51 protein-coding genes (1 of these 51 running past the window's edge) are annotated in these 56141 nt (G+C 74.8%); 24 read left to right on the top strand and 27 right to left on the bottom strand.

What is annotated here, in order from left to right; all coding sequences use genetic code 11:
• From ACLQ2U_RS03765 to ACLQ2U_RS03740, 6 genes are all read left to right on the top strand, one after another.
• Window positions 1-663 carry the 3' portion of a PQQ-binding-like beta-propeller repeat protein gene (locus ACLQ2U_RS03765; RefSeq protein WP_425749104.1) on the top strand. 627 nt of this gene lie to the left of the window's left edge, so the window shows 663 of its 1290 coding nt (coding positions 628-1290); its start codon lies beyond the left edge, outside the window; it ends in the stop codon at window positions 661-663.
• Window positions 660-1919: a PQQ-binding-like beta-propeller repeat protein gene (locus tag ACLQ2U_RS03760; protein ID WP_425749103.1), complete on the top strand. Its 1260-nt coding sequence runs from the start codon at window positions 660-662 to the stop codon at window positions 1917-1919. Before ACLQ2U_RS03765 ends, ACLQ2U_RS03760 begins: the two co-directional genes overlap by 4 nt.
• A gap of 112 nt (window positions 1920-2031) precedes the next feature.
• Complete coding sequence (locus ACLQ2U_RS03755; RefSeq protein WP_425749102.1) at window positions 2032-2694, top strand: response regulator transcription factor; 663 nt, start codon at window positions 2032-2034, stop codon at window positions 2692-2694.
• Window positions 2688-3860: a sensor histidine kinase gene (locus tag ACLQ2U_RS03750; protein ID WP_425749101.1), complete on the top strand. Its 1173-nt coding sequence runs from the start codon at window positions 2688-2690 to the stop codon at window positions 3858-3860. The genes ACLQ2U_RS03755 and ACLQ2U_RS03750 overlap by 7 nt, the downstream gene beginning before the upstream one ends.
• Before the next feature lie 43 nt (window positions 3861-3903).
• Entirely contained in the window at window positions 3904-4803 is a 900-nt protein-coding gene (locus tag ACLQ2U_RS03745) for an AEC family transporter (protein WP_425749100.1), read from the top strand.
• Window positions 4804-4967: 164 nt separating this feature from the next.
• Entirely contained in the window at window positions 4968-5381 is a 414-nt protein-coding gene (locus ACLQ2U_RS03740; RefSeq protein ID WP_425749099.1) for a VOC family protein, read from the top strand.
• Between the two features lie 55 nt (window positions 5382-5436).
• Here the strand turns inward: ACLQ2U_RS03740 and ACLQ2U_RS03735 are convergent, their stop codons facing one another.
• The 6 genes from ACLQ2U_RS03735 to ACLQ2U_RS03710 form a co-directional block, all read right to left on the bottom strand.
• Entirely contained in the window at window positions 5437-6159 is a 723-nt protein-coding gene (locus ACLQ2U_RS03735; RefSeq protein WP_425749098.1) for a hypothetical protein, read from the bottom strand.
• A gap of 163 nt (window positions 6160-6322) precedes the next feature.
• The gene (locus ACLQ2U_RS03730; RefSeq protein WP_425749097.1) at window positions 6323-7396 is read right to left on the bottom strand and encodes a hypothetical protein; all 1074 of its coding nucleotides are present in this window, start codon (window positions 7394-7396) and stop codon (window positions 6323-6325) included.
• Window positions 7397-7565: 169 nt separating this feature from the next.
• On the bottom strand, window positions 7566-9635 hold the full coding sequence (locus ACLQ2U_RS03725) for a 3-hydroxyacyl-CoA dehydrogenase NAD-binding domain-containing protein (protein ID WP_425749096.1): 2070 nt from the start codon (window positions 9633-9635) through the stop codon (window positions 7566-7568).
• On the bottom strand, window positions 9632-10825 hold the full coding sequence (locus ACLQ2U_RS03720) for a thiolase family protein (protein ID WP_425749095.1): 1194 nt from the start codon (window positions 10823-10825) through the stop codon (window positions 9632-9634). Before ACLQ2U_RS03720 ends, ACLQ2U_RS03725 begins: the two co-directional genes overlap by 4 nt.
• A 127-nt stretch (window positions 10826-10952) precedes the next feature.
• Complete coding sequence (locus ACLQ2U_RS03715; protein WP_425749094.1) at window positions 10953-12266, bottom strand: ribonuclease D; 1314 nt, start codon at window positions 12264-12266, stop codon at window positions 10953-10955.
• A 137-nt stretch (window positions 12267-12403) separates the two neighbouring features.
• Complete coding sequence (locus ACLQ2U_RS03710) at window positions 12404-12976, bottom strand: DUF3000 domain-containing protein (protein ID WP_425749093.1); 573 nt, start codon at window positions 12974-12976, stop codon at window positions 12404-12406.
• Window positions 12977-13277: 301 nt separating this feature from the next.
• On the opposite strand from ACLQ2U_RS03710, the gene hemE reads away from it, so the two are divergent.
• From hemE to hemQ, 3 genes are read left to right on the top strand one after another with little or no spacing between them, the layout of a single operon-like run.
• Window positions 13278-14375, top strand: coding sequence for a uroporphyrinogen decarboxylase (gene hemE / locus ACLQ2U_RS03705; protein WP_425749092.1), 1098 nt, complete (start codon window positions 13278-13280; stop codon window positions 14373-14375).
• A 6-nt stretch (window positions 14376-14381) separates the two neighbouring features.
• Window positions 14382-15791, top strand: a complete 1410-nt coding sequence (gene hemG, locus ACLQ2U_RS03700; protein ID WP_425749091.1) for a protoporphyrinogen oxidase — start codon at window positions 14382-14384, stop codon at window positions 15789-15791.
• The gene (gene hemQ, locus ACLQ2U_RS03695; RefSeq protein WP_425749090.1) at window positions 15788-16489 is read left to right on the top strand and encodes a hydrogen peroxide-dependent heme synthase; all 702 of its coding nucleotides are present in this window, start codon (window positions 15788-15790) and stop codon (window positions 16487-16489) included. The genes hemG and hemQ overlap by 4 nt, the downstream gene beginning before the upstream one ends.
• A 78-nt stretch (window positions 16490-16567) precedes the next feature.
• On the opposite strand, the gene ACLQ2U_RS03690 is transcribed toward hemQ, so the two are convergent.
• The 3 genes from ACLQ2U_RS03690 to ACLQ2U_RS03680 form a co-directional block, all read right to left on the bottom strand.
• Complete coding sequence (locus ACLQ2U_RS03690; RefSeq protein ID WP_425749089.1) at window positions 16568-18787, bottom strand: N-acetylmuramoyl-L-alanine amidase; 2220 nt, start codon at window positions 18785-18787, stop codon at window positions 16568-16570.
• 259 nt (window positions 18788-19046) lie between these two features.
• Window positions 19047-19499 (bottom strand): GNAT family N-acetyltransferase, encoded by a 453-nt coding sequence (locus ACLQ2U_RS03685; protein ID WP_425749088.1) that lies wholly within the window; start codon window positions 19497-19499, stop codon window positions 19047-19049.
• 105 nt (window positions 19500-19604) lie between these two features.
• The gene (locus ACLQ2U_RS03680) at window positions 19605-19862 is read right to left on the bottom strand and encodes a Prokaryotic metallothionein (protein ID WP_425749087.1); all 258 of its coding nucleotides are present in this window, start codon (window positions 19860-19862) and stop codon (window positions 19605-19607) included.
• A gap of 158 nt (window positions 19863-20020) precedes the next feature.
• On the opposite strand from ACLQ2U_RS03680, the gene ACLQ2U_RS03675 reads away from it, so the two are divergent.
• A complete protein-coding gene (locus ACLQ2U_RS03675; RefSeq protein WP_425749086.1) occupies window positions 20021-20296 on the top strand; it encodes a glycoside hydrolase in 276 nt (91 codons plus the stop codon).
• Window positions 20297-20308: 12 nt separating this feature from the next.
• Here ACLQ2U_RS03675 and msrB read toward each other — a convergent pair whose 3' ends face one another.
• Window positions 20309-20719 carry a peptide-methionine (R)-S-oxide reductase MsrB gene (gene msrB, locus ACLQ2U_RS03670; protein ID WP_425749085.1) on the bottom strand — a complete coding sequence of 137 codons (411 nt, stop codon included), beginning with the start codon at window positions 20717-20719 and terminating at the stop codon, window positions 20309-20311.
• A 47-nt stretch (window positions 20720-20766) separates the two neighbouring features.
• Between msrB and ligD the strand changes: the two genes are divergently transcribed.
• A complete protein-coding gene (gene ligD / locus ACLQ2U_RS03665) occupies window positions 20767-21807 on the top strand; it encodes a non-homologous end-joining DNA ligase (RefSeq protein ID WP_425749084.1) in 1041 nt (346 codons plus the stop codon).
• Between the two features lie 431 nt (window positions 21808-22238).
• On the top strand, window positions 22239-22427 hold the full coding sequence (locus ACLQ2U_RS03660) for a hypothetical protein (protein WP_425749083.1): 189 nt from the start codon (window positions 22239-22241) through the stop codon (window positions 22425-22427).
• A gap of 18 nt (window positions 22428-22445) precedes the next feature.
• Here the strand turns inward: ACLQ2U_RS03660 and ACLQ2U_RS03655 are convergent, their stop codons facing one another.
• On the bottom strand, window positions 22446-22739 hold the full coding sequence (locus ACLQ2U_RS03655) for a hypothetical protein (protein ID WP_425749082.1): 294 nt from the start codon (window positions 22737-22739) through the stop codon (window positions 22446-22448).
• A gap of 218 nt (window positions 22740-22957) precedes the next feature.
• Between ACLQ2U_RS03655 and ACLQ2U_RS03650 the strand changes: the two genes are divergently transcribed.
• The 4 genes from ACLQ2U_RS03650 to ACLQ2U_RS03635 are packed head-to-tail and all read left to right on the top strand — an operon-like array spanning window position 22958 to window position 30621.
• A complete protein-coding gene (locus ACLQ2U_RS03650) occupies window positions 22958-26158 on the top strand; it encodes an FtsX-like permease family protein (protein WP_425749081.1) in 3201 nt (1066 codons plus the stop codon).
• A gap of 44 nt (window positions 26159-26202) precedes the next feature.
• On the top strand, window positions 26203-28905 hold the full coding sequence (locus ACLQ2U_RS03645; RefSeq protein ID WP_425749080.1) for an FtsX-like permease family protein: 2703 nt from the start codon (window positions 26203-26205) through the stop codon (window positions 28903-28905).
• Window position 28906: 1 nt separating this feature from the next.
• Window positions 28907-29905: an ABC transporter ATP-binding protein gene (locus ACLQ2U_RS03640; RefSeq protein ID WP_425749079.1), complete on the top strand. Its 999-nt coding sequence runs from the start codon at window positions 28907-28909 to the stop codon at window positions 29903-29905.
• Window positions 29902-30621 carry an ABC transporter ATP-binding protein gene (locus tag ACLQ2U_RS03635; protein ID WP_425749078.1) on the top strand — a complete coding sequence of 240 codons (720 nt, stop codon included), beginning with the start codon at window positions 29902-29904 and terminating at the stop codon, window positions 30619-30621. The genes ACLQ2U_RS03640 and ACLQ2U_RS03635 overlap by 4 nt, the downstream gene beginning before the upstream one ends.
• A gap of 135 nt (window positions 30622-30756) precedes the next feature.
• Here the strand turns inward: ACLQ2U_RS03635 and ACLQ2U_RS03630 are convergent, their stop codons facing one another.
• On the bottom strand, window positions 30757-31209 hold the full coding sequence (locus ACLQ2U_RS03630) for a GNAT family N-acetyltransferase (protein WP_425749077.1): 453 nt from the start codon (window positions 31207-31209) through the stop codon (window positions 30757-30759).
• Window positions 31210-31284: 75 nt separating this feature from the next.
• Between ACLQ2U_RS03630 and ACLQ2U_RS03625 the strand changes: the two genes are divergently transcribed.
• The gene (locus tag ACLQ2U_RS03625; protein WP_425749076.1) at window positions 31285-31797 is read left to right on the top strand and encodes a potassium channel family protein; all 513 of its coding nucleotides are present in this window, start codon (window positions 31285-31287) and stop codon (window positions 31795-31797) included.
• On the opposite strand, the gene ACLQ2U_RS03620 is transcribed toward ACLQ2U_RS03625, so the two are convergent.
• Window positions 31724-33265, bottom strand: coding sequence for an alpha/beta hydrolase (locus tag ACLQ2U_RS03620; protein WP_425749330.1), 1542 nt, complete (start codon window positions 33263-33265; stop codon window positions 31724-31726). The two genes, ACLQ2U_RS03625 and ACLQ2U_RS03620, sit on opposite strands and share 74 nt — an antisense overlap.
• A gap of 75 nt (window positions 33266-33340) precedes the next feature.
• On the bottom strand, window positions 33341-34456 hold the full coding sequence (locus ACLQ2U_RS03615; RefSeq protein ID WP_425749075.1) for an ATP-dependent DNA ligase: 1116 nt from the start codon (window positions 34454-34456) through the stop codon (window positions 33341-33343).
• 136 nt (window positions 34457-34592) lie between these two features.
• Between ACLQ2U_RS03615 and ACLQ2U_RS03610 the strand changes: the two genes are divergently transcribed.
• Together ACLQ2U_RS03610 and ACLQ2U_RS03605 are read left to right on the top strand one after the other, a co-directional pair.
• A complete protein-coding gene (locus ACLQ2U_RS03610) occupies window positions 34593-34802 on the top strand; it encodes a hypothetical protein (RefSeq protein WP_425749074.1) in 210 nt (69 codons plus the stop codon).
• 182 nt (window positions 34803-34984) lie between these two features.
• Complete coding sequence (locus ACLQ2U_RS03605) at window positions 34985-35485, top strand: DUF1990 family protein (RefSeq protein WP_425749073.1); 501 nt, start codon at window positions 34985-34987, stop codon at window positions 35483-35485.
• Between the two features lie 85 nt (window positions 35486-35570).
• On the opposite strand, the gene ACLQ2U_RS03600 is transcribed toward ACLQ2U_RS03605, so the two are convergent.
• The 9 genes from ACLQ2U_RS03600 to ACLQ2U_RS03560 form a co-directional block, all read right to left on the bottom strand.
• Window positions 35571-36491, bottom strand: a complete 921-nt coding sequence (locus tag ACLQ2U_RS03600) for a DNA-3-methyladenine glycosylase family protein (protein ID WP_425749072.1) — start codon at window positions 36489-36491, stop codon at window positions 35571-35573.
• A gap of 181 nt (window positions 36492-36672) precedes the next feature.
• Window positions 36673-37311 carry a COG4315 family predicted lipoprotein gene (locus ACLQ2U_RS03595; protein ID WP_425749071.1) on the bottom strand — a complete coding sequence of 213 codons (639 nt, stop codon included), beginning with the start codon at window positions 37309-37311 and terminating at the stop codon, window positions 36673-36675.
• A 202-nt stretch (window positions 37312-37513) separates the two neighbouring features.
• Window positions 37514-38293, bottom strand: a complete 780-nt coding sequence (locus ACLQ2U_RS03590; protein ID WP_425749070.1) for an anti-sigma factor family protein — start codon at window positions 38291-38293, stop codon at window positions 37514-37516.
• Entirely contained in the window at window positions 38290-38988 is a 699-nt protein-coding gene (locus tag ACLQ2U_RS03585; RefSeq protein WP_425749069.1) for a sigma-70 family RNA polymerase sigma factor, read from the bottom strand. Before ACLQ2U_RS03585 ends, ACLQ2U_RS03590 begins: the two co-directional genes overlap by 4 nt.
• Before the next feature lie 79 nt (window positions 38989-39067).
• Entirely contained in the window at window positions 39068-39925 is an 858-nt protein-coding gene (locus ACLQ2U_RS03580; protein ID WP_425749068.1) for a spermidine synthase, read from the bottom strand.
• Window positions 39925-40893 (bottom strand): hypothetical protein, encoded by a 969-nt coding sequence (locus ACLQ2U_RS03575; RefSeq protein ID WP_425749067.1) that lies wholly within the window; start codon window positions 40891-40893, stop codon window positions 39925-39927. Before ACLQ2U_RS03575 ends, ACLQ2U_RS03580 begins: the two co-directional genes overlap by 1 nt.
• Window positions 40894-40936: 43 nt before the next feature.
• Window positions 40937-43411 carry an AAA family ATPase gene (locus ACLQ2U_RS03570; protein WP_425749066.1) on the bottom strand — a complete coding sequence of 825 codons (2475 nt, stop codon included), beginning with the start codon at window positions 43409-43411 and terminating at the stop codon, window positions 40937-40939.
• A complete protein-coding gene (locus ACLQ2U_RS03565; protein ID WP_425749065.1) occupies window positions 43411-44559 on the bottom strand; it encodes an exonuclease SbcCD subunit D in 1149 nt (382 codons plus the stop codon). The genes ACLQ2U_RS03570 and ACLQ2U_RS03565 overlap by 1 nt, the downstream gene beginning before the upstream one ends.
• 16 nt (window positions 44560-44575) lie before the next feature.
• Entirely contained in the window at window positions 44576-46324 is a 1749-nt protein-coding gene (locus tag ACLQ2U_RS03560; protein ID WP_425749064.1) for an ATP-binding protein, read from the bottom strand.
• Between the two features lie 251 nt (window positions 46325-46575).
• On the opposite strand from ACLQ2U_RS03560, the gene ACLQ2U_RS03555 reads away from it, so the two are divergent.
• Window positions 46576-48204: a hypothetical protein gene (locus tag ACLQ2U_RS03555; protein WP_425749063.1), complete on the top strand. Its 1629-nt coding sequence runs from the start codon at window positions 46576-46578 to the stop codon at window positions 48202-48204.
• Here ACLQ2U_RS03555 and ACLQ2U_RS03550 read toward each other — a convergent pair.
• Together ACLQ2U_RS03550 and ACLQ2U_RS03545 are read right to left on the bottom strand one after the other, a co-directional pair.
• The gene (locus tag ACLQ2U_RS03550) at window positions 48134-48622 is read right to left on the bottom strand and encodes a DUF7144 family membrane protein (protein WP_425749062.1); all 489 of its coding nucleotides are present in this window, start codon (window positions 48620-48622) and stop codon (window positions 48134-48136) included. The genes ACLQ2U_RS03555 and ACLQ2U_RS03550 overlap by 71 nt on opposite strands.
• Window positions 48623-48980: 358 nt before the next feature.
• Window positions 48981-49766 (bottom strand): pyrimidine reductase family protein, encoded by a 786-nt coding sequence (locus tag ACLQ2U_RS03545; protein WP_425749061.1) that lies wholly within the window; start codon window positions 49764-49766, stop codon window positions 48981-48983.
• 152 nt (window positions 49767-49918) lie between these two features.
• Here ACLQ2U_RS03545 and ACLQ2U_RS03540 point away from each other — a divergent pair, with 152 nt between their 5' ends.
• The 3 genes from ACLQ2U_RS03540 (at window position 49919) to ACLQ2U_RS03530 (ending at window position 53164) form a co-directional block, all read left to right on the top strand.
• Window positions 49919-50464, top strand: coding sequence for a plasmid pRiA4b ORF-3 family protein (locus tag ACLQ2U_RS03540; protein ID WP_425749060.1), 546 nt, complete (start codon window positions 49919-49921; stop codon window positions 50462-50464).
• 130 nt (window positions 50465-50594) lie between these two features.
• Window positions 50595-52028 (top strand): GH1 family beta-glucosidase, encoded by a 1434-nt coding sequence (locus tag ACLQ2U_RS03535; protein ID WP_425749059.1) that lies wholly within the window; start codon window positions 50595-50597, stop codon window positions 52026-52028.
• A gap of 89 nt (window positions 52029-52117) precedes the next feature.
• Window positions 52118-53164 (top strand): LacI family DNA-binding transcriptional regulator, encoded by a 1047-nt coding sequence (locus ACLQ2U_RS03530; RefSeq protein WP_425749058.1) that lies wholly within the window; start codon window positions 52118-52120, stop codon window positions 53162-53164.
• A gap of 43 nt (window positions 53165-53207) precedes the next feature.
• Here the strand turns inward: ACLQ2U_RS03530 and ACLQ2U_RS03525 are convergent, their stop codons facing one another.
• Together ACLQ2U_RS03525 and ACLQ2U_RS03520 are read right to left on the bottom strand one after the other, a co-directional pair.
• Window positions 53208-54428, bottom strand: a complete 1221-nt coding sequence (locus tag ACLQ2U_RS03525; RefSeq protein ID WP_425749057.1) for an acyl-CoA dehydrogenase family protein — start codon at window positions 54426-54428, stop codon at window positions 53208-53210.
• Entirely contained in the window at window positions 54428-55525 is a 1098-nt protein-coding gene (locus ACLQ2U_RS03520; protein WP_425749056.1) for a phosphotransferase family protein, read from the bottom strand. The genes ACLQ2U_RS03525 and ACLQ2U_RS03520 overlap by 1 nt, the downstream gene beginning before the upstream one ends.
• 149 nt (window positions 55526-55674) lie before the next feature.
• Between ACLQ2U_RS03520 and ACLQ2U_RS03515 the strand changes: the two genes are divergently transcribed.
• Window positions 55675-56141, top strand: a 467-nt coding sequence (locus ACLQ2U_RS03515) for an amino acid-binding protein (protein ID WP_425749055.1), incomplete at its 3' end; no start/stop codon positions are given.

Here is a 56141-nt window from a genome sequence, read left to right as displayed (position 1 = left end):
GTGCTCACCCCGCCGACCGGGCCGGCCGAGGTCTGGGACGCCCGCACCGGCGTCCGGCTGCGCAGCGCCCGGATCAACCCCGGCGACCTGCCCGTCTACCAGCAGGCCCAGGCGGTCGGCGACCTGCTGCTGGTGGTCCGGGACAACGCCTCCCGGATCACCGCGTACGGGCTGGACGGGCTGGAGCGCCGCTGGGAGATCCGGTTGGGGCTGGTCGCCCTCCTCGCCGAGTGCGGGGCGGTGATCTGCGTGTACGGGCAGACCGGCGGCATGTGGGGGCTCGACCCGGCGACCGGGGCGGTCCGGTGGGCCGCCCCGCGCTGGCGGGTGGCGACGACCGAGCGGGGCGGGCGGCTGCTGGTCGGCGCGCTGGGGTCGGGCGCCGAGGAGACCTACGCGTTTGTCGAGACGGCGACCGGCCGGGTGATCAGCGAACTCGGCCCCTGGAAGCTGGCCGGCTGGTATCCGCCGGACGGCCGGCTGGTCGGGGTCCGCCCGACGGGCGACGACCGGCTGGTCGTCGCCGACCTGGACGTCGGCGCCGCCCGGGTCCGCGTCCTCGACGTGCTCTCCGGGGTGTCGGGCGAGTGCCAGGCCGGCGCGGACCTGCTGGTCTGCCGCCGCCTCGACGGCTCATACGGGGTCTGGCGGCTCGACAGGTGACCGTCATCGACCTGGGCGAGCTGGGGCACGGCACCGAGCCGGTCCCGGAGCCGCGCCGACCCCGGGCCCCCGGCCGACCGCTGCGGGTCGTCCTGGCCGGGCTGCTCGCCCTGCTGACCCCGGTGGCGGCGGCACCCCCGCCCGACCGCCCGGCCCTGCTGTTCGGCCGGGCCCAGCCCGAGCCGGGCTGGACCGTCACCGACGACCTGCTCGTCGTCGTGGAGAGCCCCGGCGGCGGGTCGCTGCCGACGCGGCAGTTGGTCGCCCTGGGGCTGCCCGACGGGCGGACCCGGTGGACCTGGTCGCTGCCGGCCGGCGAGCAGCTCGTCGGGCTGGACACGGTGGGCGGCGACGTCGTGGTCTCGGTCGAGCCGGGCGACGGCCCGGCCGCCGTGCTGCTGGACCCAACCGACGGCCGGGTGCGTTGGCGGCAGCCCGGCGCCGCGGTGCCGACCGGGGACGGCGGCCTGCTGCTGGAGACCGTCGACCCCGGCCAGGTGACCGTGAGAGGCGTCGACCCGGTGGCGGGAACGGTCCGCTGGACGGCCACCACCGGCCCGGGCACGGTCGGGTATCGCACGGCCGGGCGGGTCATCGAGGCCGTCGTCGTGGTGACCCGCTCCGGCCGGGTCGAGGTGCGGGACCCGCACACCGGCGTCGCGCGGACCACCTTCCGCGTGCCACCGGCCCGGGGCGAGTCGTACGAACTGGCGCAGGTCGCCGGTGACCTGCTGCTGATCGACGGCGACCCCGGCCGGATGACCGCGTACGACCTCGGCACGGGGGCCCGGCGCTGGCAGGTGCCGTTCGATCCGCGGTCGGCCCCGTTCGCCGACGCCTGCGGCGGAGCGCTCTGCCTGCGCAGCGAGACCGGGGCGCGGGTGCTGGACCCGGCCACCGGCCAGCTCCGCTGGGCGGACGAACGCTGGATGCCGCTGTTCCCGCTCGGCGACCGGCTGCTCGGCGTCCGGGCCGACGAGGCCGAGCGGCTCGCCCTGCTCGACCCGGCGACCGGCCGGGTCACCGCCGACCTGGGGCGGTGGCGTCTGGTCGGCGGGCCGTCGGCCGGCCCGCCGCAGCTCGTCAGCCGCCCGGTCGCCGGCGACCGGCAGCTCCTCGGTGGGCTGGGCGCCGACGGGGAGCTGCGGCTACGCGACCTGCTGCCGGAGCGCGGCGACATGTGCTTCGCGCGGGACCGCACCCTGGTCTGCTGGCGGCCGAGCGGCGAGCTCCGGGCGTGGCGGCTGAGCGGTTGACTCCGCGCTGGGCGCCCGGCGTACCCGCGCCACGGCGGCCAACCGTGACGGCGGGCGACGCCGGTTTGGCGGCCGGCGCTAGGTTGTCGGGCAGGTCGGCGAGGAGGTCGGGATGCGGGTGCTGGTGGTCGAGGACGAGCGGAACCTCGCCGACGCGATCGCGCGCGGGCTGCGCAAGCGTGGCATGGCGGTCGACGTGGCGTACGACGGCGACGCCGGCCACGAGGCCGCCTTCGTCACCCGGTACGACGTGGTGGTGCTCGACCGGGACCTGCCCGGGGTGCACGGCGACCAGATCTGCGCCGACCTGGCCGCCTCCGGCACGCTGACCCGGGTGCTGATGCTGACCGCCAGCGGCACCGTCGCCGACCGGGTGGAGGGGTTGGGGCTCGGCGCGGACGACTACCTGCCCAAGCCGTTCGCCTTCGACGAGCTGGTCGCCCGGGTGCAGGCGCTCGGCCGGCGGGCCACCCCGGCCGCCCCGCCGGTGCTGGCGGTCGCCGACCTGGTGCTGGACCCGGCCCGCCGGGTGGTCACCCGGGGCGGCGCCCCGGTCGACCTGACCAACAAGGAGTTCGGCGTGCTCTGCGAGCTGGTCAAGGCGCGCGGGGCGGTGGTCTCCAGCGAGGAGCTGCTGGAACGGGTCTGGGACGCCAACACCGACCCGTTCACCACCATCGTCCGGGTCACCGTGATGACCCTGCGCAAGAAGCTCGGTGACCCGTCGCTGATCGAGACGGTGGTCGGCGCCGGGTACCGGACGGTGGGGTGGTGACCCGCCGGCTGCGCCCCACCCTGCGGCTGCGGCTGACCCTGCTCAACGGGGTGCTGCTGGTCGGCGCCGGGGCGATCCTGGTGGCCCTGGCCTGGCTGCTGGTCCGCGACGCGCTGCGCCCCACCGACGAGCTGCGGCCGGGCACCACCGTGCTGCTGGCCGACGGGCGTTCGCTCGACGCCGCGGTGTGGCAGCACCAGGTGGTCGACGCGGCGTCGCAGGAGCTGCTGGTCAAGGGGCTGATCGCGCTGCTGGCGATCAGCGTGGTCGGGGTCGCCGGGGCGTACCTGGTGGCCGGCCGGACGCTGCGCCCGCTGCGCCAGGTCACCGCGACCGCGCAGCGGCTCGGCGAGGCCACCCTCGACCAGCGGATCGGCTGGTCCGGGACGGACGACGAGGTGGCCGAGCTGGCCCGCACCTTCGACGCGATGCTGGACCGGATCGCCGCCGCCTTCGAGGCGCAGAAGCGTTTCGTGGCCAACGCCTCGCACGAGCTGCGTACCCCGTTGGCGGTGATGCGGACCGAGATCGACGTGACGCTCAGCGACGACGAGGCGGACGCCGCCGAGTACCGCCGGATGGCCACCGTGGTCCGCGACGCCTCCGAACGGGCCAACGGGCTGGTGGACGCCCTGCTGGTGCTCGCCCGCAGCGAGGCCCAGACCGGTCGTCGGCTGGCCCGCCGCACCGAGTGCGACCTCGGCACCGGTACGGCCAACGCGCTCTCCGCGGTAGCCCGGGAGGTCGAGCGGATCGGGCTGCGGGTGCAGACGTCGCTCCGGCCGGCCCCGGTCGTCGGCGACCCGGGCCTGCTGGACCGGCTGGCCGGAAACCTGATCGAGAACGCGGTCCGCTACAACCACCTGCACGGCCGGATCTGGGTGTGGACCGGCACCGACGGCCGGGCCTCCTGGCTGGTGGTGGGGAACACCGGGTTCGAGGTGGACCAGGTCGACGTGCCGGGGCTGTTCGAGCCGTTCCGGCGGGGTGGGCGGGAGCGCACCGGGGCGCGCGGTTCCGGGTTGGGGCTCTCCATCGTCCGGGCGGTCTGCGACGCGCACGGCGGCACCGTGCAGGTGGTCGCCCGCAAGGGCGGCGGCCTGGAGGTGACCGTCAGCCTGCCGTCTGCCGACGCGGCGGTCGTGGCGCCCGCCGCCCGGCCGTAGCCCGCGCCGGGGACGCCGCCGGCCGGCTGCGTACGCTCCTCCGGTGCTCGCCGCCTTCGTACCCATCTGGGTGCTCACCGGGCTCGGCTGGCTGATCGGGCGACGCCGGCTGCTCGGGGCGGAGGCCGAACGGGTGCTCGGCGGCTTCGTCTTCCACCTGGCCATGCCGGCGGCGCTCTTCACCGCCCTGTCCCGCACCCGGCTGGAGGTGCACCCGACCGCCCTGGCCGCCTTCGCGGCGAGCACCGCCGCCACCATGGGCCTCGCCTTCGCCCTCGGCGCGGTGCTTCGCCGCCGGTCGACCGGCGAGGCGACGATCGGGGCGATGGCCGCCGGATACGTCAACTCGGCGAACCTCGGCATCCCGGTGGCGCTGCAGGTGCTCGGCGACGCCGCCTTCCTCACCGAGGTGCTGCTCTTCCAGGTGCTGGTGGTGACCCCGGTGATCCTCGTGCTGCTCGACCGCGGCGCCGGGCGGCGGTTGCGCCCCGGCCGGCTGCTGACCCTGCCGCTGCGCAACCCGGTGATCGCCGGCCCGGCCCTGGGCGCCCTCTGCTCCGGTCTGGGCTGGCGCCCGCCCGACGTGGTGACCGGCCCGCTGGCCCTGCTCGGGGCGGCGGCCGTGCCGACCGCGCTGGTCGTGCTCGGGCTCTCGCTGACCGGCGGTGGGCCCCGCCCCCGCGGAACCGGCGAGGTGGCCGTGCTCTCCGGGTTGAAGCTGCTGGCGCAGCCGCTGGCCGCCTGGTCGGTGGGGCTGCTCCTCGGCGTCGGGCCGGCGGACCTGCTGGCCCTCGTGGTCTGCGCCGCGCTGCCCACCGCCCAGAACACCTACATCTTTGCCCGGGAGTACGGCAGCGGCGAGGCGGTGGCCCGGGAGACGGTGATCGTGACCACCGCGCTGTCGATGGGCACCCTGGCGGTGATCGGCGCCCTGCTGGGCTGAAGGGGGTTGCCGGCCGGCCCGGCCGGTGACAAGATCCTTCCGTCAGCCCGAGCCGACGAGAGGGGGTGCGGTTGATGTCCGCCATGACCAGTCCCGCGCCCCGCACCGCCCGCCGCTGACACTCCACGCTCGCGGGGCGCGTCCATCCATCTCGGAGGAACACCGTGAGTGCACGGATCCACAACATCGGCATCGACTGCCGCGACACGTACGCCCTGGCCGGATTCTGGGCGCAGGTATTCGACTGCCCCCGGCAGCCGGACGACTTCCCCGGCGACCCGGAGGCGATGCTGCTGCCGCCGGGCGGGCCGGAGGTCCTCTTCCTGGCCGTGCCGGAGGACAAGGCGGTGAAGAACCGCCTGCACCTCGACATCGAGCCGACCGACCGGACCCGGGACGAGGAGGTCGAGCGCCTGCTCGGCATCGGCGCGGTCCAGGTCGCCGATCAGCGGCGGCCGGACGGGTCCGGTTGGGTGGTGCTCGCCGACCCGGAGGGCAACGAGTTCTGCGTGCTGCGCAGCGCCGCCGAACGCGCCGCCACGACGGCCGCACCCGCGGCCACGACGGACGCCGGCTGACGCGACAGGCCCCGTCCACCATGCGGTGGACGGGGCCCGGTGCACGCCGTACGGGTCAGGAACGCGTCTCGATCTGGCCTCGCATCGTGACGAACTCGGTCTTGGCCTCGGCGCCCGACTTGAAGAACATCACGATCATGCCGACGCTGCCCTTGTCGCTCCAGGCGCAGACGCCCAGCGGGACCCCCTCGGTCTTGCCGTCGCCGCACTTGGCGTCGCCGCCGAGCGGACCGGCGTCGACCGTCGCCATGTTGGTGACGGCCAGCTCGCCGGAGAGGCCGGTGACCGCCTCGTCCAGCTCCTTCTTCGGGTCGGCCATCAGGCCGGAGGCGGCGGCGATCATGACGAGGTCCTGCTTGGCCGGGTCGCCGTAGAAGGCGCCGGCCGCGCCGGTCTCGTTCTGCACGGAGGACTTCATCTCGGCGACCATCTGGTCGGAGAGCGCCTTCAGCTCCGGGTCGGAGATCTGCTTGCGGCCGGCCAGGGTCGTCGGCGCGGCGACCTTGGTGTTGGCGGCGTCGACGGTGTCCTTGACCTCGTCCTTGAAGGCGAAGAAGGCGATCGCGGCGCCACCCAGGCAGAGCACCAGCAGCACGGCGAGGGAGATCAGCACGATCTTGCCGACGTTGGACTTCTTCGGGGCGGGGGGACCGGCCGGGCCGCCGTACGGCTGGCCGGGCTGCGCCGGGACGGCGGGCTGCTGCGGCGGCGGGTACGAACCCTGCGGCGCGCCGTCGTCCGGCTGCGGGGAGTAGGGGTGGGCCGGCGGCTGGGACATCGGGTCAGCTCCAGGTGTCTGGGGGAGGGACGCGTGATCTTAGCCAGAACGGGGGCTGTCCCGCCGCCCCGCCCGCCCCGCGAGTGACGCATCCGTCCTGGTACGACGGTCGCGGCGGCCCGGGTCCACCCGGGAAACCCTCGACCGCCGCGACCGGTACGGATCAGGCCCGCTTCTCGATCTGGCGCCGGATGGTGACGAACTCGGCCTTCGCCTTGCTGGCGGAGGAGAAGTACATGACGATCATGCCGACGCTGCCGTGGTCGGCCCAGACGCAGACGCCGAGCGCGATGCCGGACGCCTTGCCGTCGCCGCACTTCGCCACGCCGCCCAGCGGGCCGGGGCTGACCGTCGTCATCTTCTTCACGGCCAGCGACGCGGAGAGCCCCTTGATCGCCTCGTCGAGCTCGTGCTCCGGCAGCAGGATCGGGCCGGAGGCGCCGGCCATCATGACCAGGTTCCGCTTGGCCGCGCTGCCGTAGAAGGCGCTCACCGCGCCGGTCTCGTTGCGGACGCTGGACTTCATGTCCCGGACCGCCTGGTCGGCGATCCGGCGCAGCTCCGGATCGGTGCTCTTCGCGCGTCCCGCCAGGGTCTTCGGCGTGACCAGCCGGACCCGGCCGAGGGCTTCCTCCTCCTCGGTCGGCTCGGCGCTCGCCGTCCCCGTATCGGGGGGCGTGGCGCCGCCGCTGGGCGCGGGTCCGCCGGTGGCCACCGGCGCCGGGTCCTCGGCGTCGGAGAGGGCGACCCACGCCAGACCGCCGCCGCCCAGGCAGAGCACCAGCAGCCCGGCCAGTCCCAGCGACAGGATCAGCGGCAGCCGGGACTTCTTCGGCTGCGGCGCCGGTGGGCCGAACGGCGGGCTCTGGAAGCCCGGATACGCCTGGGTGGCGTCCGGACCACCGGCCGGGAAGCCCTGCGGCGCGGGCGGGTAGCCGCCGTAGGTCGGCGCGGGCGGGTAGCCACCGGAGGTTGGGGCGGGGTACGGGTCGCCCTGCGGCGCGGGCGGGTAGCCGCCGTACGCCTGGGTGGGGTGGGGGTCGGCGGGGTGGCCGCCCTGCTGCGGCGGAGCCGGCCAGCCGCCGGCCCGCGGGGCCGGGGCGGTCGGGTACTGCGCGGTGGGCCAGTCACCGGCGGGCGGCGGTGCGGGGTGCCCGGCGCGCGGCTGCGGATGGGAGGCGTGGGGCGGGCCGTGTTCCGGCTGCGTGGACCAGGGATCGACCGGCGGTGAGGACATCAGATCAGCTCCAGGCGAAGGTGAGAACGGGTGATGGTAGCCAGCCGGCGCCTCGTTCCGCTGCCCCGTTCCCCACCCGTGGCCGGGGGCCGGAATGACGATCGCGGTGGCCGGGAGCGTCCGTGGTGGACGCCCCCGACCACCGCGACCGCGGGGGAAGCGGTGTGGATCAGCCGCGCAGGCTGGCCGCCCCGCGCGGCAGGAACCGCCGGCCGGCGACCCGCTCGGAGGTGCCGGTCCGGTCCAGGTACGGCGTGACGCCGCCCAGGTGGAACGGCCAGCCGGCGCCGAGGATCATGCACAGGTCGATGTCCTGCGCCTCGGCGACGACGCCCTCGTCGAGCATCAGCCGGATCTCCTGCGCCAGCGCGTCGAGCGCGTTCTGGCGTACCTGCTCGGCGGTGAGCGGCTGGTCGCCGACCACGAGCAGCTTGGCCACCTCGTCGTTGACCTGGTCGTCGACCACGATCGGCTGGCCGGACTCGGCGATCCGCTTGAGGTTCTCGCTGACCGCGAACCGGTCCGGGAACGTCGCGTGCAGGGTGCCGCCCACGTGGTACGCCACCGCCGGCCCGACCAGCTGGAGCAGGGCGAGCGGGCGCATCGGCAGGCCCAGCGGGTCCAGTGCGCTGTTCGCCACGTCCAGCGGGGTGCCCTGGTCCACGGCGGCGAAGACGGTGCCGAGGAAGCGGGTGAGCAACCGGTTGACGACGAACGCGGGGGCGTCCTTGACCAGCACCGAGGACTTCTTCAGCTGCTTGCCGACCGCGAACGCGGTGGCCAGCGTGGCGTCGTCGGTCCGCTCGCCCCGGACGATCTCCAGCAGCGGCAGCACGGCGACCGGGTTGAAGAAGTGGAAGCCGACCACCCGCTCCGGGTGCTCCAGCTCCGCGGCCATCGCGGTGATCGACAGCGAGGAGGTGTTCGTGGCGAGCACGGCCTCCGGCTTGACGATCTTCTCCAGCTCGGACCAGACCTGCTTCTTGACGTTCAGGTCCTCGAACACGGCCTCGATGACGAAGTCGGCGTCGGCGAAGACGCTCTTGTCGACCGAGCCGCTGACCAGGCCGTACAGCCTGGCGGCGGTGCCCTTGTCCATCCGGCCCTTGCTGACGGCCTTCTCGATCTGGGTGTGCACGTAGCCGACGCCCTTGTCCACCCGGGCCTGGTCCAGGTCGGTCATGACGACCGGCACCTGGAGGCGGCGGGCGAAGAGCAGGGCGAGCTGGCTGGCCATCAGGCCGGCGCCGACGATGCCCACCTTGGTGACCGGGCGGGCCAGGCCCTTGTCCGGCGCGCCGGCCGGCCGCTTGGCCCGCCGCTGCACCAGGTCGAAGGCGTACAGGCCGCTGCGCAGCTCCTCGGAGAAGACCAGGTCCGCGAGGGCCTCGTCCTCGGCGGCGGTGCCGGTGGCGAAGTCGGCGTCCTTCGCCGTCTCCAGCAGGTCCAGCGCCTTGTACGCGGCCGGCACCGCGCCGTGCAGCCGCTGGTCGAGGGTCTGCCGGGCGAAGTAGAGCACGCCCGCCCACATGTCCTTGTCGACCTCAGGCCGGGTCACGGTGACCTCGCCCCGGACCACGCCCGCGGCCCACTCCAGGGACCGCTCGAGGAAGTCGGCCGGCTCCAGCAGCACGTCCGCGATGCCCATCTCGGCGGCCTGCTTCGGCTTGAGCATCTTGTTCTGCATCAGCGGGTTCTGGATGATCACCTGGGTCGCCGCCGGGATGCCGATCAGGTGCGGCAGCAGCTGGGTGCCGCCCCAGCCGGGCACCAGGCCGAGGGAGACCTCGGGCAGCGCCAGCGCCGCCGCGCCGGCGGAGAGCGTCCGGTAGTGGCAGTGCAGGGCCAGCTCCAGGCCGCCGCCCATCGCCGCGCCGTTGACGAAGGCGAAGGTGGGGATCTGGCTGTCCTTGAGCCGGGCGAAGACCCGGTGGCCGAGGCGACCGATCTCCAGCGCCTGGTCGCGGTCGGCGAGCGCCGGCAGGCCGACGATGTCGGCGCCGACGCAGAAGATGTACGGCTTGCCGGTGACCGCGATGAACGCCGGGTTCGCCGCCAGCGCGGTGCTGATCGCCTCGTCCAGGCTGGTCAGGCCGGCCGGGCCGAAGGTGTTCGGCCTGGTGTGGTCGAAGCCGTTGTCCAGGGTGATCAGGGCGGCGGGACGGTCCAGCCCCGGCAGGTTCACCTGGCGCAGCAGCGCCTTGGTGACGACCTCGTTCGGTGCGGCGAGCGCGCTCACTTGTTGCCCTCCCAGTGCGGGTTCTCCCAGATCACGGTGCCGCCCATGCCGATGCCGATGCACATGGCGGTGAGGCCGTAGCGCACCTCGGGGTACTCGGCGAACTGCCGGGCGAGCTGGGTCATCAGCCGCACGCCCGAGGAGGCGAGCGGGTGACCGATGGCGATCGCGCCGCCCCACGGGTTGACCCGGGGGTCGTCGTCGGCGATGCCGAAGTGGTCGAGGAAGGCGAGCACCTGCACGGCGAACGCCTCGTTCAGCTCGAACAGGCCGATGTCGTCGATGGTCAGGCCGGCGATGCGCAGCGCCTTCTCGGTCGACGGGATCGGGCCGACGCCCATCACCTCGGGCTCGACGCCGACGAAGCCGTACGACACCAGCCGCATGGCGATCGGCAGGCCCAGCTCGCGGGCGGTCTCCTCGGCGGCGAGCAGGCTGGCGGTGGCGCCGTCGTTCAGGCCGGCCGCGTTGCCCGCGGTGACCTTGCCGTGCGGGCGGAACGGGGTCTTCAGGGTGCCGAGCTTCTCCAGCGAGGTTTCCCGGGGAGCCTCGTCGACCGTGGCCAGGCCCCAGCCGTTCTCCTCGTCGCGGATGGCTACCGGCACCAGGTCGTCCTGGAGCTTGCCGTTGGCGTACGCCTTGGCGGTCTTCTGCTGCGAGGCGAGCGCGAACGCGTCGGTGCGCTCCTTGGTGATGTGCGGGACCCGGTCGTGCAGGTTCTCCGCGGTGGCGCCCATGACCAGGGCGGACGGGTCGACCAGCTTCTCCGCGATGATCCGCGGGTTGGGGTCGACGCCCTCACCCATCGGGTGCCGGCCCATGTGCTCGACGCCGCCGGCGATGGCGATGTCGTACGCGCCCATGGCGATGCCGCCGGCGACGGCGGTGACGGCGGTCATCGCGCCGGCGCACATCCGGTCGATGGAGAAGCCGGGGACGGTCTTGGGCAGGCCGGCCAGCAGGGCGGCGGTGCGGCCGATGGTCAGGCCCTGGTCGCCGATCTGGGTGGTGGCGGCGATCGCCACCTCCTCGACCCGCTCAGGCGGCAGCTGCGGGTTACGGCGCAGCAGCTCGCGGATGCAGCGGATCACCAGGTCGTCGGCGCGGGTGTTGGCGTACATGCCACCCGCCTTGCCGAAGGGGGTACGGACGCCGTCGACGAAGACGACATCTCGAACTTCACGGGGCACTTGGAGCCTCCTAGCCGGCACTGGCATTTGCCTCGGATGCTACTCGCCAGTAACCAACGCCGACACCACCCCTCGTGTGGCCCATCCCACACGCGCAACCCCTCGTGGTCGGTCAGGAGTTGGTCGGTCAGGGGGTGGGGATGGGGAGGGCGGCCGTGAGGTCGGGGACCAGGAGGGTGAGCTGCCACTCCCTCGCGCCGAAGCCGCGCAGCGTCTCCGCCACGGTGTCCTCGGTGATCTCCTCCGGGGGGACCCAGGCCAGCCGGCGGATCGAGTCCGGGGTGATCAGGTTCTCCGGCGGCAGGTTGTGCTCGCCGGCGATCCGGACCACCACCTCGCGGCAGCGGACCAGCCGGCCGGCGGCCACCGGGTCCCGCTCCGCCCAGCGGTGCGGCGGCGGCGGACCCTCGACCGCCGGCGTGACCGGCAGGGCGTCCTCCGGCATCTGCCGGGCGTCGTCCAGCGCGGCCAGCCAGGTGTGGGCCAGTCGGCGTACCGAGCGGCCGCCGAAGCCGGGGAGGGTCAGCAGGGTCTTCTCGTCCTTCGGGTCCAGCTCGGCGGCGGCGACGATCGCCGAGTCGGGCAGCACCCGGCCCGGGGCCGCGTCCCGACGCGCCGCGATCTGGTCGCGGGCGTACCAGAGGGATCGGACCCGGGCCTGCGCGCGGGCCCCGCGGACCCGGTGCATGCCGGAGGTACGCCGCCACGGCTCGGCGCGCACCCGCGGCGGCAGGGCGCCGTTGCGCACCAGCGCGGCGAACTCCTCGGCCGCCCACGCCGACTTGCCCTGCCGGGCCAGCTCCGCGTCCAGCGCGTCCCGCAGGTCGACCAGCATCTCCACGTCCAGCGCGGCGTAGGTCAGCCACGACTCGGGCAGCGGCCGGCTCGACCAGTCCGCCGCCGAGTGGTGCTTCTCCAGGCTGTAGCCGAGCAGCTGCTCGGTGAGCGCGGCCAGGCCGACCCGCTCGAAGCCGGCCAGCCGGGCGGCCAGCTCGGTGTCGAAGAGCCGGCGCGGGCGCAGCCCCACCTCGGCCAGGCAGGCCAGGTCCTGGCTGGCGGCGTGCAGCACCCACTCGGCCTCGCCGATCACCTCGTCGAGCGCGGTCAGGTCGGGCAGCGGCAACGGGTCGATCAACGCCGTGCCGGCGCCCTCCCGGCGCAGCTGCACCAGATAGGCCCGCTGGCTGTAGCGGTAGCCCGAGGCGCGTTCGGCGTCCAGGGCCACCGGGCCGGAACCCGCGGCGAAGCGGGCCACGATCTCGTCGAGTTCGCTCGGGGTGGCCACCGGCTGGGGCGTGCCGTCGCGGGGAGCGGTCAGCGGGACGGGGCCGCCGCTGGGCTGGTCGGTCCCCGCGTGCTCCGGCTCCGGCGCGGCCGAGGGTGAGACGTCTCCCATACGGCTTTCGGCGGCCCGACGGCGCAGGGGTGGTTCGTCGGTCACCTGACAACCCTAGTGCGCCGGGCCATCCGGTGTGCGCAGCCGGTCGGGTGCGTGTCGGCGCGGTGTCCGGCGGTTGACCGGACGGGGCCGGACATCGGGGGCGACTCGCCGCGTTCGGGCAGCTCGGCGCCGTCGCCTCAGGCGGTGCCGGCCGGGCGGTGCTCGGGCAGCGAGGTCACCCCGGGCGGCGGCAGCCCCGCCGTCGAGGCGAGCAGTGCGCACCAGGCGAGCAGGTGCGCGGCCAGATCCACGCCGAGCGGCGTCCAGGACGCCCGGATCTCGATGTCCCCGGCGGCGGGCGGCCCGGCCAGCTCGCCGAACCGGGTCGACATGGTCTGGGTGACGGTGCCCCCGGCTGCCCGGTACGCCGCGTCGTGCGCCTCCAGCGCGTCGGTCAGCCAGGTCCAGCCCACCCCGGGCAGCAGTGGGTCGGCGGCCAGGTCGACCTCCAGCTCGGCGGTCACGTAGGTGACCAGCCGCAGGGTGCCCTGCCAGGCCTCGTGCCCGGCCGGGTCGTGCAGCAGGATCAGCCGCCCGGTGGCCACCTCGTCCTCGTCGCGCAGCACGGTGCCGGAGAGGGCGAAGGCGTACGGGGCGAGGCGCTGGGGGGCGCCGACCTCCTCCAGCACGATCTCCGCCCGGGGGGTCACCGACCGCAGCCCGGCGACCGCGCGGGCGAAGGTCTCCGGGAGCGCGATCGGGGGGGCCATGCCCGGCAGCCTATGCCGCTCCCCGGCCGCCCGCCCCGACGGCACGCCGAAGCGCCGACCGGGCCGGGTCCTCGCGTCGGGCGCCGGCGGCGACCGGTCGGAGGAAGCCGCATCGCGCCTGGGGCGGGGCGGCGGCCCGGGGGGCCGCGTCGGGCGCGGGGCCGGGCGGCGGCGCGGGGGAACCGGGTCGGGTCCCGGGGTGGCGGGTGGCCCGGGCCGGGGCGTACGCCCGGGCGGTCGCGGGTCACAAAAGGCGGCGCTGCGCGCTGGCCGCGCCCGGGCCCGTGGCACGATTGCCGCGATGAGCACCGACACCGCGGGCACTGCCGCCCGAGACGGAGAACCCCGCCGTGGCGGGCCGGCCGACTCACCCTTCGTCCGGGCCTGCCGCCGCGAGCCCGGCCCGCACACCCCGGTCTGGTTCATGCGCCAGGCCGGCCGGTCGCTGCCGGAGTACCGCGAGATCCGGGCGAACGTGGGGATGCTCGAGTCCTGCCGCCGCCCGGAGCTGGTCGCCGAGATCACCCTCCAGCCGGTCCGCCGGCACCGGGTCGACGCCGCGATCCTGTTCAGCGACATCGTGGTGCCGGTCGCCGCCGCCGGGGTCGACCTGGACATCGTGCCCGGCACCGGGCCGGTGGTGGCCGAGCCGGTGCGCACCGCCGAGGACGTCGAGCGGATCCGCCCGATCGGCCGCGACGACGTGTCCTACGTGGACGAGGCGGTCCGGCTGCTCGTCGCCGAGCTGGGCGACACCCCGCTGATCGGCTTCGCCGGCGCGCCGTTCACCCTCGCCAGCTACCTGGTCGAGGGCGGCCCGTCGCGCACTCACGCCAAGACCAAGGCCCTGATGTACGGCCAGCCGGAGCTCTGGCACGCGCTCTGCGCCCGACTGGCCGAGGTGACGCTGGCGTTCCTGCGGGTGCAGGTCGACGCCGGGGTCTCCGCGGTGCAGCTCTTCGACTCCTGGGCCGGCGCGCTCTCCGAGGCCGACTACCGCCGCTACGTGCTGCCGCACTCGACGGCCGTGCTCGCCGGGCTGGCCGACGCCGGCGTGCCGCGGATCCACTTCGGGGTGGGCACCGTCGAGCTGCTCGGCGCGATGGGCGAGGCCGGCACCGAGGTGGTCGGCGTGGACTGGCGTACCCCGCTGGACGTGGCCACCCGCCGGATCGGCGCGGACAAGGCGGTGCAGGGCAACCTCGACCCGGCCGTCCTGCTCGCCCCCTGGTCGGTGGTGGAGACGGAGGTCCGGCGGATCCTGGAGCAGGGCCGGGCCGCCCCCGGGCACGTGTTCAACCTCGGCCACGGCGTGCTGCCGGAGACCGACCCCGACGTGCTGACCCGGGTGGTCGCGCTGGTGCACGAGGTGTCCGCGCGCCGGGCCGAGCAGGGCTGAGGCGTCGTGCGGCGGCCGTGGCGGGTGGCGGTGGTCGGCGGTGGGATCACCGGGCTGGCCGCCGCCGTGCGGTTGCGCGACGGCGCCCCGGCCGGCACCGAGATCACCGTGTACGAGCAGGCCGGCGCGCTCGGCGGCAAGCTGCGCACCGGTGAGCTGGCCGGCCGGCCGGTGGAGTTCGGCGCCGAGTCGTTCCTGATGCGTGATCCGGCCGGCGGGGAGTCCGCCGCGGTCTCCCTGATCCGCCGGCTCGGCCTGGCCGGGGCGATCGTCCACCCCACCGTCGGGCAGGCCGCGCTCGCCGTCGACGGCGGGCTGCGCCCGATCCCGGGCGGCACGCTGGTGGGCGTACCCGGGGATCTGGACAAGGTGGCGACGGTCGCCCGGCCGGCGGCGGACGCCGACCGCGACGGCGGCCGGCCGCTGCTCGGGCCGGAGCAGGACGTGGCGGTCGGCGCGCTGGTCCGGGCCCGGCTCGGCGACCAGGTGGTGGACCGGCTGGTCGACCCGATGCTCGGCGGCGTCTACGCCGGTCGGGCCGACGACCTGTCGCTGGTCACCACCATGCCCGCGCTGGCTCGCGCGGCCCGGGTCGAGCACACCCTGACCGGGGCGGTCCGCGCCGCGCAGGCCGCAGCCCCGCGCGCACCCGGGGCGCCGGTCTTCGGCACCCTGGCCGGCGGGCTCAGCACCCTGGTTGAAGCCGCGGCGCAGGCCAGCGGCGCGACCATCCGGCTCAATGCGGCGGTCCGCGAGCTGACGCCCACCGCCGACGGCTGGCGGCTGGTGGTCGGCCCGACCCGTGAACCGGAGCTGGTCGAGGCGGACGCGGTGGTGCTCACCGTGCCGGCCCGGCCGGCCGCCCGGCTGCTCGCCGACCTCGCGCCGGAGGTCGCCGTGACCGTCGGCGGCCTCGACTACGCCAGCGTCGCGCTGGTCACCCTGGCCCTGCCCGAGCCCGCGCTGCCGGAACTCTCCGGCTTCCTGGTGCCGGCCACCGAGGGGCTGCTGATCAAGGCGTCCACCTTCTTCACCACCAAGTGGGGGCACCTGGCCCGGCCGGACGGGATCGCCCTGGTCCGCGCCTCCGTCGGCCGGTACGGCGACGAGACGCAGCTCCAGCTGGCCGACGACGACCTGGTGGCCACCGTGCACCGGGAGCTGTCGAAGGTGCTGGGCACCCCGCTGCCCGCGCCGGTCGCCAGCCACGTGCAGCGGTGGGGCGGCGCGCTGCCGCAGTACGCCCCGGGCCACCTCGACCGGCTCGCCGCCACCCGGGCGGCGCTGCGCGCGACCCACCCCACGCTGGTCCTGGCCGGGGCCGGGCACGACGGGGTAGGCATCCCGGTCTGCGTCCGCTCCGGCGAGACGGCGGCGGGGGAGATCATCGAAGCACTGGGAGGATCGGGTTCATGACCGAGCAGACCAACGCGGCCCGGCTCAAGGAGCTCAACGCCAGCATCCGCTACACGATGTGGTCGGTGTTCCGGGCGACCAGCCCGCTGCCGGCGCTGCGGGAGAACGTCAGCGGTGAGGTCGAGGCCCTCTTCGAGGAGCTGGCCGGCAAGGACGTGACGATCCGCGGCGTGTACGACGTGGCCGGCCTGCGCGCCGACGCGGACGTGCTGATCTGGTGGCACTCCTCCTCCAGCGACGCGCTGCAGGACGCCTACCGGCGGTTCCGTCGGACCACTCTGGGTCGGGCGCTCACCCCGGTCTGGTCCCAGATGGCGCTGCACCGGCCGGCGGAGTTCAACAAGAGCCACATCCCGGCGTTCCTCGCCAACGAGGAGCCCCGCCCCTACCTCTGCGTCTACCCGTTCGTCCGGTCGTACGAGTGGTACCTGCTGCCGGACGCCGAGCGGCGGGAGATGCTCGCCGAGCACGGCCGACTGGCGCGCGGTTACCCCGACGTGCGGGCCAACACCGTCGCCTCGTTCGCCCTCGGCGACTACGAGTGGATGCTCGCCTTCGAGGCCGACGAGCTGCACCGGCTCGTCGACCTGATGCGGGACCTGCGCGCCTCCGGCGCCCGCCGCCACGTCCGGGAGGAGATCCCGTTCTACACCGGGCGGCGGCGTTCGGTCGCCGACATCGTCAACTGCCTGGTCTAGCCCCCTGCGCGGGCCCGCCAGTCAGGCCGGTACGCGACGGGCCCCGGAGGATCCTCCGGGGCCCGTCGCCGTACGGCGTCACCTCACGACGGCGATCCCGTCCGTCGTGACCCGGGGGCGGCCCGAGGTGCCGACCACCACGACGGACACGCTGTGCGTGCCGCTGGTGCTCCAGCTCCTGGTCCAGACGGCCTGGCGGTGGGCGGTGGTGCTGGATCGCAGGTCGACCGTACTGACCTTCACGCCGTCCACGTAGATGTAGACCTGGCCGGAGGTGGAGGTGCGGCTGGCGATGAAGGACACCGACCGGCCGGTGAAGGTCCACTTCAGCGACGCATTCTTCGCCGTCGAGGTCAACGCGCTGCCACCCAGGTAGGAGCTGCTCGAGGTGGTGGACCAGGTGCCCGTGCGGGCGGCCGAGGTGTCGGCGACCAGCACGGGAGTCCGGCTCGTCGACGCGGTCCTCGCGTTTCCGGCCCAGTCCACCGCACGCATCGACCAGCTCGTCGCGACGCCGGGCTTGGCGGTCATGGACCAGCTGCGGGTCGTCGTCGCGAAGGTGAGCGGGGTCGGCGCGGTGAGGGACACGGTGCGCAGCGCCACGTTGTCCGCGGGCTGCCAACTGAGCGTCACCGGTACGCCTGTCGTGTTCACGGTGCCGGTACGCAGGGAGATCTCCGGCGCCCGCGGGAAGGTCGGCAACGTGGTGTCACCGATGACGGTCTGGCCGGCGGTGGTGGCGGTACGCCCCAGGCGGTGCACGCCCCGCACCTGGAGGGTGTGCGTACCCGGCGCGACCGTGACGCCCACCGAGCGGGCGGTGGCCGCCGTGGTCGCGACGACCTTTCCGTCCACCAGCACCTCGAAGCGTGAGATGAGGGCAGTCGGCGTACTCACCGACCAGGAGGCGGTGAACGAGCCCCTGGTGTAGTAGGTGGAGCCGGACTTGCTGGCGCTGAGACCGGTGAGGGCCAGGCCGGAGACGGTGGCCGCCTTGTTCCGGATGATCGCCAGCTGGCCGTAGAGCGAGTTGCCCGGGCACTCGGTCGCCACGGCGTCCCGGTGACCGGAGATGCGGTTCATCGTCACGGACTCACCGAGGGCGTACTTGCCGTTGACCCCGGAGACGAGGGTCACCTTGCCGGCCGGGTCGTTGCGGTACTGCCCGAGCTTGTAGGCCGCCACGTGCGCGATGGCGTCCTGGACGACGGCGGGGACGCCGGAGGTGATGTAGGTCCCGAGCACGGCGATCGCCGCGTTGTTGGTGTTGAAGCCGTACGTGTGCGCCCCGGTCACCGGCTTGTCGATGCCACCCTTGCGACCCTCGAAGACGGTGCCGCACTTGTCGACCAGGAAGTTGTAGCCGATGTCGTTCCAGCCGTTGCTCTTGACGTGGTAGACCTGGATGCCCCGGACGATGGCCGCCGAATCGGCGCAGCTGTAGGTGTTGCCGCCCGCGGTGTGGTGGACGAAGAACGCATTGACCGTGGTGCCGTACGTCGGCGGGTCCGAGACGATCGACTCGTCAGCCGTCCAGCCGGCGCGGCTGGTCACTTTGGGAACGGGGATCGGGTTCACGGCGACCGTCGGGCTCGGCGAGGCCGGTGCGGAGGTCGAGCTGGTGCTCGGCGCCGGGGCCGAGGTGGTGGTCGGCGCGGGCGCGGTGGTCTCGGGCGGCGCCGAAGGGGTGGTGGTCGGAGCCGTCTCGGTGGGGATCGGCTCGCTCGGGGTCGGATCGGTCGGGGTCGGATCGGTGGGGGCCGGATCGGTCGGGGTCGGCTCCAGCGCCCGCACGTCGGCGACCGGCTGGAAACGGCCCGCCTCGCCGCGGCCGGTGCCCGCCGCGCCCGCCTTGCGGCGAGCCGGCTGGCCCGGATCGACCAGTTCCAGGCGCAGACCGGCTGGGAGCCGGTCCGTGCTCCGGCCGGAGGCCGTCAGGGCCCGCACCTCGACCCCGTTGGACTGGCCGACCCACAACGGGTCGGTCCCGCCGCGCGCCTTGCCGTCCACCGACTCCGCGCCCGGCTCGGGACCAAAGTGGTTGTCGATGTCCAGCTCCTGCCAGTCCGACCAGCCGCCGGCAACAGCCCGGGTACGCACGGCGACCGAGCCCTTGAAGTTGATCTTCGGATTGGCCCAGGTCACGCCCACCATGGCGAAGCGCTCGGTGTCCCGCTGTGGAATCGTCGCCTCCCGGCCGTTCGCGGCCGGAAAGTCGACGTTGTGCAGAGCCGTCTTGACCGGCCCGTCGGCGGTGGCCCACTCGGCGGTGTCGCCGCCGAAGCCCACCGCGACCACGGCCCCGATGCTGGCGACGGCGGTGGCCGCGATGGCGGCCCCTATTCCTGTCGCCCGACGGCTCCAGCGAATCCCCGTTGATCTCACAGTTTGAGTCCTCCAAATGATCTCACTGGAGGGCTCAGCGCCGTCGACGGCCGGGACGTTACGTTGGCGACTCGTCAGCGCACCCGGCCGAGGCGGCCGCTCGCGGCTCGCGGTGCCGGCTGGAAGGGCGTCGGAGGTTGGTCAGCGCGTTTGGCTGGGGGCCGGGCGGTGTTCACGGCGTGGTGTCGCGGCGCATCGGCATGTGCGGGATGTCGTCCTCGACGTACTCCGGGCCGGTGACCGTGAAGCCGTGCCGGGCGTAGAAGTCGACCAGGTACGACTGGGCCTCCAGCACGCACGGCCGACCGCCGACCTGCCGCAGCGCCTCGGACATCAGCCGGCCGGCGTGCCCGCCGCCGCGGGCCGCCGGCGCCACCACGACCCGGCCGATCCGCGCCACGCCGCCCGGGTCGGCCAGGATCCGCAGGTACGCCACCGGAGCGTCGTCGTGCTCCAGCCAGAGGTGCCGGGTGCCGGGCTCGACGTCCCGCCCGTCCAGCTCCGGGTACGGGCAGTGCTGCTCCACCACGAACACGTCGATGCGCAGCTTGAGCAGGTCGTGGAAGGTCCGGGCGTCCAGGTCGGCGAAGCTGGCGACCCGGACGTCGGTGGTCTGCGACGGCATCCCGCGATGGTAGGGCGGCGCCGGGCGGGTGGTTCCGGGCGGACCCGCCCTCCGGCGTCCTTCGGCGGCGGGCCTGGCGCGGACCGGAGGGTCGGTCCCGCGAGGTCAGGCCGGACGGGCGCCCACCGCGTCGCGGATCTCGGCGCCCTCGGTCTCCTCGGCGCGGGCGCAGTGCGCGCAGCAGAAGAACCGCCCGCCGACCTCCACCCCGTGGCCGATGATCTTCACCTCGCAGTGCTCGCAGATCGGCGCCAACTTGTGCGCCGCGCACTCGAAGCAGTCGAAGGTGTGCGTCGCACCGCTGACCGTGCGCACCTCGAACGCCATCCAATAGTCGTTGCCGCATACCTCGCAGGTAGCCACTGTCAAACCCCCCGAATCAGGACATGTGCCCTCCAGGGTGCGGCAGGCCGGGACCGTCGGGGGCGAAATGCCGCGAGCCGATCCGTCCGGACGGCGTTTCGCCCCCGGCGTGTCGCGCGTTGGGCCTGGTGAAACCGCCTCGACCCCGGGAGGGCGACGTGATCAAGCGCAACAGGCTCTTCGGCAACCAGACCCGGGTCACCTTCTGTCTGCCCCGGGACACCCCGCCCGGCACGGTCAGCGTGGTCGGCTGCTTCAACGGCTGGGAGCCCGGCCGGCACGAGCTGGTCGCCCGCCGCGACGGCACCCGTACGGTGACCGTCAAGCTCGGCCCGGGGGAGCACCGGTTCCGCTACCTGGCCACCGGGGGCGTCTGGCTCGACGACGACTCCGCCGACCAGGTCGACGACCGGGGCAGCCTGCTGCTGCTCTGACCGGCCTCCGGCTCAGCTCTCCTTCGGCTCCAACCGGATCGACACCGAGTTCACGCAGTGCCGGGTGTCCTTCGGGGTGAAGCCCTCGCCGTGGAAGACGTGCCCGAGGTGGCTGTCGCAGCGGGCGCAGCGGATCTCCGTGCGCGTCATCCCGAGGTTGCGGTCCTCGATCTCCTTGACCCGGCCCGGGATGGCGTCGTCGAAGCTCGGCCAGCCGCAGTGCGAGTCGAACTTCGTGTCGCTGGAGAAGAGCTCCAGCCCGCAGGCCCGGCAGTGGTAGACGCCGGCGGTCTTCGTGTCCACGTACTCGCCGGTCCACGGGCGCTCGGTGCCGGCCTCGCGCAGCACCCGGAACTCCTCCGGGGTCAGCCGGACCCGCCACTCGTCCTCGGTGCGGGGCAGTTCGCTCTCGTCAAGACTCACCCGTCAACGGTACGCCGGACGTCGGGGGCGTCGCATAGGGTCGCGGGATGGGTGGCAGCGCGAAGGCGACGGTGACCGAGATCGAGGTGGCCGGGCACACCGTCCGGCTGACCAGCCCGGACCGGATCATCTTCCCGGAGCGTGGCTTCACCAAGGCCGACGTCTTCCACTACTACCTGTCGGTGGGCGACGGCATCATGCGGGCCCTGCGGGAGCGGCCGACCACGCTGCAGCGCTTCCCCGAGGGCGTCGAGGGGGAGATGTTCTTCCAGAAGCGGGTGCCCACCCGGGGTGTCCCGCCCTGGATCCGCACCGCCACGATCAGCTTCCCGAGCGGGCGCAGCGCCGACGAGCTCTGCCCCGCCGACCTCGCCCACGTCGCCTGGGCCGCCCAGATGGGCACCATCGTGTTCCACCCCTGGCCGGTTCGCGCCGCCGACGTCGACCGCCCCGACGAGCTGCGGATCGACCTCGACCCGCAGCCCGGCACCGACTTCGCCGACGCGGCCACCGCCGCCGGCGAGCTGCACGCCCTCCTCGGCGAGCTGGGCGCCACCGGCTGGCCGAAGACCTCCGGCGGTCGTGGGCTGCACGTCTACCTGCGGATCCAGCCCCGCTGGACGTTCACCGAGGTGCGCCGAGCCACCATCGCGCTGGCCCGGGAGCTGGAGCGGCGTCGGCCCGAGCTGGTCACCACCGCCTGGTGGAAGGAGGAGCGCGGCACCCGGGTCTTCGTCGACTACAACCAGATGGCCCGGGACCGGACGATCGCCTGCGCGTACTCGCTGCGGGCCAACGCCCGGGCCACCGTCTCCACCCCGGTCACCTGGGACGAGTTGCCCGACGTGGACCCGGACGACTTTGACCTGCGCACCGTGCCGGCCCGGCTCGCCGAGCGGGGCGACCCGCACGCCGGCATCGACGACACCCCGTACGACATCACCCCGCTGCTGGAGTGGGCCGAGCGGGACGCGGCCGCCGGCCAGGGCGACCTGCCGTACCCGCCGGACCACCCGAAGATGCCGGGCGAGCCGAAGCGGGTCCAGCCCAGCCGCGCGAAGCGCACCACCAGCGAAGACACCGCCTGAACGGGCGCTGGCCCCGGTAGCTCGCCGAGGGGGCCCCCTCCCTCGACTACGTCCGCCGTGGGGCTGTCCAGGCCAGGAACCTCTCGAACAGGTCCGCCGGTGACGGGGCAGGGTTCGGATTGAGCTTCATCAAGTCGGCGGTGGCGTCGAACAAGAGGCCGGCCATGTAGACGGAGAGGGCTACCCGGTCCCGCCGATACTCCATGCCCAACAGCAGCCGTGCTGGTTGGCACGGCCAGGCGGCGGCGCACACCCGGCACAGCCACAGGGGCCGCATCGGTACGTGCGGGCGGACGGCCCGACACTGGCGGTCATGTACGGCGGAGAGGTGCGGCACGGTCATCCACCCATGTTGACGCGTCCTGTTGTCTGCGTCAACAATCTCCGTAGTTGTCGGCGTATAGCGACCGTGCCGCTGTCATCGTCAATTTGTGGACCTTGTCGGCGTGTCGGAAATCCGGGAGATGCTTGGCGGCGTCTCCCGGCAGCGCGCGTCCGTGATCGCCAATCAACGGAACTTCCCCGAGCCGATCGCCGTATTGGCCATGGGCAAGGTGTGGCGGAAGTCCGATGTCGAGAAGTGGATCAGGCAACACCGGCCGGACCTGGCCACAGACTGAGAGAACGCTTACGCGTGGTCAGCGTTGCCCGGCCATCGCCTCCACCGCCTCCTTGGCGGTCTTCAGGTCGGCACCCGTCGCGGCCCGGTACGCCTTGATCGCCTTGATCTTCTCGCCCCGGGCCAGGTGCTCCCGGACCCCGGGCAGCTCCGGCCCCTCGTCCACCACGCCGAGATGGTCCATGACCAGCTGGAGGCGGCGTTCGATCTCGGCCAGGCGCAGCTCCGACCGGTCCCGGCGGCCCGGTCCGGCGAGCTGCGCGGCCAGCAGAGCGAGCAGGACCAGCGCCAGAACGGCGAACGCGAATTCCATGCGGTGATCCAAGCAGATCGACGTCGGGCACATCTGCCCTCGTGACCTCCATGGCTGTGATCCGGCGGCTGGTCGGCGCCGAACGGCTGCGGGGCGCGGTGGACGGCGCCGGCCTGCGGTGGGGCGAATAACGATCATGTAACGGGCGCGAACCTTTCCGGCCCCGTCGCCACTCTCCCTCGTCGTCGGCCCGATCCCGGGCCCGGGGAGGACATCGGATGAACCTGGTGTGGAGGCGGGCTCGTGCCGCCCGGGGGCTGCTGCTCGCCGCGGTGGTGGCGGCACTGGTCGCGGTCGCGTTGGTCACCGGGCTCTCCGACTACAACCGGCGGGCGGTCGAGGCCGGTCAGCGTGCCATGCTCGCCGCCGCGCCGCTGGAGGAGCGCAGCCTGCTGGTGAGCGGCGCCGGCGGCCGGGATCCCGCCGACTTCGCCGTCCGGGACCGGGCCGTCCGCGACGGGTTCGCCGCCGGCCTCGGCGGCGCGCCGGTCACCGTCGCCACCGCCCGGTACGGTGGCGGCCGGGAGCTGACCGGCGACCTCGGCCCGGTGGTCCGCAAGGCCGACGATCCGATCTTCGCCAGCCTCGCCACCCTGGACGGCCTGGCCGGGCACGCCGAGCTGACCGACGGCGCCTGGCCCGCCCCCGGGGCGGACCCGTTGCAGGTGACCCTGCCGCAGAGTATCGCCGGCGCGATGGGCATGCGGGTCGGCGACCGGGTGCCGATGCTGGACCGGAGCACCGACCGGTCCGGCGCGGTCCAGCTCGTCGGGACGTGGCGGCCGCGCGATCCCGCCGACCCGTACTGGCGGCTCGCCCCGGGGGTGGGTGCCGGCGGCGCCGCCGACTCCGGCACCTCGTATGGGCCGTTCGTGCTGGACCCGGCCGACTTCGTCGCCACCTTCCCCGGCTCGGTCTCCGCCTCGTGGGTGGTCGAGCCGGACCTCCGGGCGGCGGCCGCCGCGGGCCGGCTGGCCGACGTCCGGCCCGCGCTGGCCGACGCGGTGACCCGGGTTCCCGAGGCCGCCGGGCTCGGCTCCTCGGCGCAGACGGTCACCGCGATGGACCGGCTGCTCAACCGGATCAGCCGGGCAGACCTGGTGGGCCGCTCGTCGTTGGCCACCCCGGTGCTGCTGATCGTGGTCCTCGGCGGGTACGCGCTGGTGCTGGTCGCCGCGCTGCTGCACGAGGACCGGCGCAACCAGACCGCGCTGCTGCGGGCCCGGGGCGCCGCGCGGCGGCAGCTCGCCGGCCTCGCCGCCCGGGAGGCGACGCTGGTGGTGCTCCCCGCCGCGGTATTCGGGCCGCTGCTCGCCGGCGAGGCGTTGCAATGGGCGGGCGACTCCGGACCGGCCGGGCCGACGATCGGCGCCGGCAGCCCCGCGCTGCTCTGGGCGGCCGCCTGGGTCGCCGCCGCCGGCTGCCTGGTCGCGATGGTCGCCCCGACGTTGCGCGGGGCGGGAACGTACGTGGCCGACATGGCGGCCCGGTCCCGGCCGACCCGGTCCGCCACGGTGCAGCGGGCCAGCCTCGACCTCGTGCTGGTCGGCTTCGCCGTGCTGGCCTGGACGCAGCTGCGCCAGTACTCCTCGCCGGTCACCGGCACCGGCAGCCGGCTCGGGGTGGACCCGTTGCTGGTCGCCGCACCGACCCTGGGCGTGCTCGCCGGCGCGGTCGTCGCGCTGCGGCTGCTGCCGCCCGCCACCCGGTTCGCCGAGCGGTTCGTCGACCGCCGGCCGTGGACGGCGACCATGTTCGGCATGTGGCAGGCGGGGCGCCGCCCGCACGCCGGGCCGGTGCTGCTGCTCGCCCTCGCCGTCGGCGGCAGCACCCTCGCCTGGTCGCTGGTCAGCACCGGGGAGCGGTCGCAGGTCGAGCGGGCCGACCACACCGTCGGCGCGGACCTGCGGCTGGTGGAGCGCGGCGGGGCCGGGCCCACCGACCGGGCCGGCCACATCGCCGGGCTGCCCGGCGTGGAGCGGGCGCTGCCGGCCTGGCGGGACGAGATCCGGGTCGGCCGGGCCGACCTGCCGGCGACGGTGGTGAGCCTCGACGCGGCGGCCGCCGCCCAGGTGATGAAGCTCAGCGACCGGCTGGCCGACGCGCCGGCGCCGGCGCTGTTCGAGCGGCTGACCCGGGCGCGCGGCGCGCCGGCCGGGGTCGAACTGCCGGCCGGGAGCCGGTCACTCACCGGCACCGTCCGTACCCCGGTATGGGAGGCGGTCGCCCCCCACCGGGTCGCCGTGTCGGTCCTACTCACCCGGGCCGACGGGCTGGCCTTCCGGCTGCCGGTGGCGACCACCGGCAGTGACGGCCGGGCCGCGCCGTTCACCGTCACCCTGCCCGACGTCGGCGACGGCAGCCTGCGGCTGGCCGGCTTCGAACTGGACGCCGGGGACGTGCTGGGCCGGGCGTACCGGCTGGAGCTGACGGACCTGCGGTCGGTCGGTGCTGACGGCGCGGCCCGGGCGGTGCGGTTCGCCGACGGTTGGGTGGCGACCACCGGTGACCCGGCCGAGAAGCTGACGACGTCGGTCACCGCCAGCGGGCTGACCGCGGAGCGCGCGGTTCCGTTCTTCGAGGGCGGCCAGTTCGCCTACCAGGTGGGGTCCCGCTTCGCGGTGGTGCCGGCTGTCGACAACCGGCCGGTGCCGGCGCTGATGACCCCGGCGGTACGGGAGGCGCTGAGCCTGCGTACCGGGGACACCGTCACGCTGGCGCTCTCCGGGGTGTCGCTGCCGGTCACGCTGGTCGGCGAGGTGGACGCGGTGCCCGCCACCACCGGGGCGGGCGTGCTGCTCGACCTGCCCGCGGCGGTCGACTGGCTGATCCGGGACCAGGGCGTCGTCCGCCCGGCGGCGGAGTGGTGGCTGAGCACCGGCGCCGGCGGGCACGCCGAGGTGGCCCGCGCGGCCGCCGCGCTGCCCGATGTCACCGTCCTCGACCGGCGGCAGGTTGCCGAGGAGGCCGCGGCCGACCCGTACTGGCGGGGCGCCCGGACCGGGTTGCTCGCCGCCGCGCTCGGGGCGGTGCTGCTCGCCCTGGTCGGTCTGCTGGTCGACGTCTGGGCCACCGCCCGCCACCGGCTCACCGAGTTCGCCGTGCTGCACACGCTCGGCGCCTCGCCGCGACTGCTGGCCCGGGCGCTGCTGGCCGAGCAGACCTTCCTGGCCGGGATCGGGGTCGGGGTCGGCCTGCTGCTCGGCGCGGCGGTCGGGGCCACCATGGCTCCGCTGGTCGTCCTCACCCCGTCCGCCGACCGGCCGGTGCCCGAGGCGGCCTTCGTGCTGCCCTGGACGCCGATCGGGCTGACCGCGCTGGGGCTGTTGCTGGCGGCGTTGACGTTCAGCGCGTTCATCGCCCTCGGCATCCGGCAGCGGGTGGCGGCGGCACAACTGCGGATCGGAGGAGACCGGTGACGCCGGTGCGGCGACGGGACGGCCGGGGACGGGGAGGCGGTGCGATGGGTGCGGTCGTCCGCCGGGTCCGGGCGTACGGCGGGCAGTTCGTGCTGCTCGCGGTGCTGACGATGGTGGCGACGCTGTTGATCAGCGGGGTACCGCGGGTGGTGAACTGGCACGCCGAACGGGGCTTGCGGGAGTTCCTGGCCGGTCAGCCGGCGCAGCAGCGGGACCTGACGTACTTCTCGCCGCCGCTCACCGCGGCAGGCAACGGCACGTCGCTGATGGACGCCCAGCAGCGCGACCTGGCGACGCAGCAGGCCGGGATGCCGCCGCAGGTGCGGAGCCTGGTCGAGGAGCGGTGGTTCACCGCGGAGACCGAGCCCGCCCTGGTGAAGGGCCCGGACCTGGCGGCGAAGAACCTCCTGGTTCATCTGGGGCTGCGCGCCGTGCCGGAGGTAAGGGAGGCCGGCGCGCTGGTGGCGGGGCGCTGGCCGGACGAGGGGGCGGCGGCCGGCGGGCCGGTGCAGGTGGCGTTGGCCGCGGACGTCGCCCGCGACCTGAACCTGCGGGTGGACAGCCGGTTGACCCTCACCGCCCAGGCGACCCCGGACGGCACGCCGGCCGCCACGGCGGTCGCCGTGGTGGGCCTCTTCCAACCCCGCGAACCCGCCGACGGCATCTGGGAGGGTCTCCCGCCGGCGCTGCGGATCGTCGAGCCGCAGGGCGACGGGGAACCGTTCATCGCCCTCGGGGTCGTGGACGGGGCCGCGCTGGACCGGCAGGCCGCCGCGGGCTGGCCGCTGCAGTTCAGCTGGCGCTACCGGTTGGGCGCCGACGGCATGGACGTCCGCCGGCTGGACCAGGTCATCGACGGCATCCAGCGGATGTCCCGGGAGGCCGGCGGCCGGTCGTTCGTCCAGGGGATCGACCTCCCGCTGCGCGAGTTCATCGCCGGGATGGACGCCGCCCGGACGGTGCTCGCGGTGATCGCGGCGGGGGTGCTGGCCACCCTGGCCGGCCTCGTGGTGCTGGCCACCGGGTTGACCGTGCGGCGCCGGCGGGCGGAGTTCACCCTGTTGCGCGCCCGGGGCGGCGCGGCCGGCGCCGGCGCCCGGCGCAGCCTCGCGGAGTCCCTGCTGGTAGTGCCGCCGGCCGCCGCGCTCGGCTGGCTGCTCGGCACCCTGGTGCCCGGCCTGCCCGGGGACACCGTGGTCTTCGCGCTGCTGGTGACGGTGGTGCTGACGCTGGCGTTGCCGGTGGCCACCCTCGCCGCACCGACCGGTGTCGCCGGGCGACGCGACCTGATCCGGCTGCGGCCGTCGGCGCGCCGGATCTCCCTGGAGGCGGGCCTGGTGCTGCTCGCCGTCCTGGCGGTGGTGCTGCTGCGCCGCCGCGGCCTCACCCTCGGCGAGGTCGACCCGCTGCTGGTCTCGGTGCCGGTCCTGCTCGCCGTCGCGGCGGCGGTGGTCGTGGTGCGGCTCTACCCGTGGCCGCTGCGGTTGGTCAGCCGGGTCGCCGCCCGAGCCAGGGGCAGCGTGACCTTCCTGGGCACCGCGCGGGCCGGCCGGTCCGTGGTCACCGCGCCGCTGGTGGTCGTCGTGCTGGCGATCGCGACCGCCGGGTTCTGCGCGGTGGTCGCCACCGGCATCGAGAACAGCCGGGACGGGGCGGCCAACCGTGAGGTCCCCGCCGACGCGCTGATCCGCGGTGAGCGGTTCGCCCCCGACACCGGGGAACGGCTGGAGCGGCTGCCCGGGGTGCGCGCGGCGACCCCGGTGCTCGAGGAGTCGGCGCAGCGGCTGGCGAAGGACGCGGACGGCACCACCGCCGCCATCCTTGACGTCACCGTCCTGCTGGTCGACGGGCCGGCCCTGGACCGGACCGTCCGGGCGGCCGGGCGGGACGTGACCGTCCCCGCCGCGCTGCTCGCCCCCGGCGGGCAGTCCGGCCCGTTGCCGGCGGTGGTCTCCCCGGCGGTCGCCGCCGACCTGGCCGCCGCCGGTCTGGACGGGTCCGCCTTCGCCACCGCGCAGGGCCAGCGGTACGAGTTCCGGGTGGCGGACCGGGTGGAGAGTTTCCCGATGCTCCCGGCGGGTGCCGGCCGGTTCGTCGTCCTGCCCTGGCAGTCGTTGCCGAGCCGGAACCACGCCCCGGTGCCGACCGGCTTCCTCGTCGCCGGCGACGACCTCGACCCGGCGGCGCTGCGCCGGGTCGGTGACGATGGGCAGGCCCGTTTCCAGACCGGCGGGACGATCACCGGGCGGCAGCGGCCGCTCGGGGTCGAGGTGTCCGCCTGGACCGACGTCCGTCGGCAGTTGGGCGAGGGCGGGGTGAACGGCGTGCTGGTCTTCGGCTTCGTCGCCGGGGCGGCGGCCGGCACGACGCTGGGCCTGCTCGCGATCGCCTTCACGGTGCTGGCCGGCGCGCGGGCCCGCGGCCAGGTGCTGTCCCGGCTGCGCACCCTCGGCCTGTCCCGCCGGCAGTGGCGGGGGCTGCTGGTGGTGGAGCTGGCCCCGCTGGTGGGCGCGTCGGTGCTTACCGGCGCCCTGATCGGGGCGCTGCTGCCACTGCTGCTCACCCCGGTGCTCGGCCTGTCCGTCTTCACCAGCGGCGCCCCCGTGCGGGTGGCGTTCTCGCCCGGCCTGGTCGTCGGGGTCGTCGCGCTCGGGGCGGTCGCCCTCGGCTTCGCGGTCACCGTCGAGGCCCTGAACAACCGCCGGTTGCGCCTCGGTGAGGTGCTCCGGCTCGGAGAGGAGAGCTGAGATGACCGCTATCGCGGAGAGCTCCGTCGTACCCGATCTGGCCGACCTGCAACGGCGGGCGGCGGTCCGCGCGGCCGCGCGGGCCGGCGGCCGGGACCGGCTGCGCGGGCACATCGTCTGCGACGGCCTGGTGCGGATCTTCAAGACCGAGGGGGTGGAGGTGGTCGCCCTGCAGGGGCTCGACCTGGTGATCGACCGGGGTGAGCTGGTGGCGATCGTCGGCGCGTCCGGCTCGGGCAAGTCGACCCTGCTCAACATCCTCTCCGGGCTGGACACCCCGACCGCCGGGATCGCCCGGGTGGGGGATTACGACCTGCTCAACCTCTCCGCCGGGAAGCGGTTGAGCTACCGGCGGGAGATGGTCGGCTTCGTCTGGCAGCAGACCGGCCGCAACCTGCTGCCGTACCTGACCGCGCGGGAGAACGTCGAGCTGCCGATGCAGCTGGCCGGGCGCGGCGGTGGTCGGCGGGCCCGGCGGCGGCGGGCCGAGGAGCTGCTGGAGATGGTCGGGGTGGGCTACTGCGCGGACCGCCGGCCCGGGCAGCTCAGCGGTGGGGAGCAGCAGCGCTGCGCGGTGGCGGTGGCGGTGGCGAACGACCCGGAGGTGCTCTTCGCCGACGAGCCGACGGGCGAACTCGACGAGGCCACCGGGGCCGAGGTCTTCGCCGCGCTGCGGACCATCAACGCCGAGCTGGGGGTGACCATCGTGGTGGTCACCCACGACCCCACCGTGGCCGGCCAGGTCCGCCGGACCGTCGCGATCCGCGACGGCCGGACCGCCTCCGAGGTACACCGGACCGCGCGGATCGGCGCCGACGGCAGCACCGAGCTGGTCAGCGAGGAGTACGCCGTGCTGGACCGCACCGGCCGGATGCAGCTGCCGGCGCCCTTCGTCGACGCGCTGGCGCTGCGCGACCGGGTCCGCCTCAACCTCGAACCGGACCACGTGCAGGTCCGCCCCGGCGATCGTGCGCCGGAGACGAACGGGAGTGACGCATGAGCGAGCAGGTGGCCGTCCGGCCCGGGGACGCCCCGGTGCGCGACGAGGTGGTCGCGGTGCAGGGGGTGAGCCGTACCTTCGGGCGCGGCGAGCACGCGGTGCACGCGGTCCGGGACGTGTCGTTCACCGCCGGCCGGGGCGAGCTGGTGGCGGTGCGGGGTCGGTCGGGCGCCGGCAAGACGACCCTGCTGAACCTGGTCGGCGGCCTGGACCGGCCCGACTCGGGCCGGGTGCGGGTGGCCGGGCACGACGTGACCGGTGCGGGCGAGGCGGAGCTGCTCCGGCTGCGCCGTGGCACGGTGGGCTTCGTGTTCCAGTCCTTCGGGCTGGTGCCGATCCTCTCCGCGGCCGAGAACGTCGGCGTGCCGCTGCGGCTGGCCCGGGTGCCGGCGGCGGAACGGGAGCAGCGGGTGGCGGTGCTGCTGGAGCTGGTCGGGCTGGGTGGGCACGCCGCGCAGCGGCCGTACGAGCTCTCCGGTGGCCAGCAGCAGCGGGTCGCGGTGGCCCGGGCGCTGGCCAACGAGCCGGACCTGCTGGTCGCGGACGAGCCGACCGGGCAGCTGGACTCGGAGACCGGACGGTCCATCATGGACCTGCTCCGCGCGGTGGTGCACGCTCGGGGCATGACGGCCCTGGTGGCGACCCACGATCCCGCGCTGATCGAGCTGGCCGACCGCACCCTGACGCTGCGCGACGGCCAGCTCGTCGACGGCTGACCGGCGGGGCCGGGGCGAGCGACGCACCTCCGGGGGGCCGATGGGCGTGTCTGCCGCCCGGCCAGGCAGGTGGGGGCGATCCTCGCGGCACCCCGGGCGTCGTCGCTCGCCGCCGGCGCCCCGCCGCGGGGCGGCTCACAGGGGCAGCTTCATGCCCTCGTGGCTCGCCACGAACCCCAGGTTGCGGTAGAACCGGTGCGCGTCCGCCCGGGTCTTGTCGGTGGTGAGCTGCACCAGCGCGCAGCCCCGCTCCCGTGCCCGGTCGATGGCCCACTCCATCATCCGTCGGCCCAGGCCGTCGCCGCGCAGGTCGGAGCGGACCCGCACCGCCTCGATCAGGGCACGCTCCGCGCCGTGCCGGCCGAGCCCCGGGATGTACGTGATCTGCAGGCAGCCGACCAGCTCGCCGGCCCGCTCGGCGACGATCTGCTGGTTGCGCGGGTCGGCGGTGATGTCGGCGAAGGCCCGCTCGTACGTCTCGTCGACCTCGGTGAAGTCCCGGGCCTTGCCCAGCAGGTCGTCGGCGAGCAGGGCGATGACGGCGGGCAGGTCCGCCCGGACCGCCTCCCGGAAGATCACTTCGCTCATGTCCGGCAGCCTGCCACACGCCACACCCGGGGATGTGCGCGCGCCCCTTGCCCGTAGGGGGCAGCATGGTGCGGCATGGAGATCCTGCTGCTGCCCTTCCGGTGGATCTACCGCGGCCTGGTCTGGTTCGCGAACTCACCCGGGACGCTGATCGTGTCGTACCTGTTGATGATCGTGGTGGCTGGCATCATCTATGGCGAGGTGGAGAACGCCAGCGCCGCCGACGCGGTCTGGTGGGCGGTGGTGACCGCCTCCACCGTCGGGTACGGCGACATCTCGCCGGCGACCTGGGAGGGGCGGTTCCTCGCCGCCCTGCTGATCTCCACCATGGTGCTGCTGGTCATCCCGCTGATCACCGCGCACTTCGCCAGCCGCCTCATCGTCGACGACGACGCCTTCGAGCACGACGAGCAGGAGGAGCTGAAGAACGACGTCCGCCGGATGCGGATGCTGCTGGAGGAACTGGCCGCCCGGCACGGCATCGAACTGCCCGAGCCGGAGAAGCCCCGGCCACTCAACGCGCCGGACAGCGCAGCCCCGCTCTGGGAACGGTCAAAGAGATCAAATAAGCGTCAACGGCGTCGGTGACGCAGCTCGTCTGCGGGTAGGCGGTGTGCCCCTCGCCCTCCCAGGTCAGCACCCGCCCGACGCCCAGCATCGAGGCCAGCCGCGCGGTCTGCTCGTACGGCGTGGCCGGATCCCCGGTCGTGCCGACCACCACGATCGGCGGCGCGCCGACCGCCCTGCCGGTCGGGTACGGGTCCCGCTGGCCCGGCCACTCGACGCAGCCCAGCATCCCGACCGCCAGGGACGGCCCGAACAGCGGGTACTTCTCCCGCCACTGCGACTGCAGCTGGCGGATCTGCTCCCGGCTGGGCTTCTCGGTCTCGTCGGCACAGTTGATCGTGAGGTTGGCGTCGAACAGGTTCGTGTAGTGCCCGTCGTCGCCGCGCCCGGCGTACGCGTCGGCGAGCTTGAACACCTCGGTCGGGTCGCCGCCCTCCAGCCGGTCGATCGCCCGGGCCAGCTCCTCCCACCCGGACTCGGTGTAGAGCGAGGAGATCACCGCGTAGAACACCCAGCCGGAGGTGGCCTCCCGCCCGTCCGCGCCCTTCACCGGCGACACCCGCGCCTTGTCGATCGCCGAGGTCACCGCGGCCCGGGCGTCCGGGGCGATCGGGCAGCGGCCGGCGTTGGCGGCGCACCAGCGGTCGAAGTTGCCGAAGGCGCGTTCGAAGCCCCGGGCCTGGCTCTCCGATCCGGCGATCAGCTTCTGCTGCGGGTCGACCGCGCCGTCGAGCACCAGCGCGCGGACCCGCTGCGGGTAGAGCTGCGCGTACGTGGCGCCGAGCAGGGTGCCGTAGGAGTAGCCGAGGTAGGTCAGCTTGTCGTCGCCCACCGCCGCGCGGACCGCGTCGATGTCCCGGGCGGCCTGCTCGGTGCCGTAGAGCGGCAGCTGGTCGCCGTACCTGTCGCCGCAGCCGCCGCCGATCCGGCGGTTGAGCGCGACGTAGTCGTCGAAGGACCGCTGGCCGCGCGGATCCGGGTCGTAGCCGAAGCTGGCGTCCAGGTCGGCGTCGGGGATGCATTTGACCGGGCTGGACCGGGACACCCCGCGCGGGTCGAAGCCGACGATGTCGAACCGGTCGGTGATCGAGGCGGGCAGCCCGCCGAACGCCGGCCCGAAGGAGAGGTAGACCGCGGTGTCCACACCCGACCCGCCCGGCCCGCCCGGGTTGATCACCAGCGAGCCGATCCGGTCCCGCTGCTTGGCCGCGCGGGCGCGCAGCAGCGCGATCTCGAAGGTCTCCCCGCCGCCCGGCCCGGCCGTGGCGCCGCCGCCGTTGCCCCAGTTCCGCGGTACGGCGATCTTGGCGCACTCGTACCGCATCCCCGGTGCGCCCCGGCCGACCAGCTCCTCGGCCACCTCCGGGCAGTCCCGCCAGACCGGAGCGGTGCCCGGCGCGGCGGCGCCGCCTTCGGCCTCGGTGCGCGGCGCGAACGCCGGCATCGTGCACCCGGCGACGAGCAGCGCGGCCGCGACGAACCCGGCCATGGCGAGCCGGACCCGACGGATCCGGTGGGGAGAGCAGGTCACCAGCGAGCCTCCGTGATCGTGTCGACGGCCAGGCTACGCCGGGCCGGCGGTGGCCGGCGTGACGGTCGCCAGCGGGTCGCCGCGCAGCACCTCGTCCACGTCGAACCGGACCGGCCGGTCGAGCTGGTCGTAGCGGCAGGAGCGGGGATCGCGGTCGGGTCGCCAGCGGACGAACCGGGCGGTGTGCCGGAACCGGTCGCCCTCCATCGCGTCGTACGCCACCTCCACCACGAGCTCGGGGCGCAGCGGTTCCCACTCCAGGTTCTTGGTGCCGGTCCACCGGCTCACCCCGCCGGGGATGCGCTGGCCGCGCTCGTGGTCGCCGTGCACCCACGGGTGCTCGCCGCCGGTGTCCCGGTAGGGCGCCAGCTCCTCCAGCAGCTCCGCCCGCCGGGCCATGGTGAACGACGCGCTCACCCCGACGTGGTGCAGCACCCCCGCGTCGTCGTTGAGGCCGAGCAGCAGCGAGCCGACCACCGGGCCGGACTTGTGCCAGCGGAAGCCGGCCACCACCACGTCGGCCGTACGGGCGTGCTTGACCTTGGACATCAGCCGCTTGCCCGGCTCGTACGGCAGGTCGGCCGGCTTGACGATCAGCCCGTCCAGCCCGGCGCCCTCGAACACCTCGAACCAGCGGCGGGCCGTCTCCGGATCGGTGGTGACCTGGGTGACGTGCACCGGTGGCCGGACCCCGGCCAGCGCCTGCTCCAGCCGGGCCCGGCGGCGCGGGTAGGGCTGGTCGAGCAGCAGCTCGTCACCGAGGGCGAGCAGGTCGAAGGCGACGAAGTCGGCCGGCGTCGTCCCGGCGAGCAGTTTCACCCGGGAGGCGGCCGGGTGGATCCGTTGGGCGAGCAGCTCGAAGTCGAGCCGTGGCTGGGCGTCGGGCCCGTCCCGACGGATCACGATCAGCTCGCCGTCGACCGCGCACCGCTCAGGCAGCTGCCGGCGGGCCTGCTCGACCACCTCCGGGAAGTAGCGGGTCATCGACTTGCCGCCCCGGCTGGCCAGTTCGACCTCGTCGCCGTCGCGGAACACGATGCACCGGAAGCCGTCCCACTTCGGCTCGTACGTCAGACCCGGGTCGGTGGGCAGTCGGGCCACGCTCTTGGCCAGCATCGGTTCGACCGGCGGGTTGATCGGCAGGTCCACGGCGACCAGTCAATCAGACGGCGCCGACAACCGTGAGGGGGATCACCGCCGCCGTCCGTGCGGCGTGTCCCGCTCCCGTCCCGCTCGTCACCTGCGCCCGGATCGTGTCTGCGCAGCTCAGAGCTAACGTCGCCGGGTGGAGTTGGCGTGCGGATGTTGCGGACGCTGGCGGGTCAGCGTCGAGTTGATCCGGGGCCGGCACCGCTACCGGCTGGTGCGCCGCTACCCGGCCGAGTTCGGCGGCGGCAAGGACGTGCTCGGTGAGGTCGGCACCGTGGCCGAGCTGGAGGAGCTGCTGCGTCGGCGTACCCCGCTGGGCCTGGCCGACCTGCGCGAAGCGGCCTGAGGCCCACGCCCCGGAACCCGCCGGGCCGCTCGATCACCAGCCGCGGGCCGGTCGGGGGATGGTCCCGTCACGTTCCGCCAACGGGGCTGACCAACCGCTCACCACAGCGCTCCGCGCCGGCGCCCGACGGTCCGAACCCCGTCGGCCGTACGCTGGCGGTGTCCCGGCGAAAGGTGGCGGACGTGCCCGAGCTGACGTACCCCGAGGTGGGGGCGACCCGCGACGGCCGCCTGCCGACCGGCTACCACCACCTGCGCCACCGGGTCCGGCTGCCGGACGGCTGCTTCCCGACCGCGGCGGACGCGGTGCTGGGCTGGCGGCTGCACCGGGCGGCGGGGGTGGTGATGCGCACCGACGCGACCCGCGCCGACCCGGGCGTGCGGGTCACCCCGGGCCTGGGCGTCGGCCCGCTGCGGATCTGGGGTCCCACCGAGGTGGTCTGGGCGGCGGACGAGCCGGACCGGGCCGGCTTCGGCTACGGCACCCTGCCCGGGCACCCCGAGCGCGGCGAGGAGGCCTTCCTGGTGCTCCGGGAGGCGGGCGCGGTCTTCTTCGAGGTGGTGGCGTTCAGCCGCCCGGACCGCTGGTACGTCCGTGCGGCCGGGCCGGTCACCCGGGTCGTCCAGCACGCGTACGCGTGGTGGCTCGGCCGGACCCTGCGGCGGCTCTGCGCCGGCGGCTGATCCGCGCCGGCGCCACCGCCCCGCCCTGCCGGCGGCCGTCAGGCGTCGGTCACGGTGAGGGTGAGCGGGGCGTCCGGTTCCGGGGTCAGAAGCGGGCGAAGGAGCGGATCGGCATCCGCGGGCCGAACTTCGGCGCCTGGATGCGGGCGGCTTCCAGCAGCCGGCAGACCCGACCCCGGTGGCCCCGGAACGGCTCCAGCAGGGCCAGCATCCGGGCGTCGTCGCCGCGTGCCTCGCCGGCGAGGGCCCAGGCCACCGTGTTCGGGATGTGGTAGTCGCCGACGCTGACCGCGTCCGGGTCCCCGTACGCGATCCGGACCACCTCGGCGGCGGTCCACGGGCCGATGCCGGCGATCGCGGTCAACCGGCGGGTGGCCTCGGCGCTGTCCGCGCAGCGTTCCAGTCGGTCGGCGACGGCGGCCGCGCGGCGCAGCGTGTCGGCCCGGCGCTGCTCCACCCCGAACGGGTGGAAGACCCAGTACGGCGCGGCCGCGACCGCGGCCGGGGCGGGCGGCAGCAGCAGCGGCTGCAACGGCCCGGGCGCCGGCTCGCCGAAGTGCCGCACGGTCGCCGCGTACGCCCGGTACGCCTCCTTGCCGGTCACCTTCTGCTCGAACACCGCCCGGAGCAACCGGGGGAAGACCTGGCCGGTGGCCGGCATCCGCAGCCCGCGGTGCTGGGCGGCGAGCCGGGCCACCAGCGGGTGCGCGGCGGCGAGGTCGGCGAAGCCGGTCAGGTCGTCGCGCAGCCCGGCGACCGCGTCGGCCCGGTCGACCACCCAGTCCGCGCCGGGGCCGTACCCGTCGGCGACGACTTCCCCGCCGGCCGGCCGCAGCGCCAGGGTGGCGGGGCCGGCCGGGGTGCGGGTGGCCCACCAGAAGGTGCCGCCGGCGATCCGGGCGCAGGGGTCGTACGGGCTGAAGGTGAGGGGCCGGACGGTGGCGGCCAGCTGGTGGTCGGCCGGCGGTCGCAGCACCCGGCTGGCGGCGGGCTCGGTCCAGGTCATCCGGACACTCTGCCACGCCTCGGCCCGGTGACGGACGACACCGCCGACGCCCTGCACGTCGGCGGTGTCTCCATCCCGGGCCGGTCGGCGCTGCCGGTACGCCGGGGTCCGGAACCGTGACGGTGGCCGGCCGCGCCCTCCCCGGCTGCGACCGACCACCGTGTCCGGTTGGCGCTGCGGATCAGTACGTGTAGTCCGAGCCGCCGCCGCTCTCCGCGCCGGCCGAGTCACCCGACGCTGGCGGGGCGACCGCCTTCGGGGTGCCGGTCGGCAGGCAGGTCAGGTTCTTCTTGCCGTTCGGGTCCACCACGAACCAGGTGCCGCCGACGCCCTGGCCTTTCCACTGGCCGGGCTTCTTGTCACCGATGTACCGGTAGACCGGCCAGCCGCCGATGGTGATCTGCCGGGTGCCGTCCTGGCGGGTGACGGTACCGATCTTGTCGTCGGAGACGCCCTGTAGCTGCGGGTTCCCGTCGGTCAGCGCCGGCGGCCAGACCTGGGCGCACTTGTCGACGCAGTTGGACGAGGGCGGGTCGGCGGAGTCCTTGTCGAAGCGGTAGAGGATCCAGCCGTCCTGGTCAATCACGACGTTGCCCATCCGGGCCACCTTCTTGCCGACCAGCTGGTCGGTGAGCCGGACGTCGGCGGGTGGCGGCGCCTGGTCCGCGGCCGGCGCCTCGGCGGAGGCGGAGGCCTCGGCCGCGGCGACGGCGACCGGCTCGGCGGCGCTGGAGTTCGCCTCGTCGTAACCCGCGGGAGCGCAGGCCGTTAGTGCGACCATCGCGCTCGCGACGATGACGGTCCGCTTCATCTGTGCCACGTGCCCTCCTCATTCTTGGCGGTTCACCGGGTAGTACGGAGGGTCCGCTGTCAAGGTTGAAAGATTGACCGTGAGCCATTTCACAGAGAACCGTTGAACCGTTCCGGGTGGCCGTACGTGAGCAGGCACGTCGAGGCGCCGTCGCCGGGTACGCCGAATCGGCGCCGGCCCACAGTGGGCGGCGCCGAGTCGAACGGGTGCCTCAGGGTGTGACCGTGACCAGCGGGCTCGCCACCCCGTTCGCGTCCACCGACTGCACCTGGAGCTTCGCGATGTCGTTGCGCGGCGCCGAGGTGGACGCCTCCAGCTGCAGGTCCTGCGGGTTGGTGTTGGTGCCGTAGCCGGTGCCCGGCACCGACCAGGTGGAGACCACCTCGGTGGTGGCGTTCTTGCGGAGCACCACCAGCCGGCAGGTGCGCGGCCCGGGCAGCCGGGTCAGGTTGAACCCGATCCAGGTGCCGAACTCCTTGTTGGCCAGCCACATGGTGGCCTTGACCCCGGTGCTGCCGTCGGTGGCGTCGAACTGGTCGCCCTCGATCTCGTTGCCGCCGGCGCCCGGCCCGGAACGGGTCGGCTCCGGGGTGGGCGGATCGTCCACCGGCACGGTCGCGGTGGGCTCGGCGATCACCGGGCCCCGACCGTCGGTGCCGCCGAAGGTGGCCACCCCGACGCCGCTGATCGCGCCGACCGCGACGACCGCCGCGGCCGTGGCGAACACCCGCCGCATCCGCGCGCGCCGCCGATGGGAGCGCACCGCGACGAGGGTACGGTCCAGCAGGGCGGGATCGGTGGCGGTGTGCTCCATCGCCATCATCGTCTCGCCGTCGATGTCGGAGAGCAGCCCCACCACCGGGACCATCGTCTCCAGCTCGGCGGCGCACGCCCAGCACGTGGCGAGGTGCTCCTCGAAGCGTTCGGTGTCCTGCTCGTCCAGCACGCCGAGCGCGTAGGCGGCGACGTCCATGTGATCTACCCGGCTCATTCCGTCACCCCCCTCTCCTGCAGAGCCGTGCGCAGGGCGCGCAGCGCGTAGTAGACCCGCGACTTGGCGGTGCCGAGCGGAAGGCCCAGCTCCTCGGCCGCCTCCGGCACCGTCCGGCCCCGGAAGTACGTCGCCACCAGGATCTCCCGGTGCGACTGACTCAGCGTACGCAGCGCGTCGGCCACGGTCATCGTGCGCAGCACCCGGTCGGTGCTGTCCGCCTCGGCGAACGCGGTCAGGTCCCGGTCGTACGTCTCCGCCGGCCGGGCCTGCTCGCTGCGGTGCTCGTCGATGGCGATCCGGCGGGCCACGGTGACCAGCCACGGCCGCAGCGAGCCCTGGCCCTGGGTGCCCAGCCGGTGGGCGTTGCGCCAGGCCCGCAGCAGGGTCTCCTGCACGATGTCCTCGGCGCGCTGCCGGTCACCGCCGGTCAGCCGCATCACGAACATCAGCAGCGGCCCGGCGTGCTCGGCGTAGAGCAGCCGGATGAGCTGGTCGGAATGACTGGCCTCAGGGGACGCCGCCTGGTGGCGTCCGGGCGCCGGTCGCGGCGTCACCGGGCCATTCTGGCGAGCGGCGGGGTCGGAGTCGACCCCGCGTCCCGCCCTCGACGCCCGGGGTTGGGGCTGGGCGCGGGCGAACATCCACCCTGGCCTGACCATCTCGCCCTGCCAGCCGGCCGCGACCGCGTGCATGAGACCTCCTGGTGTCCAACGACATCAGCCGGCCCACGGGGAGGGCCGCCCGGTGATACGGACAGGTCCCGCTAGCGGATCAACGGCGGACCGAAAAAATTCCGGGCGGCGGCGGGGTGGAGTCGGTGGCGTCGGCGTCCCGGACGACCGGGGCGCCGCCGGCGAACCGGTCCAGCTCGTCGCCGGCCAGCACCCGGCCGGGGAACCAGTCCCCGGCCGCGCGCCGGGTCAGCTCCGGCACCGGCGGCTCGACCCGGCCCGCGACCAGCACCAGGTTGCCGTAGCGCCGCCCGCGCAGCACCGCCGCGTCGCCGACCAGGCAGGCCCGGGGCAGTACCGACCGGACGGTGGCGACCTGGGCGCGGGCGTGCCGCAGCGGCGGGCCGTCGGCGACGTTGGCCAGGTACCAGCCCGTCGGGGCGAGCACCCGGGCCACCTCGGCGGCGTACTCGACGCTGGTGAGGTGGGCCGGGGTGCGGGCCCCGGCGAAGACGTCGGCGACCACCACGTCGTAGGCGGCGTCCCGGGTGGACGTCAGCGTCGCGCGGGCGTCGGCCACCCGGACCTTCAGCCGGGGGTCGGCCGGCCAGGGCAGCTCCCGCCGGACCAGCTCGACCAGCGCGCCGTCCACCTCGGACACCCGCTGCGTGGAGCCGGGCCGGGTGGCCTGGACGTACCGGGGCAGGGTCAGCGCGCCGCCGCCCAGGTGCAGCACCCGCAGCGGCGCGCCGGGCGGGGCGAGCAGGTCGAGCGCGGCGCCGAACCGCCGGACGTACTCGAACTCCAGGTGGGTCGGGTCGGCCAGGTCCACGTGCGACTGCGGCGCGTCGTCCAGCAGCAGCGTCCACGACCGGGGCCGGTCGGCGTCCGGCACCAGCTCGGCCCGGCCGGTGTCGACCAGCGCGACGATCCGGTCGTCGCCACGGCGGCGTCCCATCAGCGCCGCGCCCCGCCGGCGCGGGTGGCCATGGTCAGCGCCCGGTGCAGCAGCCGGGCGTCGCCGAGCAGTCCGCGCAGCCGCCGCTCCAGCCCGGCGATCGGCACCAGGTTCTGCGGGGCCCGCGGGTCCTTGTACGGCGAGGAGGCGAACCGGGGCAGCGTGACCAGCGACAGGTCGGCCAGCCCGATCGCCTCCTCCGGCGGCAGCTCCGCCGAGCACTCCAACCGCACGATCCCGGCCCAGGGCGCGCCCGGCGCCACCGGCAGCCGCAGGTACCAGGACCAGCCGCCCCAGGCGGTGCCGAGGCGGAACACCGGGGACCGCTCACCCGGAGCGAGCCCGGTGACCACGGCGGTGAGCCCGGCGTCGAGGTACTGGCTGTGCTGGGTCTTGATGTAGCCGAGGGTGCGCGGCAGCTGCCGCCGGCTACGCAGCGGGCCGTCCACCACCAGCAGGTCGCCGTCGGTACGGGCGGCGTCGGAGACGGCCACCTCCAGCGCGGTCAGCGGCGCCTGCACCGCCGCCGGGAGCTTGCTCAGCTCGCCGGTGCCGCCGACCCGGTGCACCGGGTAGCGGACCCGCCCGCAGACCACGTCCTCCGCCGACGGGCTGGCGGTGAAGAGCCCCCGCCCGACCTGCGCCCCGGCCAGCTCCGCCACGCCCCGCTCCAGGTCGCAGCGAACCACGCCGGCGGCGTACGAGGCGGCGATGCCGGGGAACGAGGCGCCGTCCTCCTCGGCCGTCCAGACGCTGGCGTCGATCCGGCGTACCCCGTCGACGAGCAGCACCACGTCGGGCGCGCGCAGCCCCGGCCGGGGGCCGATCGCCCGCCAGTCCACCGCGGGCAGCTCGACGTCCGCCTCGACCTGGGCGCTGCTCGGCGCGGCCGGCCCGCCGACGGACGCCTCGAACGAGGCGCCGTACGCCGGATCCCAGGCGTCGACGAAGAGCCGGGGCCCGGTCACGCCGCCGTCCGTCCGCCGCCGGCCGTCCGGCGGGGCCCCGCGCTCACAGGCCGGTCCGTTCGACGCGGGCCGTGCGGGCGTCCTTGCGGACCTCGTAGCGGACCGGGATCCGCTCGGCCAGCGCCGGCACGTGGGTCACCACGCCGACCATCCGGTCGCCCCGGGCGGCCAGGCTCTCCAGGGTGGCGGCGACCGTGTCCAGGGTGGCCGCGTCGAGGGTGCCGAAGCCCTCGTCCAGCACGATCGACTCGAGGCTGGCGGCGGTGGTGGACATCCCGGCGAGCTGTTCGGAGAGCGCCAGGGCCAGCGCCAGCGACGCCTGGAACGTCTCCCCGCCGGAGAGGGTGCGCACCGCCCGGCGCAGCCCCGCGTCGTGGTGGTCGACCACGAGGAACTCGCCCTTGTCGTGGACCAGGTCGTACTGGCCCTGGGAGAGTTCGCGCAGGATCCGGGAGGCGCCGTCGACCAGCAGGTCGAGCGCCTCGGCGAGCAGCCACCGCTCGAAGTTGTTGGCCCGCAGGTGCCCGGCGAGCGCCCGGGCGGTGCGGGCCTGCCGCTCGTGCTCGGCCCGCTGCCCGCGCAGCTCACCGGCCTGCGCGCGGCGCTCCTTCAGCCGGCGCCGGTCGGCCTCGGCGCGTTCGGTGGCGACCGTCACCGCGCGTACCGGGTCGTCGGCGGGTGGCAGGCCGGCGGCGCCGAGCAGGCCGCCGATCCGGTCCTCGACGGCCGTGGCGGCCGCCTCGGCACCGGCCACCGACGCGGCCAGCTCGACCCGCTCCGCGCGCCGCTGCCCCGCCTGCCCGGCGGCCCAGTCGACGAGGACGGCCCAGGCGGCGGCGACGTCGTCGCGGTCGGCGGCCGGCGGCCCGAACCGGGCCAGCCCGTCCCGGGCGGTGTCGAAGCCGCGCCAGGTGGCGCGCAACCGCTCCTCCGCGGCGTCGAGCGCGCCCCGGGCCCGGCGGGTGGCGTCCCGGCCGGCGCGGACCGCCGCGCCGGCCTCGTCCAGCGCCCCGCGCAGCCGGGCGTGCTCGGCCAGCGCCGCGCGTAGCGCCTCGGGGGTCGCGGCGTCGGCGAGCTGGTCGTCCAGCTCGGCGAGGCGGGAGCGGAGCTGGTCGTGCTGGGCGCGGGCGCGGGCCAGCACCCGGTCCAGATCCCGCGCGGCGGCGTCGCGCTCCTGCACGAGCGCCTGCGCCGCCTTGGTGCCGGCCCGGGCCGCCTTGCCGGCGGCGGTCGCCGCGGCCACCGCCGAGCCGGCCGGCACCGGCGGCACCCGGTCCACGGTCTGCTCGCAGACCGGGCAGGTGGCGCCGTCGGCGAGGTGGGCGCGCAGCGCCACGGCCTGATCGGTGGCCTTGGCCTCCTCGTGGGCGCGGAACGCGGCCTCGAGGTCGGTGTCGGCCCGCGCGGACGCCTTCCGGGCGGCGCCGAGCGCCGCGACCGCCGCGTCGTGCTCCTGCTGCGCCGCCTCCAGCGCCGTTCGGACCGTCTCGGTCTCGCCGGTCAGCCGGTCCCGGTCGGCGTGCGCCCTGAGCAGCAGCCGCAGCGTGCTCTCGTCGCCGGCGGCGGCCAGCTCGCCGCGCAGCTTCTCCTCGCGCTCCTCGGCCAGCGCCACCGCGGCCGTGGCCTCGTCGGCCGCCGCCCGCGCCGTGGTCACCGCCCGGGCCACCTCGGCCACCCCGTCCGGGGCACGCACCCCGGCCAGCCCGGCCAGGTCGGCGTCCAGGGCGGCCAGCGCCGCGGTCGCCTCCCGGGCCGCGGCCCGGGCGCGCTCCCGCTCCGGTACGGCGGCACCGACCGCCCCGGACAGCTCGCGCATCCGCTCCACCTGCGCGGTCGCCGCCGCCAGGGTCGCGTCGTCGACGTCGGTCAGCCCGGCGAGGACCCGGTCCACCGCCTCCAGCTTCGCCTCGGCCTGCCCGGCCCGTTCGGTGGCCCGCTTCTGCACGTCCTCGTAGACCCCGAGGCCGAGCAGGTTGACCAGGATCTGCTGCCGGGTCGCCGGCTTGGCGTGCAGGAAGTCGGCGAACTGGCCCTGCGGCAGCACCACGCAGGAGGTGAACTGCTCGTACGGCAGCCCGACCGCCTCCAGCACCGCGGCCTCCATCTCGGCCGGGGTGCCGGCGAGCACCTCGCCGAGATCCTCCGGGCTCAGCCCGGTGTCCAGCTTGGTGACGTCGAAGCCGGCCGGCATCAACTGCAGCCCGGCGTTGGCGGTCTTGACCGCGCCCCGGCCGTCCCGCCGGACCACCCGGGTCGCCACGTAGCGGGCCCCGGCCGACTCGAAGACCAGCCGCACCCGGGCCTCGGTGGCCGACGGCGCGAGGGCGTTGGCCAGACCCCGGGTGCCGCCCCAGCGGGGCACCGTGCCGTAGAGGGCGAAGCAGATCGCGTCCAGCACCGTCGACTTGCCCGAGCCGGTCGGGCCGACCAGCGCGAAGAAGTCCGCGTCGGTGAAGTCGACGGTGGTCTCCTCGCGGAAGACGGTGAAGCCCGCCATGTCCAGCCGCATCGGGCGCATCAGCGGTCGACCTCCTCGAAGAGCTCGTCGAAGAGCTCCCGCACCCCGTCGTCGTCGTGGCCCTTGCTGTCCAGGTAGTCGGCGAAGAGCTGGCGGGGGGAGCGGCCGGCCCGCTGGGCGACCCGGGTGCCGCTGCCCGGCGTGGGGACCAGCTCCGGGTCGATCCGGATCTCCAGCGCGCGGGGGAGCAGCTCCTGCACCTCCTCGCGCAGGCCGGCCCGGGGCTGCTCGCGGACGTACACCCGCAGCCAGCCCTCCGGTGGGGTCAGCTCGGCCAGCTGGGCGAGGGTGCCGCGGACCGTATGCAGCGGCACCGCCGCGGACACCGGCACCTCGCGGATCTGGGCGGCGGTGCGGGCGGTCACCTCGACCAGCGTCACCGACGGGACGTTCTCCTGCTCGCCGAAGTCGACCGCGAGCGGGCTGCCGCTGTAGCGCACCGGGCAGGGGCCGATCACCCGCTGGGAGCGGTGCAGGTGGCCCAGCGCCACGTAGTGCGCGGTGCCCGGGAAGACGGTCGCCGGTACGGCGTAGCCGAGCACGGTGTGCGCGTCCCGCTCGCCGCCGCCGGTGGTCCCCCCGACCACGGTGACGTGGGCGGTGACCAGGTGCACCCGGTCCGGTTCGGCGAAGCCCTCGGTGAGCCGCGCGAGGATCCGGCCGAGGTGGTCGGCGTACGTCTGGGTCGCCTCGGCGGCGGTCAGTTCGTACATCTCCACCGCGCGGACCGCGTACCGCTGGGAGAGGAAGGGCAGCGCGGCCAGCTGCCAGCGTTCGCCGTCGCGGGTGACGCCGTCGATGACGTGCTCGGCCGGATTCTCCCGGACGCCGCCGCGCAGGGTGATGCCGGCGGCGTCGGCCCACGGGCGCAGCGCGTCGAGCGCCTGGCCGTTGTCGTGGTTGCCGCCGATCGCCACCACGTCCGCGCCGGTGCGCCGCAGCGCGGTCAGCGCCCGGGTCACCAGCCGGGTCGCCTCGGCGGTGGGGGCGGCGGTGTCGTAGAGGTCGCCGGCGACGATGACCAGGTCGGGGCGCTCGTCGCGGGCGATCTCGATCACCCCGGCGAGCACCTGCTTGTGCTCCTCGGCGCGGGACTGCCCCTTGAGCACCTTGCCGACGTGCCAGTCCGAGGTGTGCAGGATCTTCACGGGTGGGCAGCCTTCCCTAGAACGGGATGTCGTCGTCGCCGGCGCCCGAGCCGACCACCGCGAACGGGTCCGCCGACTGGGTGATCGAGCGCAGCGTCTCCGAGGGCGCCCGACCCGCCTCGGAGACCCGGGTCGCCCAGGCCGGGAAGGGGAACTCCAGGCAGAGCGGGATCGGGATGTCCGGCTGGTTGACGAACATCGTGCCCGGCTTGGCCAGCAGCGCCCGCTGGCGCTGGGCCGGCGGCAGGAAGCCGTACTCCGGGCGGGACGCCTCGGCCGGGTCGAGCCGGCCGACCACCCGGATCGCCGAGTTGGTGACGATCCGCCGCTCCACCTCGCTCGCGGTCTGCTGCGCGCCGACCAGGATCACCCCGAGCGAGCGGCCCCGCTCGGCGATGTCGAGCAGCACCTCCTTGATCGGGGAGGAGCCCTCGCGCGGGGCGTACTTGTTGAGCTCGTCGAGGACGACGAAGAGCAGCGGCTTGGCGGTGCCGGCCTTCTCCTTGCGCTCGAACTCGCTCTTCAGCGTCACGCCGACCACGAAGCGCTGCGCCCGGTCCGGCAGGTTGTGCAGGTCGACCACGGTGACCTGGGCGCTCTCCGCGGTGTTGATCGAGTGCGGTCGGCGGGTGGCCAGGTCGCCGCGGATCAGCCGGCCGAGGTCCTTCTTGCTGCCGATCAGCCGGCGGGCGAACGCGTTGATGGTGCCCAGGCCCACCGCGCTGCCGGCCCAGTCGCCCCGGGTCTCGTCGTCGTTGAGCTGCTCGACGATGTGGTCGACCAGGTCGGCGTACGACCCGAGCCGGACCCCGTCGACGCTCACCCCGCCGTCGGCGGGCTGGGCGTAGCGGGCCAGGTGGGCGGCGACCGAGTGGACCACCATCGTGTACTGCTGGCGCTCGTCGTCGGCGTCGGCGAAGACGTACGGCAGGAGCCGGTCGGCGCAGAACTCGCTCAGCGTCCAGTAGAAGCTGTCCACCCCGGTGAGCCGGCTGCTCACGTCCGGCGTGCCGGAGGAGTCGCCGACCCTCGGCGGGGCGTACACCCGGACGTCGGGGAACGCGCCGGCGTCCAGCCCGAGCTTCGCGTACGCGGCCCGGGTCGGGTCGTCGAGCCGGGCGTTGGGGTGGTCGAGGAAGAGCAGGTCCTCGCCCTTGACGTTGAAGATCAGCGCCTTGGCGTTGACCGCGTCGCCGCCGAGCACCCCGGAGCGGAAGACCGAGTAGAGCAGGAAGGTGGCGAAGCTGGTCTTGGTGGCCACGCCGGAGATGCCGGAGATGGAGACGTGCGCGCCCCGGCTGCCGTCGAGGAAGTCGGCGTTGAGGTAGACCGGCACCCCGTCGCGGCCCATGCCCATCGGGATCCGCCGTTCCATCCGGTCGAAGTGCAGCGCCCGGGCCCGGGCGTCGCCCTCGGCCCGGTACACCGCCGCGCCCGGCGTGGGCGGCACGTAGAACTCCGGGTCGACCCGGGTGGTGGTGATCTCGGCGGCCTCCTGCACCTGGGCCGGGAGGGTGCCGTCGGCGATGGCGAACACGTCCGAGTCGAACTGGGCGCCCTCGTGCCGGGCCCGGACCTGGGTGACCACCCCGGCGATCGTCACCGGCTCACGGTCGGGCAGCTCCCGCCGGGTGACCACCACGTCGTCGAGCTGGAGGTAGCTGTCGGGGGAGACGGCGGTCCAGAACTGCAGCGGGGTGGCGTCGGCGGTGCCGAGCACCCGGCCGACCGCCTTGCCGGGGCCGTCGAGCAGGTCGTCGGTCATCGGCGGGCTCCGGTCAGCTGGTCGTCTCGGGCAGGGCACACGTTGTGCATCCTGCCCGAGGAGTACGACAGGTTGCCACGCGACGCGGCGGACGCCACGCGACGCCGTCCGGCACCCTCGCGCACCGGGGTCGCCCGACCACACCGGGTGTTCTCGTCGGCGCGATTCCCACCCGAACCGGCGCGATCCGCGAGATCCTGCGGGAGGCCGGGGAGCGAGATCCCGCGGGGGCCAGGAAGCGGGGAGGGAGCGTGGGACCGAAGGGCCGGCTGGCTGGGCTGCTGGTGCTCGCTGCGCTGCCGCCGGTGCTGGAGGAGGTCGTGCTGCTCGGCGTCGGGCTGCGCGCCGCCCGGGGACTCGCCCCGCAGGTCACCGCGGTCTGGCCGTACGACTCGTACCACGACCTGCGCTGGTTGCTCGTCTACCACGATTCCTGGCTCACCTTCCTGCTCGGCCTCGCCGGCGTCACGGTGACCCGGGGCCTGCTCTCCGCCGGGCTGACCGCGCTGGCCTGGCCGGCCGGGGTGCCCCGCCCGAGCCGCGGGTGGCTGGTCCGGCGCAACCTGGAGGTCGCGCTGCTGGCCGCGCTGGTCATCTCGCCGTGGGCCGCGCTCTCGGTGGCCTTCTCCGCGGTCTCGCTCTCCTGGTACCTGTTCGGCTCGCTCGGCCCGATGGTGGTGCTCGCCCCCTTCCTCGCCCGGGCCGGCGTGGTCGACCGCTGGTGGCGGGGGCTGCCGACGATCGAGATGTTCGGCTGGTCGGCGCTGAACTTCGTGGTGCTGACCGTGGCCGGCGCGCTCATCACCAGCGTCCCCGGCTGGTGGGCCGTCGGGGTGGCCGGCCTGGCCGGGCTGGCCAACGGGCTGCTCTGGCAGCGGGTCGTGGCCGACGCCGCGGTGCCCGCCCGGGTCCGCTGGGCGCGCGTGCCGGTCGCCCCGGTCGCCATCGTCCTCACCATGGCCGGCGCGGTCTGGGCCCAGTCGCTGATCGGGATCGCGGCCGGCAGGCAGGGCGAGTGGCGGCCGCCGATCCTCACCCATCGGCTGCCGGACCGGGTGCCGCAGGCGGTGGTCGTCCTCGCCGGGCACGACTCGCGCTGGGGCGGGGAACCGGCCGCCGACCCCCGGGTGGAGCGGTTCTCCTACCGGGGCTTGGACGCCGAGGGCCGGCCGCTGCCGTACCGGCCGGAGGCGACGCACCGCTCGCTCGACTCGGCCAGCGTGCTGCTCGCCGCGCAGGTGGACGCGCTGCACCGGCGGACGGGCCGGCCGGTGGCCCTGGTCGGGGAGAGCGAGGGGGCCATGGTGGCGCGGACCTACCTGGAGAAGCTGCCCCGCGGCCCGGTGACCGCGACGGTGCTGTTCAGCCCGCTGGTGCAGGCGGGGCGGACGTACTACCCGCCGCCCGGCCACGCCGGGTGGGGGATGGCGGCCGGCTGGGAACTGCGGGTGATCTCCTGGCTGGCCAACCTGCCCCGGTCGGTGAAGGACCAGCCGGACGGGCGCTTCGTGCGGTCGCTGCTGATCGACGCGCCGTTCTACCGCAACCGCACGCTCTGCCCGGTCCCCGGAGTGCGGATGATCGCCTTCCTGCCGACGATCAGCGCCGCCGAGGCGCCGCCGGGGGAGTACAGCCGCGTCCCGGTCTACGAGGAGCCCGCCTTCCACGGCGGTCTGCTGGGCCGGCGGACCGCCGAGGACCGGGTGGTCGCGTTCCTCGCCGGCGAGCCGGTCGAGCACCCCCGCCGGGAGTACCAAACGCTGCAGCGGCTGGGCGCGGCCTGGCAGGCGCCGCCGCTGGCGGTGTCGCTCAATCCGATCTGGTCGGCGACCCGGGAGGGGGATCCGGCGAGGACCGGCCGGGTCTGCGAGCCGCGCTGAGCGGGGCCGGCGCTCCGGCGGCCGCCCAGCGGTGCCGGACCAGCAGCCGTGCGGCGGCCCCGTCGAGCGCGACCACCAGCAGTGCCCGGACCGGTGCGTAGGGGAACAGCAGCAGGTCGAGGGCGACCGCCAGGGCGGCGCAGCCCACGGCGACCGGCACGGTCCCCCGGCGGCCGGTGGCCGCCAGCAGCCCGGCGACCGCCACCACCACGCCGACCGCGACGTGCAGCCAGGCCCAGGCCGTGATGTCTATCCGGTACACGCCCTGACCGGTCTCCACCGCGAACGGGTCGTCCCTCGTGCGGGCCCACGCCGAGATCACGTCGATCAGTCCGCCGCCGGCCAGCAGCCCGCCGGCGAGCAGCGGACGGCCGGCCTCGACCGTGCCGATGTCGCGGATTGGCTGCATAGCACCCATCTGCTCAGGCTAAGGAGCCTACCGACCGCCGACGGCGGACCAGGCGAATCCATCAGGCGGTCAGGGCGGTTGAGGCAGTTCCCCATGCTCAAGGCGCCTGTGGCAAGTCCCGCTCGCAGCGGACATGCTGGCAGCCCTCCATAGGCCGGCGCGGCGATTCAGTTCGAATGACGTACTCCGTCATGCTGACGGAAGAAGCGACTCCTGCTTCTGCTTGGCATCCTCCCGGCCCAAGGGGCGGGAGCCCCGCGGTCACCCGCGGGGGTTCCTGCTTCGTCGCCGACCGCCTCGATGGGGTGCCCCAGCACCCATGCTGAGACAATGCCGTTCGGGTACGACAGAACGACAGGTCCGCTTCCTACCTTCCGTTCTGTGCCCGTTCTTGCGCCGCGGCGGCGGCGTCGCGGGCGTAGCGCAGCATCAGCACCCCGTCGGCGGCGGCCAGCACGTGCCGCAGCGGCAGCTGCCGGGGCGCGCTCGGCTCGCCGGCGGTGATCCGTCCCGGGCCGGCCCCGGCGAGCAGCGGGGCGACGGTCAGGCAGAGCTCGTCGACCAGGTCCGCCGCGGTGAGCGCGCCGAACAGGTGCGGGCCGCCCTCGCAGAGCAGCTGTGCCAGCCCGCGCCGGCGCAGCTCGGCCAGGCCGGCGGCGAGGTCCACCCGGTCGGCGCCGCAGCGGACCAGGTCGGCGACGTCGGTCAGCCCGGGTGGCGCCTCGGCCGCCTCGGAGGTGAGCACGATCGGCCGCACCGGCGCGTCGGCGAAGGCCGCCTGCGCCGGGTCGAGGCCCAGCGACCCGGAGACCACCACCAGGGTCGGGTACCCGGCCAGCCCCCGCTCGCGCCGCCAGGCCCGGCGCGGCTCGCTCAGCCGCACCGCGCGGTAGCCCTCGTGCCGCAGCGTGCCGGCGGCCACCAGCAGTCCGTCACAGAGCATCCGGAGCAGCCCGAAGACCCGCTTGTCCGGCTCCCCGGAGAGCCCGGCCGAGTAGCCGTCCAGGGTGACCGCGCCGTCGACGCTGGAGACGAAGTTGACCCGCAGGTGCGGACGGTCGGCCCGGCCGTAGAGGGCGGTCAGCGCCGCGTCGTCCAGCGGCCCGGCGTCCGGCGCCGGCCAGACCTGCGAGATCGGAATCCCGACGCTCATTCGCCGGCCGGACCGGTGACCGGAGGGGTGGGTGCGGGGGTACGGTGCTGGCAGTCGCACCACTTCCGGCCGGGACAGTCGTCGTGCCGCCGCTCCCGGCAGGCTCGGCAGATCATGCCGGCAGCCTATGCGGTGGGGAAGGAGGGGGCAGCATGCCACGTCAGATCTTCCAGCTGAAGATGTCCCTCGCCGGGGTGCGTCCGCCGGTCTGGCGGCGGGTGCTGGTCCCCGGCGGCTACACCCTCGACCGGGTGCACCGGGTGGTGCAGCACGCCATGGGGTGGCGGGACTGCCACCTGCACTCGTTCGACATCGACGGCGTGCAGTACGGCGAACCCGATCCCGACGGTGAGCTCTCGCTCCGCGACGAGCTGGACGTCCGGCTGGACGCCGTGGTCGGCAAGGGCAGCAGGTTCCACTACACCTACGACTTCGGCGACTGGTGGGAGCACGACCTGGTGGTGGAGGACGTGGTCGCCGCCGACCCGGAGGCCCGCTATCCGTCCTGCCTGGACGGCCAGCGGGCCTGCCCGCCGGAGGACGTCGGGGGTGCCACCGGTCACCTGGTGCTGCTGGCGGCGCTGGCCGATCCGGCCCACGCCGAGCACCGGACCATGCGGGAGTGGGTGGGCCCCGGCTACGACCCGGCCGCCTTCGACCCGGACCGGGCGAGCACGCTGCTGCGCCGCCTCTGCTGAGCTCCCTCCGGTCACGCCGGGTGCGGTGCACGCCATCGGCGGTAACGTTCTGGGAACGCTCCCATAGAATCGTGTCTCGTCCTGTTCGGCCGCCAGACATCGGCGGGATCATGGAAGGTGCTGTCAAGTCGTGAGCAACCCAGCCCACCCGCCCGCGGTCGGCGTACCTGACCAGGGGCCGGAACTGATCTTCCCGCCCGGCTTCCTGTGGGGCGCGGCGACCGCCGCGTACCAGATCGAAGGGGCGGCCACCGAGGGCGGCCGTACCCCGTCGATCTGGGACACGTTCAGCCACACCGAAGGGCGGGTGGTGGCCGGGCACACCGGCGACGTGGCCTGCGACCACTACCACCGGATGCCCGACGACGTCCGGCTGATGGCCGAGCTGGGCCTGAAGTCGTACCGGTTCTCGGTCTCCTGGCCGCGGGTGCAGCCCGGCGGCTCCGGCCCGGCCAACCAGCAGGGCCTGGACTTCTACCGCCGCCTCGTCGACGAGCTGCTGGCGCACGGGATCGAGCCCTGGCTGACCCTCTACCACTGGGACCTGCCCCAGCCGCTGGAGGACGCCGGCGGCTGGCCGGCCCGGGACACCGCCGCCCGGTTCGCCGACTACGCGCAGCTCGTCGCGGACGCCCTCGGCGACCGGGTGAGGTACTGGACGACGCTGAACGAGCCCTGGTGCTCGGCCTTCCTCGGCTACGGCTCCGGGGTGCACGCCCCCGGCCGCTCCGACGGGGCGGACAGCGTCCGCGCCGGGCACCACCTGATGCTCGGGCACGGGCTCGCCGTGCGGGCGCTGCGGGCGTCCCTGCCGCAGGCGCAGGTCGGCATCACCGTCAACCTCTACCCGGTCACCCCGGCCACCGACGCGCCGGCCGACGTCGACGCCGCCCGCCGGATCGACGGGCTGGCCAACCGGTTCTTCCTCGACCCGGTGCTGCGCGGGTCGTACCCGGCCGACCTCACCGCCGACCTGCGGCAGGTGACCGACTTCGGGCACGTCCGCGACGGCGACCTGGCCACCATCTCCACCCCGCTGGACCTGGTCGGCGTCAACTACTACAGCCGGCACGTGGTCGCCGCCCCGGTCGAGGGGGCCCCGCCGGAGAAGTACTGGCGGGCGCCGTCGTGCTGGCCGGGCAGCGAGGACGTCCGGTTCGTCACCCGGGGCGTACCGGTCACCGACATGGACTGGGAGATCGACTCCCCGGGCCTGGTGGAGACCCTGCGCCGGGTGCACGACGAGTACACCGACCTGCCGCTCTACGTCACCGAGAACGGCTCGGCCTTCGTGGACGCGGTGGTCGACGGGCGGGTCGACGACGTCGACCGGCTCGGCTACTTCGACGCACACCTGCGCGCCTCGTACGAGGCGATCAGCGCCGGGGTGCCCCTGCGGGGCTACTTCGCCTGGTCGCTGATGGATAATTTCGAGTGGGCCTGGGGCTACACCAAGCGCTTCGGGATGGTGTACGTCGATTACGACAGTCAGGCCCGAATCCCTAAGTCGAGCGCCAGGTGGTACGCCGAGGTGATCCGACGCAACGGTCTGGCCGCACAATAGGCGAGGGCCAGCCACTTCCGGGCGGCCCCGGCGCCCACCCGCTCCCCACGGGTGGCGGCCGGGCCCGCCCGACGTCGGAGGAGCAGACGATGACAACGCAGCGCACCCGGTCGCTCGGGCGCCCGACCCTCGACGCGGTCGCCGTCCGCGCGGGCGTCGGGCGCGGCACGGTCTCCCGGGTGGTCAACGGCTCGCCCCAGGTCAGCCCGGAGGCCCGGGCCGCGGTCCAGCAGGCCATCGCCGAGCTGGGGTACGTCCCGAACCGGGCCGCCCGGGCACTGGTCACCCAGCGGACCGACTCGATCGCCCTGGTCGTCTCCGAGTCAGGGGAGCGGGTCTTCACCGAGCCGTTCTTCGCCGGCATCGTCCGCGGCGTCAGCTCCGGCCTGCTGGAGACGCCGCTGCAGCTCTGGCTCGCCATGGTGCAGTCCCCGATCGAGCGGGAACGGGTCGAGCACCACCTGACCAACCAGCACGTGGACGGCGTGCTGCTGCTGTCGCTGCACGACTCCGACCCGCTGCCCACCCTGCTGCAGGAGCGCGACCTGCCGACCGTGCTGGGCGGCCGGCCGGCCCGGATGCTCCAGCCCGGCGCCCAGCCGTCCTGGTTCGTCGACGTGGACAACATCGGCGGGGCCCGGCACGCCGTGGAGCACCTGGCCGGCAAGGGGCGGCGGCGGATCGCGCACATCGCCGGCCCGCAGGACATGGGCGCCGGCGTGGACCGGCTCACCGGCTACCGGGAGGCCGTTCAGGCCACCGGCGGTGGCGCCGACCCGCGGATGATCGCGTACGGCGACTTCAGCGAGGGCAGCGGCGCCGCCGGCATGCGGCAGTTGCTGGAGACCTGCCCCGACCTGGACGGGGTCTTCGTCGCCTCCGACCTGATGGCCTTCGGCGCGCTCCGGACGCTGCGCGAGGCCGGCCGCCGGGTCCCCGAGGACGTGGCGGTCGTCGGCTTCGACGACGCGCCGATCGCCCAGCAGTCCGACCCGCCGCTGACCACGGTGTTCCAGCCGGTGGAGGAGATGGGCCGGCAGATGGCCAGGCTGCTGGTCGCCCGGATCCGGGGCGACGAGATCCCCACCCCGCACATCCTCCTCGAGACCAAGCTCGTCCAACGCGCCTCCGCCTGACCCCCGCCCCAAGATCCGCGTTCGACGGGACGCGCGGGCTGGGTCAGGCGGGGGTGGTCCGGCGGCGGAGTTCGCGCTTGGCGAGGGAGGCCTTGTGGACCTCGTCGGGGCCGTCGGCCAGGCGGAGGGTGCGGGCCTGGGCCCACAACCCGGCCAGCGGGGTGTCCTGGCTGACGCCAGCGCCGCCGTACCCCTGGATGGCCTTGTCGATCACCCACTCCGCCATCGCCGGCGTGGCGATCTTGATGGCCTGGATCTCGGTGTGCGCGCCCTTGTTGCCGACGGTGTCCATCAGCCAGGCGGTCTTGAGCACCAGCAGCCGGGCCTGCTCGATGCGGACCCGGGACTCGGCGATCCACTCCCGGACCACCCCCTGCTCGGCGAGGGGCCGGCCGAACGCGACCCGCTCGGTGGCCCGCTTGCAGAGCAGCTCCAGGGCCCGTTCGGCCATGCCGATCAGCCGCATGCAGTGGTGGATCCGGCCCGGCCCGAGCCGGGCCTGGGCGATGGCGAAGCCGGTGCCCTCGGCGCCGACCAGGTTCTCCGCCGGCACCCGGACGTCGGTGAAGTCGATCTCGGCGTGCCCGCCGTGCGGGGCGTCGCTGTAGCCGAAGACCGTCATGCCCCGGCGCACCGTCACCCCGGGGGTGTCCCGGGGGACCAGGACCATGCTCTGCTGGCGGTGCCGGTCGGCGTCGGGGTCGGTCTTGCCCATCACGATGAAGATCTCGCAGCGCGGGTCCATCGCCCCGGACGACCACCACTTGCGCCCGTTGATCACGTACTCGTCGCCGTCGCGGGTGATCCGGGTGGCGATGTTGGTGGCGTCGGAGGAGGCCACCTCCGGCTCGGTCATGCAGAACGCGGAGCGGATCTCCCCCTCCAGCAGCGGGCGCAGCCAGCGCTCCCGCTGCGCCTCGGAGCCGAACTCGGCGAGCAGCTCCATGTTGCCGGTGTCCGGGGCGGCGCAGTTGACCGCCTCCGGGGCCAGGTGCGGGCTGCGGCCGGTCAACTCGGCGAGCGGGGCGTACTGCAGGCTGGTCAGGCCGGCGCCGTAGCGCGGGTCGGGCAGGAAGAGGTTCCACAGGCCGCGCTTGCGCGCCTCGACCTTCAGCTCCTCCAGCACCGGGGGGCGCGACCAGGGGTCACCGGCGGCCGTGACCTGCTCGGCGTGCACCGCCTCGGCCGGGTACACGCACTCGTCCAGGAAGGCGCTCAGCTGTCCCTGCAGCTCGATGGTGCGGGCGTCGTACGCGAAGTCCATCACTTCTCCCTGACCGCGCGCAGGCCGTGCTCGACCAGCGGCGTCACCATGTCGCCGATCCGGTCGAAGCCCCCGCCGAGGGTCTGCCCGAGGGTGTGCCGGTAGTGGATCCCCTCGCAGATCACCGCGAGCTTGAAGCAGCCGAGCGCCACGTGCCAGTGCAGCGGGCCCACGTCGACGCCGCTGCGGCCGGCGTACCGGTCGATCAGCTCGGCGCCGGTGGGGAACCCGGCGCGCGGGCCGATCCCGTCGGCCACCGGGTTGCCCTCGGCGAGGTCGCTGTCACCGAGCACGTCCCAGTACGTCAGCAGCAGCCCCAGGTCGGCAAGCGGGTCGCCGAGGGTGGCCATCTCCCAGTCGAGCACCGCCCGCACCGAGACCGGGTCGACGGTGGCGAGGAGGTTGTCCAGCCGGTAGTCGCCGTGCACGATCCGCCCCGCGTTGGCGCCCTCCGGCACCGACGCGGCGAGCAGGTCGCGCAGCTCGTCGATGCCGGGCAGCGGGCGGCTGCGGGACCGGTCGAGCTGGCCGGCCCAGCGGCGCACCTGCCGGCCCAGGTAACCCTCGGGCCGGCCGAAGTCGGCCAGCCCCACCTCGGCCGGGTCGACGGTGTGCAGCGCGGCGAGCGTGTCCATCATCGCCAGGGCCAGCTCGCGCCGCCGGTCGGCGCCGAGCGGGTCGGTCTGCGCGCGGCTGCGGAACACCTCGCCGCGCACCCGTTCCATCAGGTAGAACGGTGCGCCGATCACGTCGGCGTCCGCGCACAGCAGCAGCGCCGCCGGGACCGGCACGGCGGTGGGCGTCAGCGCGGAGATCACCCGGAACTCGCGGGCCATGTCGTGCGCGGTGGCCAGCACGTGGCCGAGCGGGGGCCGGCGCAGCACCAGCTCCTGCTCGCCCGCCTGCAGCAGGTAGGTCAGGTTGGACTTGCCGCCGGCGATCAGCGTCGCCCGCAGCGGCCCGGCGGCCAGCCCCGGCCGGTGGGTGTCGAGGTACGCGGCGAGCCGGTCGAGATCCAGGCCCTTCGGGGACCGGCCGGGCTCCGAGCCGGTCGGGGTGTCGGGAGCCTGGTGCGCGTCGACGGCCGGTTCGGTCATCCGATTAGTTGATGGCAGCTCAGCTTTCTTGTCAAGGTCGGACTTTCCGCCCGGGACATGCCGCTGCAACAGGGGCGAAATGGTCAACCGGCAGGCTGGTGCCCAGCCTGCCGGCCGCGACGGCCGGCCCGCCGAGCGGAGGGACAGACATGTTGCTGAGAGTTCGGGTGACCCTGCCGGACCGACCCGGCACGCTCGGCCAGGTGGCCCGCACGCTCGGCGTCTCCGGCGCCGACATCGTCCAGGTGGTGGTCCTGGAGCGGCTCGGCGGGCGGGCCGTGGACGACTTCACCGTGGTCTGGCCGGGCGCCGCCCGGGTGGAGCGCCTGCTGGCCGGCCTGGCCGCCATCCCCGGGGTACGCGTCGACGGCGTCTGGCGGGCGATCGGCGCCCCGACCACCACCGGGCAGGACGCCGAGCTGCTGGCCCAGGTCGCCGCGAACCCGACCGACGGGGTGGCCACCCTGGTCGACGCGGTGCCGGGGCTGCTCGCCGCGGACTGGGCGGTCGCCGCGGTGGTGCCGCTGGACTGGGCCTCGCGTACCGGTGGAGGGACGGCGACCCGCGGGGCCCCCCCCCGGGGGGGCCCCCCGGGGCCCCCGGCCCCCGGGGCACC

Source organism: Micromonospora sp. DT47 (assembly GCF_049844475.1).
In the GTDB taxonomy this organism is placed as follows: Bacteria; Actinomycetota; Actinomycetes; order Mycobacteriales; family Micromonosporaceae; genus Micromonospora.
The sequence above is the reverse complement of the archived record's forward strand: the minus strand, read 5'-3'. Positions and strand labels throughout refer to the sequence as shown.

Coding starts and splice junctions, on each gene's coding strand:
- hemE (WP_425749092.1), top strand. CDS start 13,278: ATGAGCACCGACACCGCGGGCACTGCCGCCCGAGACGGAGAACCCCGC.
- ACLQ2U_RS03580 (WP_425749068.1), bottom strand. CDS start 39,925: ATGGGACGCCGCCGTGGCGACGACCGGATCGTCGCGCTGGTCGACACC.
- ACLQ2U_RS03540 (WP_425749060.1), top strand. CDS start 49,919: ATGCCACGTCAGATCTTCCAGCTGAAGATGTCCCTCGCCGGGGTGCGT.
- ACLQ2U_RS03630 (WP_425749077.1), bottom strand. CDS start 31,209: ATGAGCGAAGTGATCTTCCGGGAGGCGGTCCGGGCGGACCTGCCCGCC.
- ACLQ2U_RS03625 (WP_425749076.1), top strand. CDS start 31,285: ATGGAGATCCTGCTGCTGCCCTTCCGGTGGATCTACCGCGGCCTGGTC.
- ACLQ2U_RS03655 (WP_425749082.1), bottom strand. CDS start 22,739: ATGGAATTCGCGTTCGCCGTTCTGGCGCTGGTCCTGCTCGCTCTGCTG.
- ACLQ2U_RS03735 (WP_425749098.1), bottom strand. CDS start 6,159: ATGTCCCAGCCGCCGGCCCACCCCTACTCCCCGCAGCCGGACGACGGC.
- ACLQ2U_RS03530 (WP_425749058.1), top strand. CDS start 52,118: ATGACAACGCAGCGCACCCGGTCGCTCGGGCGCCCGACCCTCGACGCG.
- ACLQ2U_RS03650 (WP_425749081.1), top strand. CDS start 22,958: ATGAACCTGGTGTGGAGGCGGGCTCGTGCCGCCCGGGGGCTGCTGCTC.
- ACLQ2U_RS03730 (WP_425749097.1), bottom strand. CDS start 7,396: ATGTCCTCACCGCCGGTCGATCCCTGGTCCACGCAGCCGGAACACGGC.
- ACLQ2U_RS03600 (WP_425749072.1), bottom strand. CDS start 36,491: ATGACCTGGACCGAGCCCGCCGCCAGCCGGGTGCTGCGACCGCCGGCC.
- ACLQ2U_RS03640 (WP_425749079.1), top strand. CDS start 28,907: ATGACCGCTATCGCGGAGAGCTCCGTCGTACCCGATCTGGCCGACCTG.
- ACLQ2U_RS03585 (WP_425749069.1), bottom strand. CDS start 38,988: ATGCACGCGGTCGCGGCCGGCTGGCAGGGCGAGATGGTCAGGCCAGGG.
- ACLQ2U_RS03620 (WP_425749330.1), bottom strand. CDS start 33,265: ATGGCCGGGTTCGTCGCGGCCGCGCTGCTCGTCGCCGGGTGCACGATG.
- ACLQ2U_RS03545 (WP_425749061.1), bottom strand. CDS start 49,766: ATGAGCGTCGGGATTCCGATCTCGCAGGTCTGGCCGGCGCCGGACGCC.
- ACLQ2U_RS03755 (WP_425749102.1), top strand. CDS start 2,032: ATGCGGGTGCTGGTGGTCGAGGACGAGCGGAACCTCGCCGACGCGATC.
- ACLQ2U_RS03550 (WP_425749062.1), bottom strand. CDS start 48,622: ATGGGTGCTATGCAGCCAATCCGCGACATCGGCACGGTCGAGGCCGGC.
- ACLQ2U_RS03710 (WP_425749093.1), bottom strand. CDS start 12,976: ATGGCCCCCCCGATCGCGCTCCCGGAGACCTTCGCCCGCGCGGTCGCC.
- ACLQ2U_RS03570 (WP_425749066.1), bottom strand. CDS start 43,411: ATGCGCCCGATGCGGCTGGACATGGCGGGCTTCACCGTCTTCCGCGAG.
- ACLQ2U_RS03645 (WP_425749080.1), top strand. CDS start 26,203: ATGGGTGCGGTCGTCCGCCGGGTCCGGGCGTACGGCGGGCAGTTCGTG.
- ACLQ2U_RS03560 (WP_425749064.1), bottom strand. CDS start 46,324: ATGACCGACGACCTGCTCGACGGCCCCGGCAAGGCGGTCGGCCGGGTG.
- ligD (WP_425749084.1), top strand. CDS start 20,767: ATGGGTGGCAGCGCGAAGGCGACGGTGACCGAGATCGAGGTGGCCGGG.
- ACLQ2U_RS03590 (WP_425749070.1), bottom strand. CDS start 38,293: ATGAGCCGGGTAGATCACATGGACGTCGCCGCCTACGCGCTCGGCGTG.
- ACLQ2U_RS03525 (WP_425749057.1), bottom strand. CDS start 54,428: ATGGACTTCGCGTACGACGCCCGCACCATCGAGCTGCAGGGACAGCTG.
- hemQ (WP_425749090.1), top strand. CDS start 15,788: ATGACCGAGCAGACCAACGCGGCCCGGCTCAAGGAGCTCAACGCCAGC.
- ACLQ2U_RS03685 (WP_425749088.1), bottom strand. CDS start 19,499: ATGCCGTCGCAGACCACCGACGTCCGGGTCGCCAGCTTCGCCGACCTG.
- ACLQ2U_RS03520 (WP_425749056.1), bottom strand. CDS start 55,525: ATGACCGAACCGGCCGTCGACGCGCACCAGGCTCCCGACACCCCGACC.
- ACLQ2U_RS03635 (WP_425749078.1), top strand. CDS start 29,902: ATGAGCGAGCAGGTGGCCGTCCGGCCCGGGGACGCCCCGGTGCGCGAC.